Origin of the sequence: Komagataeibacter diospyri (assembly GCF_043995075.1) — a bacterium.
Classification (GTDB): domain Bacteria; phylum Pseudomonadota; class Alphaproteobacteria; order Acetobacterales; family Acetobacteraceae; genus Komagataeibacter; species Komagataeibacter diospyri.
This window is the reverse complement of record NZ_CP171836.1, coordinates 3,460,344-3,518,014: the sequence shown is the minus strand read 5'-3', so window position 1 is coordinate 3,518,014 and position 57,671 is coordinate 3,460,344. Positions and strand designations below refer to the sequence as shown.

The following is a 57,671-nucleotide window of genomic DNA, read 5'->3' as shown; positions in this document are numbered from 1 at the left end:
GCGGGCCAGTTCCGGCGTCTGCTGCGGCCAGCCCAGCGTGGAGAACGGCCACAGCGCGGAGGAAAACCACGTATCCAGCACGTCTTCATCACGCGTCAGCACCGTGTCCTGCCCATAATGGGTCCGTGCCTGTTCCGCTGCGTCAGTTTCGTCATGGGCGACGAATACATGCCCATCCGGGCCATACCATGCCGGGATGCGGTGGCCCCACCACAACTGACGGCTGATGCACCATGGCTGGATGTCCCGCATCCAGGCGTAGAAGGTGTTTTCCCACTGCCGGGGCACGAATTCGATCTTGCCGCTTTCCACCGCGTCAATCGCGGGACCGGCAAGCGTCTTGGCATCGCAGTACCACTGCGTGGTCAGGCGCGGCTCGACCACTGCGCCACTGCGTTCGGCATGGGGCACCTGATTGGTGTGCGGTTCGATCTTTTCCAGCCATTCCAGGCGCTCAAGTTCCGCCACCATGGCCTTGCGCGCTTCATCACGCGGCATGCCTTCCAGCGCACGGACGAAGGCGGGATCGGCCAGACCGTCCTCGGCGCGCAGTTCCGCCTTGATTTCGGCAAGGGTAATGCGGGCTTCCTCATCCAGCACGCTTGGCATATCCAGCTTGTGGCGGCGACCGACCTCAAAGTCATTGAAGTCATGGGCAGGCGTGATCTTGACCGCGCCACTACCCTTGGTCGGGTCCGAGTGTTCATCGGCCACGATGGGGATACGCCGGCCCGTCAGCGGCAGGATGACATTCTTGCCCACCAGGTCAGCAAAACGCTCATCTTCCGGGTGCACGGCCACGGCCATGTCACCCAGCATGGTTTCGGGACGGGTGGTGGCGACCGTGATGGTACGACCTGGCTGCCCTTCAACAGGGTAGCGGATATACCACAGGTTGCCACGCGTTTCGCGGTTATCGACTTCCAGATCTGAAATGGCGGAGCGGAAGGCGGGGTCCCAGTTGACCAGCCGGCGGTCACGATAGATCAGCCCTTCGCGGTAGAGGGTGACAAACACCTCCTTCACCGCATCGGACAGGCCATCATCCATGGTGAAGCGTTCACGCGGCCAGTCCAGTGACCCGCCAAGGCGGCGCAACTGCTTTGTAATGCCGCCGCCGGATTCGGCCTTCCATTCCCATACGCGTTCAATGAAAGCATCACGGCCCATTTCCTGCCGGGATGTGCCTTCCTTCTGCAGCATCCGTTCGACCACCAGCTGGGTCGCGATGCCCGCGTGATCGGTGCCCGGCTGCCACAGCGTATCGCGCCCCTGCATGCGCCGCCAGCGAATCAGCGTATCCTGCAGGGTCATGGTCAGGGCATGGCCAATATGCAGCGTGCCCGTGACGTTGGGGGGCGGAATCATGATGGTGTAGGGACTGGCAGCACTGCTCGGCTGGGCGCTGAAAGCGCCACTGGCCTCCCACAGGGCATAGAGGGAAGTTTCTGTCCCGTCGGGGGAGAACGACTTGTCAAGCATCACGAAAAACCAGATCCACCATAATCAGACGCAGGGCAGGACAACGCGCCCGGCCAAGGGCAGATATACCCCAAACCGGCGCGAAGGGAACGGCGCGCATGCAATCTTTATCGGCCTCACGTCCACCCGCCCTGACCGGAACCACCTGCAATCATGCACAGGTCATGTCATCCGCTGCCGGATGTGATCGGCAATACATGCGTATCGCGTCAGCGCCCCGGCTGGCTGGTGGCGTAATCGCTGATCCCCCACAGCCGGTCATGCACGGCGCGGTAATAGGCCTGTTCATCATAAAGCGGGACATCAAGATTCAGGTCGCGCGCAGTCAGCCGCCCGATGGCCGCCGTGGCCTGATAGGAGGACTGTACAAGGTTGCCCGCGCTACGCACCAGCGCGATCTGCGCCTGAAGCAGGGTTTCCTGCTGCTGCAGTACCGCAAGGGTGGTGGTGGTACCCACAATGGCCTGACGCTGCATGCCGTGCAGGGCCGCGGCGTCGGCGGCGACGGCTTCACGGTTGCTGTCGATCGCCTCGCGGTTGGCCTGCATGCGCTGCCAGCTGGCCGCTGCCAGCTGGATCGCGGCACGGCGGCGCACGTCCACCGTACGGGCGGCCTCGGCCGCCTGCTGGCGGGCCATACGCACGGCGGCATATTCGCCCCCCCCCTGATACAGTGGCATGGAGGCGCTGACGAGCGCATATTTGTTATCGCTCAGCGAACGGCCCTCTTCCTGATTGATGGCGTGCGAGTAGGCTGCCTCGGCATTGATTGTAGGCATCAGGGCGGCAAAGGCCACGCCTACGGCGTCCTTTTTCGCAGCCTCGTCAAACAGTGCGCCGATGACTTCGGGATTATTCTGCACCGCCTGCGTCATGGCGTCCTGTTCCGTATGCAGCGGCAGCACCAGCGGCTGGGGCGGCGTCAGGTCATCAGGCGCGTCACTGCCGACCACCTGCCGGTAAGTCGCGCGGTCAGCCTGCAACGTGCCTTCGGCCAGTTGACGGACCGCGCGCGCATTGGCCAGCGCACCCTGCGCCTGCGCAACGTCGGTATGGGTGATTTCACCGCCATGCGCGCGTAATTCGGTCGCATGCAGCTGGGCGGCATAGACCTGTTCGTTATTGATGTCGATGCTCAGGATCTGTTCATCTTCCACCACGTTGATGTAGGCGCTGACCACATCGGAAAAGACCTGCTGCTCCGCCTCGATCAGGCGCGCGCGCTCCGCCATGACGGCATGCCGCGCCTTGTGCGTATTCGCCGTCGTCCTGCCACCACTGTAGATCGGCTGCGAAATGCTGACCCCGCCGGAATAACCAGGACTGTCGTAACGACGCATATACCCGCCGGCTTCCCCTGCAGCCGGGGCCATGCGCATCAGTCCCGAATAATAGGACATGTTGGCGCTGCCGGTAATGGTGGGACGCCACCCACCCAATGCCTGCGGGACCTGTTCATCCGTCGCCCGCAGGGTGGCACGTTCCTGCCGCAGCACGGGATTGGTCAGGTAAGCCATGGCCAGCGCGGCCTTGAGGGTATGGGGAGTATCCTGCTCCCCTCCCGCCTGGGGCATCGGCACGCGCGCCAGCGCCGTGCCACAGCACAGGATTGCCGCACTACCCGCCCCGATTGCCCAGTTTCCCCTCATGACCGTCCCTGCCCGCCTGAAATGCCATGCGGGAACGCATTGCGGCCCGCATGACATCCTTACGGACAGGATATTGCGCAGGGGTTAACCCGGCTGCCCGATCATGCCCCCTTCTTCAGAAGACAAAGGCAGGGGCCGGTTCAAGCTCAGGCAGCAGGGGAACCGCGACATCAAACAGCGGCTGAACCGCGCTGCCCTGTGCCGTGCGCACGATGCGACTGACGGATATCACCCCGGAATCAGCGCAGACCGGCGCGATCACACGCCCGTCCTGCGCCAGTTGCGCCAGTACCGCCGGGGGTATTTCGCGTACCGCCCCGTCAATCATGACAAGGTCATATGGCCCGTCATCCGGTGCGCCATGAACCAGCGCGCCATCACGCCAGTGCACATCGGGAGCCCATGTGAAACACAGCGCGCGACCGATATCCGCCAGCCGCCGTTCCGATTCGAGGGCGACAACTTCCAGCGACTCCCCCATGGTGGACAGCAATGCCGCGAGGTATCCGGTACCCGCACCCACCACCAGCACGCGTTCACCCCTGACGGCCTGCGCCACCTGCAGCATGCGCCCCGTCACGCGCGGCTCGGTCAGGTAGCGCCCTTCCCCCAACGGCAGATTCTGGTCAGCATAGGCAAAGGCGCGCAGCGCATCAGGCACCGCCAGTTCGCGCGGCAGCGCGCGCATGGCCGCGATCACATGGGGATTGCTGACCTGTGCGGGACGGATCTGGGCATCGACCATGCGCTGGCGGGCCGCGACAAAATCAAGAGGCACATAATCGGGGTCTGTCTTGTCCATAACGTTTCCTTGAAACACAATGCCCTGACGGGAAAGATCTCGGCCGCCCGGCCGGACGGGCAACATTTTCCCGGCTTTTTTTCTATTTATGCGCCGCTTTTACACCGAAACAACGCCCTTCCTGCACACAACGGCTTGACCTGAGGCACATTTCGGCAGATATAGCGCCAGAGCCGCTGAGGTCTGGTGGCAGAATGGTGATGCAGCGGACTGCAAATCCGCGTACGTGGGTTCGATTCCCGCCCAGACCTCCACTCGCTTCCCCTGAAATGCAGGACGTTCCAGGTCTTCGCCTGAAGGCTGTTTTAAAAGCCTGCAAACGATAAAGAAGTTTTGGGGTGAAGTGTCTTTCATAAAGCTTTAGAAAACGCTGCCTTTAAAAAGTAAGGAAGCACCTGCAAGCATTTATCCATCCATAGTCTACATTCAGACAATTTTTCAGGTGCATGTGTAAACCTTGTCCAAGGGTTTATACCGGCCATATCATATCCAGATATATTCTAATTGCGATCATACAGCCGCCTGCGCCCGCCGGACCTGAACCATGATGCGCGTACGGCCCGATTTTCCCGCCTGCACCCGTCCGCCGAGAAGCCTGACCCGGCATGCCTGACGCCATCGCCTGCATAATATCCTTCCGTACCATCATCGCCCGGTTTCTTCCCTCGGCAGGTCATGTCATGTTCAGGGCATGAAACCGACCCTGCTCATCAGCGGCTGCCTGTCCGGCCAGCCCGTCCGGTATGATGGCACCGCGCGAACACTGATGCAGGACAGTCTGGCGCGCTGGCAGGCAGAGGGGCGGGTCATAGCCTTCTGCCCCGAAACCGCCGCAGGCCTGCCGACACCCCGGCCACCCGCTGAAATCATCCGGAGTCAGGACGGTGCCGCCGTTCTGGACGGATCAGGCCGCGTATGTGAAGCAGACGGCCATGATGTCTCCGCCCCCTTTCTGACCGGGGCCTACATGATGCTGGATCTGGCACGGCGCCATGACTGCCGGTTCGCCCTGCTGATGGACGGCAGCCCTTCCTGCGGCAGCAGCTTCATCTATGATGGTCAGTTCACTGGCACGCGCCATGCAGGACAGGGCGTTACGGCGGCACTGCTGCGCCGCAACGGAATTGCGGTCTATGCCCCGTCCCTGTTTGCCCGCCTTGAAGCCATGATGGACTGAACAATCCGTTATTCAGGATTGAATTTAATAGGTGTGCCAAAGGACATTGTGGCCTGCTCCATGATACAAATCCCTATTTTTCTACACTCGACAGCGTGGCGCGATATAGGCTGGGCCAGTTCCCTAATGGCGCACTTCCTCCACAGGTCTCCTAAACGTTCATGCTCGTCAGTATGAAATGTGCCAGCATCTTTCGCGTCCGGGTCATCAGGCGATCCTGTTCGCCCCGTTCAAGCACGATATGCGGGTGAAAGACGGGAATGTATGGCAATGTCGGCGGAACAGGAACCCGCTGGTCGGGCGGTTTCCCCTGCGTATCAATGCGGTCGGGCCACTCACACGACCCTGCCGTTCATCAATCCGTGACTGGGCCGTGACAAACCCCATCAGTGGTATAGTCCTTATCTATCATCGGCAAAGCCTCTGGCCTCGCAGGACAGCCGATTATCACAGGCGACAAACCAGTTACCATAGCTGTCGTAAGATGGTTCCGCCGCCCGTGCCGTCCCAACGAGCAGCAACAGCATTACAAACAGCCAGTTTTTCATTCAGGTGCCTTGCGCATCATGTTCCTGCCCGGTTCGTGCAGATTCATGCAAGAAACCGGCAACGACACAGGTATCTGACAATAACCGCCGGTATCGTTTTCAATCGCAGGGATGACGGGAACAGCGGTGAATTCAGCCACAATCCGGTCATTCCATCATGAATGCGGGACCTTTACGCCATCAGTCCGACGGTAGACGGCCTTTATATTATTGTTGCCCCACGTCCTGCTGCAATACCTTTCCCGGTGTTGGCGCAGCCTGCACCAATGCCACGATGCCGGGGGTAATATCAGGCAACAGGTCACCTGCGGGCTGGGCGTGGCCGCGGACCGCAAGCATGGAAGCCGATGCGGCAGACTGTCCCTGCGCCGTTGCGACGACGGCTTCGGCGCGTTCACGCCAACTGGTTGCGGGACGATCCATGGCATCCAGCCCCGCCTGCGCCAGTTGCGCCAGCAGGGCGGATGCGGGCAGCACTTCCGCAACAGAGGGATCACGTTGTGCCAGCCGCCGCAGGCGGATGTCATTTCCCCGCCAGTTTTCCAGCCGGGCATGCAGGCTGGCAGCCAGATCCTTCTGCCCCGCAAGATAAGACAGCACATCATGGTAAAACAGGGTGGCCTGCGCATTGTCCGTCGCCGCGATGTCAGCGGCATGATCCAGCGGGCGCGGATCTGCGGTGGGGGCAACGCGGCTGGGGCCAAATACATGGTTATGGGCGTAATTGCGCACCGGACTGGTTACGGACAGCAGGGTCGCCAGTGGCGTCACATCATCGGGGACCAGTCGCGCCATCATACGCGCACGGTCAGCCGTGGCGCGATTGCCCAGCAGTTCCAGTTCCGCCTGAACAACCGGCAGGCGGGCAGCAAGGCTGGCCTCATCACGCACACTGGCTGGCGACCAGAACCGTTCTGCCAGTGCGGCGGCCCGTGGCCACAGCCGGTTATCGAGCATTTCCTCCGTCACGATTTCCGTCCACAGGGCGGTTTCCGCCCCCATGACACGGGCATCCTGCGCCGGCGTCATACGAGCTGCAGGATCCAGTGCGAAGGGTTCAAAAAAAGGTGCATGGGCCTGCGCCACCTGATCGGGCGGCAGGCCGTTGCCCTGTGGGTCCAGTGGGTCAACCCGGTAATGCGCCACCGCAGGCAACAGCAGGTCGAGGTAATATCCCGACGACACCACAACCGGATGCCCCGCCTGCGTGGCCGCCGCCGTATACCGTGACCCTCGCCATGGCTCGATCACGATGCTGGCGGGTATCGGGGCGTCCAGCAGTTCGTCCCAACCCATCATGATCTTGCCATCACGTGTCAGCATGTCATGCACATGTTGCGTATACATGGCCTGCAGGGCGGCGGTGGTATAGCCATGCTGCTGCATCCAGGCGTTTATACGTGGGTTTCCCGTCCATTCATCGGGCCGGACTTCATCACCACCCACATGGAAATAGGCATCGGGAAACAGTCCAGCCATTTCATGGTACAGCCGGGCGATAAAATCACGGGCCTGCGGACTGGTCGGGTCAATCGCGGCCCGGACCACCCGTTTGGGATCCATGGGGGCAGCCACGGGCTGGGCCGCATATTGCGGATAGGCCAGCAGCAATGCGTAGCTATGCCCCGGCGTATCGAATTCCGGCACGATGCGGATACCGCGCTGCGCCGCATAGGCCACCAGTTCGCGTATCTGCCGCTGCGTATAATACTGCCCGTGAGACGCCACCTGCTGCAGGCGGGGATACAGCCTGCTTTCCACCCGGAACCCCTGCCCGTCTGACAGATGCAGGTGCAGCACATTCAGTTTTGTCAGCTCCATCATGTCCAGTTGGCGCTCAAGCGCGGCAAGGGACATGAAATGCCGGCTGACATCCACCAGCAGACCCCGCCATGCAAAACGCGGGGCGTCATCAATCCCGACCGCATCCAGCACCGGCCCGCCATCCCGCCGTTCCACCAGTTGCAGCAGCGTTGCCAGACCACGCAGCACGCCCGCCGGTCCATCCGCTTCCAGCGTCGCCCCCTGTGTATCGGTCCGCAGGGTGTAGTGTTCATGCATGTGAATGGACAGCATATCCGCATCCCGCGCCAGGCAATGGATACGCAGGGTCAGCCCCGGTCGCCCCATCGGTGCGGCGTCACGCCCGGACAGGGCGGCAAGGCGTTGCATGAAACGTTCCACCGCATAGTCCAGCAAGGCGGATCGCATCCCCTGCCATTCCACCACCACCCCTCCGGTCAGCGGCATTGCGCCGGACTGAAGATGGTAAGCCCGTGGCTGCGGCATCAGTGCAGACCCTGCCACCGCCGCAGGCATATGCGCACATAGTCCCGCCATGAACACAAGCGGCAGGCCAGAGCGGAAACGGCGGATATCGGGCATGGCGGCACTATTCCCCGTAAAGAAGCACTTCAGTATAAAACATTGAAAAAGAATAAAAATTCCAAGTACACCCTTAATTTTTTGAAAAAAGCTTCACCAAAAAAATTCCTTATAATCTGCACGACATTGCACAGGCGGCCCGTCATGCTGCCCCATTATCGTCTGTCCCCCAAGTCCGGGTTCGACCGCCCCGCACGCTCCATCCACAGTGCATATCCGCCGATGATGCCATAGGCGAGCAGCATGATACCCATAAAGGAAGGCTTCATACCGACAACCGGGATCAGGCCAGCAAAAAGCTGCGGCATGAACGCCCCTCCTGAAAACGCCATAACCAGCAGTGCCGTAGCAAGATACTGCCCGTTGCCCGCCACCTGCAGGACAAGGGGAAACAGGATCGGCATCATCATGGCATTGGCCAGCCCCAGCAGTGCCACGCACAGGACCGACCCGACACCCGGCATCATGGTCGCGGCAAAACACAGTACCATCCCCAGAACAGTGGATGAGAGCAGATAGCGGACTGCCCCGCACAGGGCGGGTACCATGACCGTCCCGGCCGCATAACCCGCCAGCATGGCCCCCAATGTAAGTGAGGTCAGGAACCGCGCCTGCCCCAGCGAAATTCCCATCCCCCGCCCATAAACGCCAATGGCATCCCCCGCCATGACTTCCACACCCACATATATGAACACCACGGCAATCCCCACCCATGCCCGGACGGGCATACGCCCGGAACGCGGCATGGTGTCATCGGTATCAACCAGCCGGATATCAGGCAGGCCCGCATGGCGCAGCCCAAGGGCTACCAGCAGCAGAGCAACCGCCAGGCAGCGATAGGGCATCACCACGGCATGGGCGAATGTAGCCAGTACAGCCTCGCGCTGTTCCCTGTCCCCTGCATTGGCCAGATGGGTCATGACGTCGCCAATATCGTACATGACCAGAACAGAAAATATAATTGGTGCGATAATTCCTGATACCTTGTTGGCGATCCCCATGGTCGCGATACGGCGTGCCGCCCCCTGTGGCGGCCCCAGCATGGTAACATATGGATTGACCGTGACCTGCAGCAGCGTCAGCCCCGCCCCCAGCACGGACAGTCCCGCCAGCGCACCGGGATACCAGCGCCCACCCACGCATTCGCCGAATACCGACGTGCCTGCCGCCATGATGACAAGGGCCAGCACAATCCCGTCGCGCAGTCCCATCCGCCGCGCCAGTCCCATCGCGGGAAAGGCGCAGACAAGATAGGACAGGTAAAAACACATCGGCACCAGAAACGCCCCCACCGGGCCAAGGCCGAAAGCCACCTGCACGAAGGTAATCAATGGCCCGTTCAGCCATGTGACAAAGCCGATGATGAAAAACAGCCCGGCCATGACAGCCAGTGGGCGCATGCCATGGGCGCTGTCCATTCCCGCCATACGATGCTGGACCAAGTCGTTTCCCTTCTGCCGGGGTGCAGTCTGTGCCGCGCCCTGATTGTAATGGATACGCAACATGATACATGGAAATGACAGCCGCAAACCTGCATATTTCGTGCCTGGACGCGACCTGCTATGCCGGACGTGACCCGCAACAGGACAGGCTTGGCTCCCACATGCGCCTGCATTCTCCATGGCACCCGCACCTGCCACCCGGTGATGCGTCCCCCGCCGAACGTCTGGCGGACGCGCTGGCGGATGACATCCTGAGGGAAAAGCTGGATGCGGGTGATCGCCTGCCCGCGCATCGTGACCTGGCGTGGCGACTGGGCATAGGGGTGGGCAGCGTTACGCGCGCCTATGCCATGCTGGAACGTCGCGGACTGGTGCGCAGCGTGCGCGGGCGCGGCATGTTCGTGGCCTCCCGCCCCGGCGGGTCGGGGCATATGATCGACCTGTCAGCCAACATGCCGCCGCCCATGTTCGGCAATCGCGCCCTGGCCCGCACGCTGGACCGCCTTGCCCATACGGTCGATCCGGCACTGTTCAATGTCTATCCCCCCATCGCCGGGCATATCGAACACCGCCGGATCATGAGCCACTGGCTGACAGAACTGGGGGTGGACATGCCCCCCGACCGCCTGCTGCTGACCAGCGGGGCGCAGCAGGCCCTTGGCGTGGCCGTAAGCGTATGCAGCAGGGTCCGCACCATCGCCATAACCGAAGAACTGGCTTATCCCGGCATGCTGTCCCTGCTGCGACAGGCGGGGCTGCTGCCCCATGGCCTGCCCATGGACCGGCATGGCCTGTTGCCCGGACCGCTTGAGCGCATGCTGCGCGCCCACGGGACAGGCCGATGCGTGCTGTATGTGACCCCCACCATGCATAATCCCACCACCGCCACCATGGATCAGACCCGCAGGCATGATATCGCGCGGATATGCCGGGCGCATGATGCCCTGATTATCGAGGACGATGTCTATGACTGCGCGCGCGACGATCTTCTGCCGCCGCTGGTGACGCTGACACCGGAGCGGACGTTTTACGTCAACAGCCTGTCCAAGACCCTCAGCCCCGGATTGCGTATCGGAACACTTGCGCCCCCTGCCCGTTTCATGGCCGCGGCACAGGACGCCCTGTTGAATTCATCGCTTATGATCGCGCCATTGTCCTATGCCATGATGGCGCAGTGGATGCTGGATGGCACTGCGGCGTCCGTCCGGCGCGCATTACGGGGCGAGGCAGGACGACGGCGCGAACTGGCCCTGCGCCTCCTCGGCCCGGTCCTGACAGCGCCGTCCTATGACGCCTTTCACGCATGGATGCCCATGTCGGTGGAACAGGCTGCGGCGTTTGTCTCTGCCGCCGCATGTCAAGATGTGCGGGTCACCCCGGCACAGCCCTTCATGGCGGATCCGGATGTCTGCACAAAGGGCGGCATACGGCTGTGCCTTGGCCCGGCTGGCCTGCCCGACCTGACGGAAGCCCTGCACCGCCTGCGTCACGTACATGAGAGGATGCAACAATAGTGTCACGTGACACTTTCTTCGTAGAAGGAAAGTGTCACAGCATCCTATCATCCGCGGACCAGACAGTAAGCCAAGGACAGTCCATGACAGAGCAGCCCATTACGGTCATCGCCACCATACGCGTCCGTCCCGACCATGAAAAAGTGGCAATCGCTGCCATCCATGACTGCGTGAAGGCATCCCGGCTGGAAAAAACCAACATCTCCTACCAATGCCATCGTGATATATCGGATCGTGAGGTTCTTGTGTTCGTGGAACGCTGGACCAGCCCTGAAGCGCTGGCCGAACATGAAACCACGCCACATTTTCAGGCAATGGCGGAAGTGTTCAAAACCGCGCTGGCCGAACCGCTGCATGTGCGCATTACACGTGAAATCTGATACCGGACCGCTGCGGCAGCTGGGCCGCCTCGCCATCGCGCTGTTCCTGTCCTACATGGCGGTGGCGCTACCGCTGGCGGCCCTGCCGGTCGCCATCCTGCACTGGTCGGGTTACGGCAACGGGCTGGCAGGACTGGCGGTGGGCATTGCATTCTTTTCCACCATCCTCAGCCGTAATCATGCCGGCGCCTTTGCCGACATCAAGGGGGGACGACCGTGCATGCGCGCGGGGCTGGCGCTGTATGTGGCGGCCAGCCTGATCTGCGTGATGGCGGGAGTGACCGGCCTGCCCCATGGCGCACGCTATGCCATCGTAATCGCGGGACGGCTGCTGCTGGGGATCGGGGAAAGCCTGACCATAGTGGGCATGCTGGGCTGGGGTATCGGCCTTATGGGCCAGCAGCGCGCGGGACGGGTACTGGCATGGACGGGGGCGGCCATGTATGGGGCCTTTGCCGTGGGGGGACCGATCGGGCTTGCGATATACAACTACTGGGGGCTGGGTGTCCTTATGCTGGTATCCGCCCTGCTGCCGCTGGTGGGGTTGGCGCTGGTGCACAGCGTACCACCTTCCCGGCCGCATGCGGGGGGAAGGCCCCCGTTCTGGCGTATTCTGGGCACCATCCGCTGGCAGGGTATCGCGGTGGCGTTGCAGGGGGTGGGGTTTGCAGCCCTTGGTGCCTTCCTGCCACTGCGTTTCCTGCATGCACACTGGCCTTATGCCGGGCTGGGACTGACCTGTTTCGGAGTGGCGTTCGTAGCTGGCCGCGTCATGTGCGGGCACCTGCCCGACCGTATTGGCGGGCTGAAGGTGGCGCTGTTTTCCCTGTTGATCGAGGCAGCGGGACAGTACCTGCTATGGTATGCGCCCACGCCACTGCTGGCGTTGGCGGGCGCGGTGCTGACCGGGGCCGGATGTTCCATGGTCTATCCCTCCCTTGGGGTGGAGGTCGTGCGACTGGTCGCCCCGCACATGCGCGGCACGGCGCTGGGTGGATTTGCCGCGTTTCAGGATCTGGCCTATGGCGCGACCGGGCCACTGGCCGGGCTTCTGGCGGACCGTTACGGATATGGCGTCGTCTTTCTGGTGGGGGGGCTGTGCGCTACGGGCGGTGCAGCCATCATCCTTGGCCTGCTCAATGCCCGGCATGAGGAAAAACCAGCATGACGGCGCGTCCCGTCTATATCCTTGGCACCTGTGACACCAAACATGCGGAACTGGTCTATATCCGCCAATGCCTGCATGCACGTGGGGTTACGGGACTGATCGTGGATGTCAGCACGCGCGGTACGCCTGCGGATGCGGATGTCAGCGCACGCACGGTGGCAGCCTTCCACCCCGATGGCGAAAGCGCCGTATTCCGTGGCGAACGCGGGCGTTCCATCGGCGCAATGGCTGTTGCCCTGCGCCATTACCTGCTGGCGCGCACCGACATGGCGGGCGTGATCGCCGTTGGCGGGTCCGGTGGCACGGCGCTGGTGGCGCCTGCGTTGCAGGCGCTGCGGCTGGGGCTGCCCAAGCTTGTGGTTTCCACCGTGGCGTCAGGCAATACCGCGCCCTATGTCGGGGGATCGGACATTGCCATGCTGTATTCCGTAACCGACATGGAAGGGCTGAACCGCCTGTCGCGCGTTATCCTGTGCAACGCCGCCAATGCCATGGCGGGTATGGTGCTGGCCCCATGCCATATTCCCCCAGATCCCCGTCCCGCCATTGGCCTGACCATGTTTGGCGTGACCACGCCATGTGTTGATCATATCGTCCATGACCTGTCGGGACAGTTTGACTGCCTGGTATTCCATGCCACCGGCACTGGCGGACAGGCGATGGAACGACTGGCGGATGACGGGGTCATGCGCGGTTTCATTGATGTGACACTGACCGAGTTCTGCGATCTGGTGGCAGGCGGCATTTTCCCGTGCGATACGGACCGCCTTGGTGCCGTCATCCGCACGCAATACCCGTATGTGGGCAGTTGCGGTGGGCTGGACATGGTCAATTTCGGCGCGCGCGCCAGTGTGCCCGAACGCTACCGTGACCGCGTGTTTGTCGAACACAATCCCCAGATCACCCTTATGCGCACCAGCCCGGCAGAGTGCCGCGCCATGGGTCATATGATCGGCCACCAGTTGAACCGGTGCGAAGGGGAGGTCCGCTTCCTTTACCCCGAGGGCGGTTTTTCCCTGCTGGACCAGCCGGGCGCGCCGTTTCACGATCCGGTGGCGGATGAAGCCTTTTACAACGCCCTGTCCGAAACACTGGACCAGACCCCGCGCCGAAAGCTGATCCGCCTGCCCCATGCGATCAACGACCCGGCCTTTGCCGATGCGCTTTCGCATGAATTTTCCCGTATTTTCATGAAGGACACAGATAATGCCCAGTATTCCCCGCAGTGAGATCCTTGCCAAATTCCGTACCATGATCGCCACGCGCAAGCCCATCGTGGGTGGTGGCGCTGGTACCGGCCTGTCTGCCAAATGCGAGGCTGCAGGCGGGATCGACCTGATCGTGATCTATAATTCCGGCCGGTACCGCATGGCGGGCCGGGGGTCGCTGGCGGGGCTGCTGGCCTACGGCAACGCCAACCAGATCGTCATGGAAATGGCGCGTGAAGTCCTGCCCGTCGTGCCCAATACGCCGGTACTGGCGGGAGTGAATGGCACCGATCCGTTCGTGGATTTTGATGTCTTCCTTGATGACGTCAAGCGCGTCGGCTTCTCGGGCATCCAGAACTTTCCCACCGTGGGACTGATTGACGGCAATTTCCGCAAGAACCTTGAGGAAACCGGCATGAGCTACAGCATGGAGGTGGACGTCGTCGCCCGCGCCAACCACAAAGACCTGCTGACCACGCCCTATGTCTTTGACCCCGCCAATGCCGTGGATATGGCAAAAGCGGGCGCTGACGTGCTGGTGGCCCATATGGGGCTGACGACTGGCGGCGCGATCGGGGCGGAAACCGCCTTTACGCTGGATGACTGCATTGAACGCATCAATGCGATTACCGATGCCGCGCGCAGCGTGCGCCCTGACATCATCGCCCTGTGCCATGGCGGCCCGATTGCCATGCCGGCTGATGCGCAGAAAGTCCTGTCCGCCTGCCCGGACTGCCATGGCTTTTACGGTGCCTCCAGCATGGAACGCCTGCCGGTTGAGCTCGCCCTGACCGAACAGACCCGCAACTTCAAGTCCCTGACCCGCTAAAAGGAATTTGAAATATTAAACGTTTTGGGTGCCGCTTTTTTTAAAGCTTGACCAGAAACTTCTGTTTATTGCCGTTCCGGTCCTGCCTGCCATGGCTGCTGTTCCAGCATGGGCGGCATGCCGGACGGGGCGCACAGGCTACGACCGAAAGCCTGCCTCAGCGCGCCTTTGCGCAGCGGTAGCACAAGGGTCGCAGGCATGATGCAGTAACCCGGATCAAACGCATTGCCTGACACCCAGCGCAGGGCTGTCCTGACCTGCCCGCCCGGGCGCAGCACGCTGTCTGGCATGGCTACGGCCTGCTGCCACCGGACCGGAATGGCGCGATGGTGCTCGTCCTCAAACAGCAGCGGGCCGAATGATGCCAGCGAACAGGCCCGTGGACCCGTGTTGCGTAATACAAGCCACATGCCACCATGCATCATGCCATCAAACACGCCCTGTCCATCATCCAGCACCATGACCGTGTGACGGAATGTGCAGTCACGCACGGAACGGGCATGGCCGCATAACGGTAGGAGGAACAGACCAAGAGCCATGGCTGTCGCCAGCCACCGCATCATGCCCCCCGGCGCTGCCGTGCCGCAGGATTTACGTCAAAATGCACGACATGGCCGGTAGCTGGGTCAAGATGACAGGCCCATGTAAACGCCACCCAGCGCATCGGACCTGTGGCTGGCATGTACTGGCCGCGCCCTTCTATCAGGGCCGGACTGAGCACGACCTGACTACCGGGACGATCGTCCTGCAGGAAGAAGCGATGTGGCAGCGCACCCCTGCGCACCAGCACCGAGCGCGCAACGTCCTGACACAGGAAGGTGGTCATCTGCCACGCCATGTCCTGGCCCATGATACCGGGACGCTCCCGCGCGGGCAGTGCGGTGATGCGCTGTGTGATGATCTGCTGTTCCACGGGCGAAGGGGACACATTTTCCGTCGCCCGCGCGTCGGCAAACGGTCCCACGCAGACAGCCGCCAGGCACAGGCCGCCTGTGGCCATGGCGCGCCCCACGCGGCCAGATGGCGTGGAGACATGAAAAATGGCGGGATCCATGGTCATGATGATGTTTTTCCGTCCATCGATGGTCCGGGTATATCAGGCTGATATCCCGCGCGGACCTGCCGTAGAGTCACGCCCGCCATTGAACGTGCCGTGTACCGTTTGGGCACTGCGATGCGTTGCGCCAGATAGATCCCTGAATGCCCCGAACAGACATAAGCCACGAAACAGCCCGTAGCGAAATAGACGATATCCGCCGCGCCAAACAGTTCAACTCCCATAAGCGTACAGGCCAGTGGCGTATTGGCCGCACCGGCGAACACGGCCACGAACCCCACTGCCGCCAGCAGGTCCACCGGCGCATGCAGGATACCGGACAGTGTATTGCCCAATCCGGCCCCGATAAAGAACAGGGGCGTAACCTCCCCGCCCTTGAAGCCCGCTGCCAGTACCGCAACGGTAAAGACCAGCTTCCACGCCCATGCCAGTGGATAGTGCCCCGGGCCGAAGAAATCGAGGATCGACGCGCCCCCATCCTCCGGGGCGATAATTCCCAGCCCCAGATAATCCCGTGACCCGCATATCCATACCAGCGCAATGGTCAGCACCCCGCCAATGCCGGGCCGTAGCCACGGCATTGGGCAGGCACGCCGCAACAGGGCGGCAACCCGATGTACGGATTCAGCAAACAACAGGCTGGCCAGGCCAAACGCCACCCCCGCCACCATCACCTTGGCCAGCAGGATGATGTCCGCATGGAAAAATCGCCCATCCCGCCCGGCATAACCATGGAAGCCAAGGGTATAGGGCACGTGTTCGATCCCCCATGCATGACAGACCCAGTCGGCCACCGTGGCGGCAAGGATAACGGGAACCAGCGCGCCATATTCAATGCGCCCCACCCGCAGCACTTCCATACCGAACACGGCCCCCGCCACCGGCGTGCCGAATACGGCGGCAAAACCTGCGGCAATGCCGGACATGAGCAGGATGCGGATTTCATGCACGTCACGCAGGCGGCACAGGCGCCCGATCGCACTGGCGATGCTGCCGCCCATCTGCACCGCCGTGCCCTCGCGCCCGACCGATGCGCCAAACAGGTGGCTGACAACCGTCCCCACCAGCACCAGTGGCGCCATGCGCAGGGGCACGCCGCCGCCGGGTTCGTGAATCTGGTCCACGATCAGGTTATTGCCCCCCTCCGCCGTGCGACCGAACCAGTGATAGAGCAGACCGATCGCAATCCCGGCCGCCGGCAGGCCATACAGCAGCCATGGGTGGGACACCCGTGTCCCTGCCGCCTGATCCAGCAACCACAGGAACACGGCGCACGCACTGCCGACACACGCTGACAGCCCGACAAGAAGACACGCCCATTTCAGCAACATGACCGCCACACGGCAGCCATCGCGCATTATTACGTCAATATTCATTGATATTCGCCAGACCCGGCAATTTTTTCATGGAATAGCAGGCAGTTCCGGCCTGCACGCGGACATGATGTCTATGACCCTACACGGATTCCTCCCCTTGTTGCCGTAATGGCATTGGGTAGGAATCATCAGCTCCCACTGGCAGGGAGCGGTTCGACCAACATGGTCCGGCAGAGTCCATTGCCGTCCATCCTTAAAAGCCCGGATCGCAACTATGGTCAAGCATGATCACATGACCGCAACACTGTTCCTGCCCGGGCTACGGTCATGCATCATTCCTGACAGACAGCACGCATCATGGATGCGTGCCGCATACCATCAGGGTCCCGAACGTGTGCGGGACAGTTTCAAACGCTACCAGGGAAATTTTTTAATGAAGCTTTTTTCCAAAAAGACATCAGGGGGGGAACCCCTTTTTCAAAAAGAGGGTGCAAAAGAAACCTTGTTATTTTTTATCAATACGTTGTTTTGAAGAAATCCCTGACAGATCAGTATCCCCGCCCGGGATCGCATAGCAGCGCGGGACGCTCGTTGCGTTCCATCTGGCCGATGACATCCACGACATAACGCACCTGTGCCTCCCGCGAGGCTTCGGATGCCACATGCGGCGTGACCGTGATCCGTTCATGGCTCCATAACGGGTCCCCTGCCGGCAGCGGTTCGGGCACGGTCACATCCAGCACGGCCCCGCCCAGCACGCCTTCATCCAGCGCGCGGATAAGGTCCGCCTGCACCACATGATTGCCCCGGCCCACATTGATCAGCCCCGCCCCGCGCGGCAGTTGCGCAAGCAGGTCATAATTGATCATGCCGCGCGTCTGGGTCGTGCTGGGCAGCAGGTTGACCAGAATATCCACGTCACGCAGGAATCCGGGCAGTGCTTCATCACCAGCGAATACGCGGATCCCCGGCACATCCCGGGGCGAACGTCGCCAGCCCGACACCATGAAACCGACATGGTGCAGGTGACGCGCCACATACGCACCCAGGTGCCCCATGCCCATGATGCCTACCCGCGTCTCGGTGCTGGTGCGCGACACGCGGTTATTGCGCCATACTTCCACCGCCTGCTGCAGCGCCCATGTCCGGGCATCGCGCAGCAGCCCCAGCGCCGCCCATAATACATAATCAGCCATCAGGCCCGCCGTCTGGTCCCCGCCCATGCGGACCAGCGGGACATGGACGGGAAAGGCAGGGTCATCCAGCAGGTGGTTGACACCTGCCCCGGTGCAGATAATCGCACGCAATCCCTTCATGCGGGCCAGATCAGTGGAGGACGGTGTCCAGACCAGCGCGTAATCATCCGCCTGCGGCTCCAGACCGGGGTCATACCATGAACAGGTTTCCAGATCCGGGGCGACATGATGGAAGACGGCGCGCCATCCTGCCACGGCATCGGGTCCATCCGCGCTGATAATAAGCCGTGCCATCCACTCTCTCTCCCTTAATGGCCTGCCGTTCCTGCGCCATGGCCTACTTTCCTGACGGCGGCAGGCATGATTGCCGTGACCTGGTTTTACGAATACGCGCTATTTCCCGTCGCATCCATTTTCAGCCAACATGCACAATGGACAGAACGGACAATTTTTACAATACTGACTGTATAATTCATTCAGGAATTGACAAAATTATTAAACAAAACAAACAAAATATAAGTAAATACTACAAAACCACACTCAATACAATACACAAAACCAGTTCATTTCATACACGGCATGAGTATGCCGACGCATGGCAATGGAAACGTTACGATAGTGGGTAGGCACTCCCCTGCAAAATATCAATAATACGTAGTTTACTTTAAATTCGTGCAAACCATCCCTATCCGTCCCGGCCCTCTCGATAGGCACCAGGGGTCACGCCGGTCCATGAACGGAAGGCACGGTGAAAGCCGGACACTTCTGTATAGCCAAGCGAAAAGCCGATTTCCTTGATGGAACGGTCACTGTCGCGCAGCATGGCCTGCGCCAGACGGGCCATGTGTTCGTTGACAAGATCCTGGAAGCGCACCCCCTCCAGCGCCAGCATGCGGCGCAGGGTCCGCGCGCCCATGCCCAGATCGGCGGCGACGACCTCCAGCGTGGGACGTGCGGCATTTGGCGGCGCGCGGAACTGGGCGCTTATGCTCTGTCGGACGCGTTCGACAATGCTCAGGCTCTGGTTGATCCGCGCCAACATGTTTTCACAGTAATCCGCCATCATGTTGGCTGCGATATCATTCGCCATTTCGGGCATGCTGCCCAGATGGCTGCGGCAGATACGGATTGCATTTTCCGCGCATGAAAAACGCACCGGACAGGAAAAATACCGCATGTACAGCGCTGCATGATCCGGTCGAGGCACCACCAGACGGATTTCCGCCAGGTCCAGCCCACTGGTTTCCAGCCACGCGCTCCAGTTACCCAGCCATTCTTCCACCAGATACAGCAGGGTACGCGCGGGCAGTTCGGGCAGGACACGCGCGCCGATCACGGCATGGCGGGCATCTTCGACCAGATTCTGCCGGATGCGGATGCCATAGCCCAGCAGGGCCTGATAACGGATGAAGCGGCTTATGGCTTCCCGCCATGTCGGCGCGCTGATGCAGGCATAGCCCACCACCCCGAAATCGGCTGCGTTGATATGCCGCCCGGCCAGAAAACCCAGCCCCGGTACCGTGACTTCCGTCAGGATACAGTCCAGCAGGCGCACATAATCCCCGTACAGGATATGCGATCCCCCCAGCCGCAGGCCGGAGCGGTCAAGCCCGAAACGGGTCAGGATATGGGCAACGGATACACCACGCGATTCCAGCACCTGCAACAGCTTGTTCAGGTGCATGCCCGGTATCTGCAACGCGAACTGCCCCAGTTCCGGACTGCCCGCGGGGGGGGCATCCATCTGGGAGGAGGCCGTATCAGGACCGGCTGGCGTCATCTGCATCCCCTGCCGCCCCGTTGCTGGCCGACTGCCGACACAAACAGAACCCGCACCAGCCCCTGCACATAACCACAGCTGCGTCCCATTCCCTTATCCGTGTTACTCCTGTCCCTGCGCTTCATGGGGCATGAATAACACCAACCCGCCCCTCCTGCCTATCTCCGCGTGTCGGGCATTGCGTGACAGCACGACATTTCCGGACATGAAAGTGGCGTCACGCGCCATGGGCATGAAAAAGGGGCGGAAAAAGCCCGCCCCATCCATATGAACCGACACGGAGCAACCGCCCTAGTCATTCCCGCCAAAGGCCGGACGGGTAGCTTCGAACAGGAACCATGTCCGGCGTTCGGTCTCATCAATCCATGTTTCCAGCAGGCTGGCGGTGGCAACGTCATGACCCTCGTCACACACACCATGGACCGCACGCAGGCGTGCCGTCAGGGCCAGGTTATCTTCCCGCAGTTCAGCCAGCATGTCCTCCGGCGTGACATATTCCGCATCATTGTCCGCAACCTTTGTCAGCCGCCCGATTTCCCCTACCGAATGCAGTGTCGTGCCCCCGATCTTGCGCGCCCGTTCGGCCAGCGGATCGGTCATGGCGAATATCTGTTCCCCCTGTTCATCCAGCAGCAGGTGATAATCACGGAAATGGCGGCCACTCATGTGCCAGTGGAAATTCTTGGTCTTGATATACAGCGCGAAAACATCTGCCAGCACCGCCTTCAGGCCTGTGGCGATTTCATGCACTGCTGCCTGCTTAAGGCCCGTTGGCGTGCCAAGATAGGTCCGGACATGGGCCGCGCCTGCCTGTGCCATCCTGTCTGTCATCATCATTTCCCCTGTTCTGGTGCAGCACCCGCCATGGCCGGGCGCAAACGTGGTGGCTGCCCCCCTTAACGCCGGGCGATGGGCGCGGTTCGTGGTGGACGGGCATGCATGGGTGGTATCGTTTTCACCCCGTGATTTTGTATTGCAATTGATATTCGTTTGCAATAAGACCAAAGCACTCACGGCACGATCAGGCAGTTTTCCCAACCGTCGATTTCCCAGCACACCGCCGTGAAAACTCCTGCGGCATCGCACGAATGCGATGCCGCACTCCTTTTTTTCATGCAGGGACCATGTCAATCATGAGTGAAACCACAGGATGCACGGCCGACTGGCACCTTGAACATTCCTCACCGGGCCTGTTTCTTCACTATCTTGATCCCCGGCGCCCTTTCGCCCGGCAGATCAACATGCTGACGGCCCGGTTCCGTGACATACAGGCCCTGTGCAACGATGGCGCCGTCTCCCCCGCCCTGACCCGGCTGCGCAATGCGCTGGCGTTCCACATGGTCAGGATGTCACGGTGGTGGCGGTTTGATTTCTGCCCCCGTGGCGTGACCGGCGTGCGCAATCCGCTTTTCCTGACCTATGTAAAGGCGCATGCTGAACGCTCGGCTGACGATGATGCCCTGTTCGACCTGTTTACCCTGCAACGCCACATGCATGCGGGTGACGGGGGGCATATCCTTGTCGTGGGGCAGGATCCGTTAACGGACCCATCCGTCTCCATCCTGTATGGCGTGGACGGGCAACGTAATTTCCGCTTCGCCACCGGTTCACGTGGTGTCGAACCGCTATGGAACGGACAGGCCTATCCCGATTTTGCGTCCGCATGGCTTGCCGCGCGTGCGGTACATGCCCTGATCCGGGATGACAGCACGGACATACATGAATACGAAACTGCCCACCGCGAACATATATGGGCACGGTCATGGCACCACCGGCATTTCCACCGTAGTGGCAAGCTGCCGGTCATCCGTCTGTATGCGCAGGCCAATGCACAGTTGATGAACTGCCAGTCGGCCTTTGGCCGCGCGGAAATGAAAACGGTGGTGGAGCGTATCGCCTTTGACATTGCCCGCACCGCGTTCCAGCGGCACATGACGGTTGCGGACCTGATTGAAGAAAGTGACGCGCTTTCCATCAGCCTCCGCTCGGCCAATACCATAAAGCAGCGCGCACGCGCCTATGTGGCGACCTGCATCGACCCGATTGCCCGGCCCGAAATGGATACGCTGCTGGACCGGGTCGTGTCCTATGTCCCGCGTCGCTGTCCGTAAACAGGCAGCCGCGTCCCGGCATTGACCACGGGGCGCGGATACCTGCTTCGTTCAAATAAATACGGCTGCATTACTGTGCGGTATAGCCACCATCAATAACCAGTTCGCTGCCGGTCATGAATTTTGATTCATCGGATGCCAGGAATACGATGCCATAGGCAATATCATCCGGCTCCCCCAGATGACCCAGCGGATGCAGGTCAATCAGCTTCTGCCGGGCTGCGGCCTGGTCCGGGGTTTCCTGGGTAAAGCCCTGCACCATCGGGGTCCAGATGTAGCCGGGATGGATGGAATTGACCCGAATCCTGTAACCCTGTTTCGCACAGTGCAGTGCGGCTGATTTGGTGAACAGCCTGACACCGCCCTTGCTGGCGTTATAGGCGGCAAGCGTGGGGTCACCGACCAGCCCCTCGATGGAGGACAGGTTTATGATCGATCCCCCACCATGTGGCTTCATGGCTTCCACGGCGTAACGCGTGCCCAGAAATACCCCGTCCAGATTGACCGACTGCACACGCCGCCAGTCAGCAAGACTGGTTGTCTCGACAGAACCGGCATAAAGGATGCCAGCATTATTGACTGCTATATCCAGCCGCCCGAACTTCGCGGCAATGGCGGCCATCGCCTGCTTCCAGTCATCTTCAGCCGTAACGTTAAGCGGGACGAACAGCGCCTCACCCCCTGCTTGCGTAATTTCGGAGACGACGGCCCGACCTTCATCCGCCTTCAGGTCGGCCACAACCACTTTCGCCCCTTCACGCGCCAGCAGCAGGGCTGTCGCCCTGCCGATCCCGCATGATGCGCCGGTAACAAGCGCCACCTTTCCCGATACGCGTCCCATGTTTTTATGCTCCTGAATAAGTAACCTTCTTTAAAATATAAGGAAATTCTCATTCAGGGCATTGACGCCACACAACACATTCATAATTTCATGACACGTTTTCGTGATTCTTCTGCCCTGACCTCAGGTCAGGAAACAGCCTGCAGTCATAAAGACGTTTTTGTTGAAGCTTTTTTTCCAAAAGCTTCAAAGAATGCCGCCTTTCGAAAAAAGACGGCACTCAAAACCTTTTATTTGTTTTCAAAAGATCCCTACGCCGCTTCGGCATCCTTTTCGGGAACGGCATTGGCAATTTCCATAAGCGCACGCCCAAGCTCGGTCTTTATCATGCGCTTTGCATAGGCTTCCAGCGCCGCCGCATCGATGAATCCACGACGGAAGGCCACTTCATGCGGAGAACCAACCAGTAACCCCTGACGGGACTGGATGGTCTGCACGAACTGTCCCGCCTGCATCAGGCTGTCGGGCATGCCGGCATCAAGCCATGCACAGCCGCGGCCCAGCCGCTGGACATGCAGGTCGCCATTTTGCAGGTAAATCCGGTTCAGATCGGTAATTTCCAGTTCCCCACGCTGCGAAGGCTTCAGGCTGCGGGCATATTCGCGCACATGCCCATCATAGAAATACAGCCCCGTTACAGCCCAGTTCGACAGCGGGTGCGTGGGCTTTTCCACAATATCCAGCGCATGCCCGTCTGGGGCGAAACTGACCACGCCATAACGTTCGGGATCACGTACTTCATAGGCAAAGACCGTGGCCCCGGTTGGCCGGTTGGCCGCGGCGCGCAACTGTTTGCCCAGATGGTCGGCAAAAATCAGGTTATCACCCAGTATCAGGCCACATGGCGAATCATCCAGCCAGTCATCGGCAATGATGAAGGCCTGCGCGATGCCATCGGGTGAAGGCTGCTCGCGATAGGTGAAGGTTACCCCCAGATCCGATCCATCCCCCAGAAGGCGGCGGAACAGTGGCAGGTCCGCTGGCGTCGAGATGATCATGATATCGCGTATCCCCGCCAGCATGAGCGTGGACAGCGGATAGAAAATCATCGGCTTGTCATAAACCGGCAGCAACTGCTTGCTGACTGCCTGCGTCATGGGATGCAGGCGCGTACCCGAACCACCAGCCAGAAGAATGCCCTTGACCGGTTTCGTTGTAGTATTCTCGCTCATGCTGCTGTTCCCATCTTGTCACCCGCGTGGCCAAGGCGTTCCCCGCTGTAACGGGCGGCCCGAATGCTTTCCCACCATTCCCGGTTATCCAGGTACCACTGCACCGTGCGGCGGATGCCATGTTCAAAATCATGGCGCGCACGCCAGCCCAGTGCCTGTTCCGCATGGGTCGGGTCGATTTCATAACGGAAGTCATGTCCCGGCCGGTCGGTCACATGGCGTATCAGGCGCGCATGCGGGCCTGCCGGATTGGGACGCAGTTCATCAAGTATTGCGCAGATTGCTTCCACCACCTGCATGTTGGTACGCGGCTGTCGCGCGCCAATGGCATAGGTTTCACCCGGCTGTCCCTGTTCCACCGCGCGAACCAGCGCCTCGGCATGGTCTTCGACAAACAACCAGTCGCGTACATTCTGTCCCGTGCCGTAAACCGGCAGTTCCCGGCCCTCGATCGCATTGATCGTCACCAGGGGGATCAGTTTTTCAGGAAAATGCCACGGCCCGTAATTATTGGTGGTGTTGGTGACAAATGTCGGCAGGCCATAAGTATGGTACCATGCCCGCACCAGATGGTCGGATGATGCCTTGCTGGCCGAATACGGACTACGCGGGTCATAGGGGGTCTGTTCGGTAAAGGGCGGGTCACCGGGACGTAACGCACCAAAGACTTCATCAGTCGAGATATGGTGAAAACGGAATGATTTCCGCCGCCCCTCATCCTGTCGCATCCACCACGCCCGCGCAGCCTCAAGCAATGTATAGGTACCAACTATATTTGTGCTGACAAATGTGCCGGGTCCGTCAATGGAACGGTCCACATGGCTTTCCGCTGCCAGGTGCATGACGGCATCGGGGGCGAAATCGTCAAATACCCGCGCCATGGCGGCAGCGTCCGTAATATTTGCAACTTCCAGCCTGTAACGCCCGCTTGCCGTGGCGTCTTCCGTTGCCCTTATACTTGCGGCATATGTCAGGGCATCGACATTGAGGACATCATGCGAGGTCTGGGCAATCAGGTGCCTTACTACCGCGGAACCGATAAACCCGCAGCCTCCCGTTATCAGTATGCGCATTTCCTACTTCCTTCCCCCGTAACATGGCCGTACGCCCCCATGACTTTTCACAACGGGAAAAAAGCCGATCGTTCCACGCATTGAAGCCGGACAGGAATACTGTAACAACCATGTATAACCACAATCAGATTACGACAGTCTAATGGGCGGTCTGTGTCATAAATATGGAGAACGGTGCCTTAATGAGACAAAAAACAGTATTGAGGCAGAATAACACGATTTCCTGAATACAGGGGGTCAGGCCGCACCGCGCACTGCGATCATGGCATCACGTGCTTCGACCCGCTGCATGACCCTGCGGCCAAAACGCTGCGAAGGGCGTTCAACCAGGTGATAACAGACCGCACCCACAAGCAGGCACAACCCGAATATTGCAAAAGTCACCGCAAGCCCCGGCACGAAGCCAAGATGACGCAGCCATTCGCCCATACCCCATGATATGATGCCAATAATCAGGTAATGCGTCAGGTAAAACGAAAATGATATACGCCCCAGCCAGATGACCGGCCCCGAACGCAACAGCGCATCCACCCCGCCGCGCTGGTAGGCCAGCCCGAAAATAAGTGCCGTAAACCCGAAAACATCCAGAACCGGCACAACCGGAAAGAACAGTGTCGCCGCAATAAACGCGACAGCCGCCAATGTAATGGATGATGCATGCCGTTCCATGCTGTCGGGCAGCATATGATAGGCGCGGTACAGCAATATCCCCGCAGAAAAGCAAAAGAACATGCGAATGGCACCAAATGTGCCTGTCGGGTTATTATTGGCATGATGGCAGACAAACAGCACCGCAACCAGCACCCCAAGGCTGGCCACGCACAATGCAAGCGCATGGCGCGGGGATACAATACGCATCGCCCCCATGGCCAGCAGCGGGAACAGGAGATAACCCAGCACCTCCGCACTCAGGGTCCATGACACGATGTTCCATTCCCCCAGCTTCAGCACGGTCCAGCTCTGGACCAGCAGCAGGGTCTGCACAAACCCTGGCAGGGACAGGTTATGTGCGCGATAGGCGAAGGCCGGATCGGTATAATAGCGCTGCATGGCTACATAACCGGGCGAAAGCAGCACAAGCGGCACCATGGCCAGCAGCACGAATGTATTGAGTGGATAGACCCGGAAGAAGCGGACAATAAAAAAGTCCCGGATAACATGCCACCGCAGGACAGCGAACTGCCCTTCATGCACATGCATGAGGATAAAGCCCGACAGCACGAAAAACAGGTCCACGCCCCGAAAGCCGTTAAACAGAAACAGCGAATGCAGCATCCATGGCTGGTGCAGGATATCGGCAGCCAGACCATAGAAATGGGTCATGAAAACCCATAACGCCGCAACTCCACGTACGCCGGTCAGGCTGGGGATGGAACGGGCCTTGGGCATGTTATCCCCCTAATTGCATGTATCTTGTCAGGTTTTAGAAAAACCGCTCGTCGATCGTCACCACATCACCGGGCAGCAGGACGGTCGCACGTGATATGCGGCCTTCATGTGCGGGGGTATCAAGGTCTTCATGCCGTACATCGGTCGCACGGTTGGTCACGGCGCGATAGGTAAAGCCACCTGCCAGTGCGACAGCGGTCAGCATGGTCATGCCCGGCTGATAGGGATACTGGCCGGGGTGGTTGACCTCGCCCAGGATATAGATCGGCCTGTACTGCGCGACTTCCACCGATACGCTGGGCTGGGTCAGGATACCCTTCTGTTCAAGGCTGGTGGAAATGCGCTGGGCCAGGTCACGTGGCTCGGCCCCTGCCGCATGCACCGTACCCAGCAGCGGGAAATCGATATTTCCATTGTCACTTACGGTAAACGTGTTGCTCAGTTGCGGGTCGTTATAGGTAATGACACGCACCTGATCGCCCGGACCAAGATGGTAGGCCCGGGTATCGACCGCTTCAAAGGACTGCTCCCGCGCCGAGGCGCAGCAGCTCAGGGCAAGCAGGGCCGTGACGCCGGCTGCCTGCATCATCATGGGCCGACACGTGTTCCGTATCATTGCAAACATGGTCACTCCCAAATCATTCAATGTGGTTTTCCTTCGCTTTCGCCCGTACGGCCAGCCTTTGTCAGCCGGAAAAGGAAAAGCCCAACAGTATTGTATTGCTCGTAAACGTGGAAAGACGCCCCGGGATGTTCAGATAATTCACGTTCCCGCCCGATGTGGCGTTATTGACATAGTTGTAGGTAAGGGACGCACGGACGTGACGGTCGATGTTCCAGAAAACAGATCCGCCAAAATGGATCTGTTTCTGCAGGCGGCTCCCTTCCAGGCTGGACGTGGCGGAACCCGTGGTGACCGTCATGCTGGACTGCGATGCGCTTTCCCCATATTCAGCGTAGGCGCGGAGGAACACGTTATGCCGCAGTTCATGATCCCATTGCATCCGCACGTCGGTTACGACCTGATTGCGGGCGAACGGGGTTTCCGGGTCGCTCAGGTGGCGTGCCGCCGTCAGGGTGACGGTATCGATGCGGCGCGGCATCCATGACACATTGACCTCAAACGTGGGGGTCGTGACCGAAGGGCTGCGGCCGCTGCTGAAACTGCGTGTTTCCCCGCCAACCAGCAGGCGGTACTGCCACACCTGCCCGCTACGGAAATCCACACCACCGAAACCTGCCCCATCGGCATAGTTGTTGACCGATGCCTCCGGTGCGGAATCATACTGTGCCGTGGACCCGCGAAAAACGATGACAGCCGCATTCCCGCGCGAAAATTCATAGCGCGAGGTCAGCGACCCTGTTTCAGTCTTGTGACTGATGGTGCCGTAATCAATGGAAATCGGCCCCGGCGCCGTCCCGAAAGAGAAGTCCTGATAATCGAATGCCGGGATCAGGCTGAAACGGCCAAACATCTTGGTATAGGTCAGTCGTCCGTCATTGACCTGATAGGGCACGGGATAGACCACGCCATACACGCCCAGATTGGTGGCGGACAGGTGGTACTGATAGTGGGAATAGGCCATGCTGAGCGTGTCGTGGCCCAGGTTGAGCGTCCCGCCGATATTGCCGTGCCAGTTGGTGTAACTGGCGATCGACTGCGTGGGATAACGATGGTCATCCATACCTACCGACGCCCCCAGCGCGTGACGCCGCCAGCGTGAATTGACGCTGACATTGGCCGAAGTCTGCACTACGGGGCTGCCCGACCCCGGGATACCCAGCGTGTTGGAATTATAACCCACGTTTTCCGACGCGCTGGGCCGTAGCAGCCAGCTACCCAGGCCAATGCCGTCCGTCTGCTGGCCCATCATCTGCCGGGTTACAACCGACCCGGTCATATCCGTGGAATAACCGGGAATATCAGACGGGAAAAGCTGCTGGATCAACTGCGCATGCGCACCGTGCGCATGCAGACCGATCCCCAGCACCACCACCCCGACCGGTCCCCGCGACAGGCAGCGCCATACCCTGGCACCATCCTGCAACCGCCCTACCTTCATACCTTACCCTAACCTGTAATCGTAAGACGGGGATTGCCCCCCGCACGCTGGATAAATCGGTGAGCCATGTCACGCAGTCCCGGGTCCAGCCGGTATGCAGCGACAGCCATCGCCAGCCCCGCCATGGTGGCGGCGCATGCGGAAGCTATCAGATTCATGGGAATCAACAGACTCACAATCAGCGCCCCTGTCATTATCAACACCCCCGGCACAAGTCGCCAAGTCTGCTGTGACAGGCAATCCGACAACAGGTAAAGAGCAATTAAATTAATCGTGACCCGCAACGTCCAGGCTGCGGCGGCCCCCGGCAGGCCCCACCATTTTATCATGACCCACAGCACGCAGAAAAAGGGCAGGATCTCCACCATCGAGACCTTGGCCGTGATATGGGGCCGCCCCTGCCCCTGCAGCAACCCGTACGGCAGGAAGGCAATACCGTTGGTCCATGCCCCGAACATCAGGATTTCAGCTACGGGACGCGAAACATCGGCAAAGCTCCCGCCAACCCACATATGCAGGAACGCCCCCGAAAACAGGATGCCCGGCGCGCAGATCATGCCAAACCCGTAGGTCAGCGACGCGGTGGCCCGCCGGGTCAGGTCGACCGCCTCCCCCCTGTCAGCGCGCGACAGGCGCGGGAACAGCGTGCGTGCCAGCGCCGTCGCCACAACCTGCGAACGCATGGCAAGGTTCATCGGCACGGTGTACTGCCCCACCGATGTCACCCCCAGCGTCGCACCGATGATAAGCTGGTTGGACGTATCCAGCAGCGGGTTTATCAGGCTGGAAATACTGACCCATGATCCGTAGCCCAGCAGGCGCTTGAGCCATTTCACGTCAAAATCCATTGGCCGGATCGGCCATTCCAGCACCATGACCACGCAATAGGCCAGCCCGATCATGGCCAGCCGTGACAGCACGATGGAGGGAAGGACAACCGTAAGTTGCGGACCGAAAAAATGGATGCAGATCAGCGGAATGATCTGCCCCGCCATGGTGGTGCTGGAATTGAGCATGTTGGACAGCAGGAAGCGTTCACGCGATTCCAGCGCCCCCGTCGCCACGCCATTGACCATGCCCAGTGGCAGCATGACCGCCATCCAGGGATAGGCATGGCGCGTTTCCGCCAGCAGGTCGGGCGGGATACGCACGAAATGCAGCAGAACCATGTCCCCGATCGGATACAGGATCAGCCCCCCCAGCGCCCCCAGGCCAAGATTGCTGTAGAACGCCGTCATCAGCACGGGCGAACGCTCACGCGCCGTGGCGTGCCCCAGCTGCGCCAGCGCATTGGCCGATGCGCGTGACAGCCCGAAATCCAGAAACCCCAGATACCCCAGCAGGATCCACGAAATCGCAACAATGCCGTACCGGTCCGTGCCAATAAGGTGAAGGTAAAACGGCACGGTGCCCAGCGAGACGATGATCGGGAAAATGGAACCGAATACGTTGAACAGGAAATTGGTGGAAAATTTGCTCTGCGCCATCACTCCGCCCCTGCTGTCGCCATGACGGATCGTGGCCCCGCCTGACCCAGAACCTGTTGATAGAGGCGCACATATTCCTGCGCGACACTGTTCCAGTCGTAACGGCTGGCCACTTCCATATTACGCGCCCGCAATGCATCCGCCGTATCGGGCAGGGATGCGGCCAGTGCCTCCACTTCCCGTGCGCCGGGGGCAAGGTTGTCAGGATCGACCATGACGCCTGCCGCTCCCTGCTGCATGAGCCGGGCAAAGGGTGTGATGTTGCTCAGGATCGGGACCAGCCCTGCGGACATTGCCTCCACCGCCGCAAGGCCAAATCCCTCATGCGCGGACAGACAGCCAAAGAAGCTTGCCTCCCCCATCAGGTCACGCAGGGCGGCATCCGACGGGCCTGACACGATACGCAGGGCATCCGTAATGCCACATGCCTGTGCCTGCCGCTGCAGATCGGCCACCGTCAGGTTGGAATCCTGCCCCGCAACGATCAGTTTCCAGTCCGGACTTTCGCGCCGCAGCAGGGCGACAAGCTGGAACAGGAGCTTGAGCCGCTTGTGCACGGCAAAACGCCCGAAAGCAAGGATGGTGCGCCCCGGCGCATGGGATGCCGCATCACGGAAGCGCGTCTGGTTGATGCCGTTTTCAATCGTCTGCAACCGTCCCGCCGCCACGGTACGGAACAGGTCGGCATCACTGTAGCTGCATGCGACAATGCGTTTATATGCCCGCACGGAAACCGGCGTGATGGTGCGGAACCATATTTCCTTGATCCGCCGCAACGCACCGGTATGGAAAAAACCGCCATGGGTGGACGCGATCATGGTCTTGCGGTGGAACGGCCATGTCCATGCCAGAAAATCGAAAAAGAAATCGATCGCATGGACATGCAGCAGGTCAAACGTCCCGATATGCCGCAGCACCTGTGGCGCCAGCGGATAGCGGGTCGAACCCCGCCATGGAATGCGGATGACCGGTATGCCATCGACCATGTCACGATGCGCAAGCCTGCCCTGGCGCCCGAATACACTGTCGAGCGTCAGGACCTGCGCATCAATGCCCATATCCTGTCTCTGGCTGCGGGCAAGGTTGAGCAGTGAATCCTCCAGCCCACCGACAGAGGGACTGAACTGGCGACAGATATGCAGAACTTTCAAGATTTCGTCCCCCTGTTGTTCATTTCTCGTCAAAACGGCTCAGGATCTTGATGTCCCGGTTGCCGTAGCTGTAGCCCATCACGTCCATGGCGTTATCTTCCACCATGGTGGCCACCACGCCCGCCACTGGCGCGCCATATCCCTCCAGCCGTTCCAGGCAGGCCATGACGGCGCGCTGCGCAGTGCTTTTCCAGCGGCAGACAAAAATGACCTGATCGGCCATATTGGCGTGCACCAGCGCGTCACTCAGTCCCAGCAGCGGTGGGCAATCGATGATGACTAGTTCATACGACCGCTTCAGTTCCGTCAGTATCGCGCGCAGGCGCCGGATTTCGACGGGGCTGAAGGCATGCTGCATCGTGCGGCCTGCGGGAATGTAGTCAAAACCGGTATCGGGGTCGGTGCGGATGACGTCGGCCACCGGCACCCCTGTTGTCACAAGATCACTCATGCCCAGTGAGGGACGGCCCGTCGTGGCATCGGCCAGGTACTGGTCCAGCATGCCCCGGCGGTGGTCGGCATCGATCACCAGTACCTTCTGCCCGCCCCGCCGTGCTACTGTCGCCATCCACAGCGCCAGCGTGCTCTTGCCTTCTTCCGGTCCGGCAGAGGTAATGGCGAGGCACATCGGCTGCCCCGCTTCATGCACCCGCATGGACAACTGCATGACAAGACTGCGTACCGCCTCGGTCGCGCGGGAATACGGGTGGTCGATCACATGCCGTCGCACGGCCTGTTCCGTCCGTCCCCCCACCTTGGGCACGACCGCCAGCAGTGGCAGCGGAACGGCGGCACGCAGGCGTTCGATTTCGGTAAAACCCGCAGCAAAGTAATCACGCAGCAGGACAGCCCCCGCCCCGGCCGCCAACGCCACGGCCATCAGCCCCAGACCGATTTTCTTGCGGTTGGGAAAGCTGGGCACATCAGGGGCGGAGGCGTGCGAGACGACAGCGATGGGCGGCTGCAGCAGGGCTGCGCGGTCCACCACTTCCTTGGCGTGCTCCAGAAAGGTTTCATACACGGCGCGTGCACTCTGCGCTTCCTGGTCCAGCGTGCGGTACTCCGCCTGCGGAGCACTCTGCCCGCCTGCCTTCTGGCGCAGCAGGTCCAGGTTTTCATTCAGGCGCTGGACTTCGGCGCGGGCGGAAATCTGGTCTTCGCGGATGGTGCTCAGGGCCGCCTGCGTCTCGGCTTCCAGGCTGGCGCGGGTCGTTGCGATCTGCTGGTCCAGCGCGCGCAGGCGCGGGTGCTGCGGACCATAGGTGGCCGCTTCCTCCTGCCGTGTGCTCTGCAACTGCATGAGCGCATTGGCGGTAGCCACCAGAATGGGTTCCTGCGACAGGGCAACCGCCGCACGCGCATCCCCCCTTGCGGCCGCATCACGCAGCGCGTCGGCACGGGCCTGCGCTGCGGCCAGCCGCCCTTCCGCCTGACTGAGGTTGGCGGAGGTGTCGGCAATCTGGCGTTCGATCAGCGGCGTGCTGGTACTGCCCTCGGTGGTATTGGTCAGGCCATGGGCATTATCAAAGGCATTGGCCTTCTGCACCGCATCCAGCCACCGCTGCCGCAGGGCGGCCGTCCGGTTGTCCAGCCATGTCGCCACATGATTGATGTCCGCCGTCTGCCGCGCCAGCGCGATGCGCTGGTAATTCGTGACCACGGCATTGGCCAGGGCCGCCGCACGCAGGGGATTGCCATCAACCACGTTGATATCAAGGATCTGCGTGCGGGGTTCCGGTGTTATGGTCAGGTTGTTGAGGAAGGCGTCTTCCTCATGCTCACGCTGCACCTGCGGGTCAACCGGCGTGCTGGCATGGCACAGGAACCCCAGCCCCATGTGGCACAACCGGTCGCGCATGCCCACATGGGCTGCGGCGGCCGGTGGCGGCAGTTCCGCCAGGACGGCGGCAGCGACATCACGCGAATGGATCATCGCGGCTTCGGTCGACACCAGTTCATCATCTGGCGGGGCTAGGTTCTGCTGCTGCCCGTTGGGGGCCAGCGGGTCCTGCTGCGCGCGCCCCGACACCACGACGGTCGTGGTCGCGGTATAGCGCGGCTTGAGCGTCAGCATGACCGCCCCGCCCGTGACCAGCACACCCAGAACGGTCAGCGCGAACAGCATCCTGTGCCGCAGGAATGCCCGTATTGTCTGACGGATGACAAGGCCCACATCGTGCGCTGTCCATGACATTGAAGTGGCCCGCCCCTGTATGGAAACGTAATTCATGCTGTTTATCCGGCAAGTTTCCGCGAAATGGACGACGAGGACCGATGCAACAGCCTGCGCCGCAAATAAACGAGGACATGAAACCCGAATACAGGCAGTCCCAGCAGGTAACGCCGCCACAGCCTGCGCGGTTCACGCACCAGGCGCACAAGCCATTCCAGCCCCATGTTCGCCACCCATCGGGGGGGACGGCGCACACGTCCGGCCGCATGGTCAACCAGTGCGCCCGCCGTAATGATGACACCGGTGGAAAGGTGATCCATATTGTCATACAGCCAGCGTTCCTGTCGGGGCATGCCCATGGTCAGCAGGATGATGTCAGGTTGCGTCGCCCGCAGGCGTTCAAGCAGCAGCGTGGATTCACGCGATCCGGGTGTCGGGTCAAAAAAGCCATGCTGCGTGCCCACCGTATGCACGCCATACCTGTCGGAAAAGGCTTTTGCCGCCCTTTCCACCACATCCGGCTTCCCCCCGATCCAGAACACCGATGCATCCCGCCCCAACTGCGACAGGGCCGCCCCGATCCATTCGGGTGGCGTGGTGCGTGGCAGGTGACGCCCCGTCAGCATGATGCCCGCAAGCTGCACACCCGCCCCGTCACAGAACGCAATGTCGGCACGTCGGAACAGCGTGCGCAGCCATGGCTGTTTTTGCGAAACCACCGCCATATGGGCGTTGGCGTTGACGACTGTCATTTTCTGTCCCGCCCGAACTGCATTCACCACGCGCTGGACAATGTCCGTACGCGATATGTCGTGCAGCGGCAGGCCCATGACATCGACAATCGTGTCGTCCACTGCGATTCCTGTATTTGCGTTCATTTGAATACACCGTTCATCATCATGAAAATTGAGGAATTCAGAACGCATTCCGACTGAAAATCTCGCGCTTTATGGTCAGGAAAATGATCTTGATATCCAGCCAGATCGACCATGCGCGTATGTATTCCAGGTCCAGTACCACACGGCGGCGCAGGTCATCACGCGTGACCAGTTCCCCCCGCGATCCATTGATCTGCGCCCAGCCGGTAATGCCGGGCTGCACACGGTGACGGGCAACATATTCCTCCATCGCCTCATGCAGCAGTTGTCCACCCGCGCGCGTCTGCGGTGCATGGGGACGTGGACCGACAAGCGACATCTCACCGCGCAGCACATTGAAAAGCTGCGGCAGTTCATCAATGCTCAGCCGTCGTATCCATCTGCCAACACGGGTTACGCGCGGGTCGGTGCGCGACGTCTGGCGCGCGGCGTCCATATCCGACATATCCGTGTACATGGACCGGAACTTGAATACGTTGAAGTAACGGTTGTTGAACCCCTGCCGTGGCTGACAGAACAGCACGGGACCACGGGAATCCAGCTTGATCGCCAGTGCGACAAGCCCCAGCACCGGGGCCAGCGCCACAAGCAGCAGCATGCTGGCGGTCAGATCGAACGCGCGTTTTTCCAGCATGTCCCATTCACTTAACGGACGGCGCTGCAATACGGTCAGGGAAAACGGTCCGAAGCGTTCAACCGGCCAGCCGTGACAGTCCTCCGTCATAAGCGATGGCACGACATAAACATCCGCCAGCACGCCACGCAGGCGCCACAATATGTCCATGACATGCTGCTGCCCGCCCTCGGCCGGAGAAAAGCATATGATGACTGCATCAATGTCATCCTCCCGCGCATGCGCGACCAGCTGTTCTATCGTGCCGTCAACATTGCTGCCCTGATCGTCAAAAATCCCGACGAGGCGGAACATGCGCTGCATGCGGGTATTGATGCGGGTGGCCATCTGCGCCGCCTCCCCGCCCGAACCGATGATCGCCACCTTGCGCGCCAGGCGACGGGTCACCGTGCGCGTATGCACGATATATGTGCCCACACACCGTTCCAGCATCAGCGCAATCACCACAAAGGCCAGCCATTCCGCCCCCATGCGCAACGTAACGGCAGGCGGCCATGACAACATGAGCAGAACGGTGCAGAAAATCACCTCGCCGAACACGACAGGCAACAGTAGGTAGCGGATCTGACACGACACCCGCGTCAGGTCGGGAATATCCAGAAGCGGAATATTCTTGGGGAACAGAAAAAACGCCCCCGCCGCCATGATATTGGCCAGCAGAAGGGCGCCAGACAGTTCATCAGGTGTATCATAAATACGCTGCCACGTAATACATGCCATGATGGCAAGGCATACGGACATGGCATCCGACACGACCACCGCCTGTGTCAGAACGGGATGACGGTAGGCGAAGCTGTCATCCCCGGTGCGCGCCGTATGAACCCGTCGGGGGATGCTGTCGATCCCGGCAGATAGCGACGACAGGTCCGTTTCATCATTTTTCAAGTGCCTGAGTGCCTCGCTCATTTTGAAACATCTCCTGTCGGCGCGGAATGCAACCTGACGCCACATAAGGCTTCGCCTGCCATTTTCCGCACTGCACAATCGAGTGCGAAATGATCCTCATCTGTTGTTGTTTTTTACAGTGCCCGGAATGCCCGGTTATCCTGACCGGGATGTTCCGGGTATTTTAGGGCAAAAATATGTCATGACACAAATACATGGAAAGAATTTCCCACTCATATTTTATTCATGACAGTCGCATATTTTTTACAAGTACGTTATTATAACGTAACGATATGAGCGCATATCGGAAACATGGACTGTTCAATAAAAAAGCCGGTAGCCACATGCGTGAAACCCTTACTGCGACCTTCACGCATGGACCGACACTTTATCTTACTGCCGACCGTAAGTGTCCTCAAAGCGGACGATATCGTCTTCACCCAGATATGGACCCGACTGGACCTCGATCAGGGTCAGGGGAATACGCCCCGGGTTTTCCAGCCGGTGCATACACCCTAACGGCAGATAGACACTTTCGTTTTCCTGTAACATAAGTTTTTCTTCATTCCGCGTGACGATTGCAGTCCCACTGACCACAACCCAGTGTTCCGCCCGGTGAAAATGCTTCTGCAGCGAAAGTTTCTGGCCCGGATACACCACGATCCGCTTGACCTGGAACCGTTCACCCTGAATCAGCCCTTCGTAAAAACCCCATGGCCGGTAACAACGATTGTGAATTTCGGCTTCCGCCCTGTTGGTCGTCCTGAGATGTGACACAAGAGCGGAAACATCCTGCGCGTAATCACGATGAATCGCGAGAACCGCATCAGATGTCACCACCAGCACGATATCCGTAAGCCCCGCCACGGCCGTCAGCATCCCTTCGCTGCGCACGTAACAGTTATGGGACTGTTTCAGCACGACATCGCCTACCACCACATTCCCGCTGGCGTCCTTGTCCCCCAGTTCCCATAACGCATTCCAGTTCCCGACATCCGACCAGCCCAGATCAGCGGGAATGACCACGGCGCGATCCGTGCGCTCCATGACCGCGTAATCAATGCTGACATTGGGAGAACGCAGGAAGGCTGTGGTTTCCAGCCTGCGGAAAGTCAGGTCGTTTTCACTGTTGAGCAATGCCTGCCGCACGTTTTCCAGCACGTCGGGTTCATGCCGTTTCAGTTCTGCCAGCATGACGGATGCCGGGGCAAGGAACATGCCCGAATTCCACAGATATCCCCCTTCATTCAACATTTCGGTCGCACGCAGATGGTCAGGTTTTTCAATAAAGCGGGCGACCCGGTACACGCTGTCATCAGGGTGATCGGGATACAGGGGCACGCCAAGGCGTATATAGCCGTACCCCGTCTCAGGCACGTCGGGTTTCATGCCGAATGTGACGATATAGCCCTCGCGCGCCACGACTGATGCTTTTTCCAGAATTGCAGGCAGGCGCTCGGGATACCGAAAAACGGCATCGGCGGCCATGATCCACAGAAGGGTTTCGGGATCATCCTGTGCCGCCAGCAGGGCTGCGGCCGCAATCGCTGCCGCCGTATTGCGCACGGCGGGTTCCAGGATGATACGCCCGTCCTCGCACCCGTTTTCGCGCAACTGTTCCGCGACAAGAAAACGGTGCGCGTTATTACAGACGACAATCGGCGGCGCGAACGCCGTCCCCGTGGCGCGTTGCAATGTTTCGCCGATCATTGTCTGGCTGGATGCCAGTGCCCAGAACTGCTTGGGGTGACTGGCACGCGAAACGGGCCACAGCCGCGTTCCCGTCCCACCGGACAGGATAACGGGCGTAATGGTCCGGTTACGGGGTTCAGGCACAGATACGGTTACATCCGTTGCTGTCATAAACGTCATGATCGTGACTCCGTCCTGCGTGTTTCATGCTGCACGTATCCGCTGTTTCCCGAAGGGAACAGAACCGGTCATGGCGGACATTGATGTTGCGAATGCACTTAGCGGAAATTTTTTTGTCAAGAATGTGGTGCTCAAACATATTTTCGTCGTGATCATGCCCTTGTGTAGCATCCGCATGACATCTTCCGGGTTACGGAACATGCGCATCTTATTACTTTTGTTTTTATTCAACCCGCTTTGAAAAGCTTTAGATTCCGGCCTGTTCCGGACAACAGGCCGTGATACGAAATCAGGGAGGTCCAGGTGCGAATTGCTATGATTGGTGGAGGCTACGTTGGGTTGGTCTCCGGTACATGTTTTGCTGAATTTGGCACCGACGTTGCCATTGTTGAAACCAACCCGGACCGCCTGACCGCCCTGCGTGAAGGGCGTATCCCGATTTATGAACCCGGCCTGGACCGCCTGGTTGAAGAAAACGTGGAAGCAGGGCGCCTGACCTTTGGTGACGACATTGCCGCCGCGGTCAAGGGAGCGGATGCGGTGTTCGTGGCGGTGGGCACGCCATCGCGCCGGGGCGATGGGCAGGCGGATACAAGTTATGTCTACGCCGCCGTGGAACAGATCGCGCGCGTGGCGGACGGCTACACCGTCATTGTCACCAAATCGACCGTGCCCGTTGGTACGGGGCGCGAAATTGCGCGTATCGTGCGCGAAACGCGTCCGGACCTGGATTTCGATATTGCATCGAATCCGGAATTCCTGCGTGAAGGCAACGCAATTCAGGATTTCATGCGCCCTGACCGTGTCATTATTGGCACTGACCAATATAAACCTGAGGGTACGGAACGAGCACAGAACATATTGCGCAAGCTGTACAGGCCGCTCTACCTGCTGGAAACGCCCATTGTCTTTACAGGACTGGAGACGGCGGAACTGATAAAATATTCCGCCAATTCGTTCCTCGCGATGAAAATCACCTTTATCAATGAAATCTCGGACCTGTGTGAAAAGGTTGGCGCCAATGTCAACGACGTGGCGCGCTCCATCGGGCTGGATGGACGTATTGGCAAGAAGTTCCTGCACCCCAGCCCCGGCTTTGGTGGGTCCTGTTTTCCCAAGGATACACGCGCACTGACGGCAATCGGGCGCAATGCGGGATCACCCGTACGGCTGATCGAAACCACGGTTGCGGTCAATGACCAGCGCATGAAGGATATGGGTGAACGTATCATCGCCTTTGCCGATGGGGATGTACGGGGGCTTACGATCGGTGTGCTGGGACTGACTTTCAAGCCTGAAACCGATGACATGCGCGAGGCGGCGTCCATTACCGTTCTGGACATGCTGGACAAGGGAGGGGCGCATATCCGTGCGTTTGATCCCGCCGGCATGACAACTGCCCGCCCCGTGCTGCCACACTCCGTTACCTACTGCACGGATGCACTGGACGCGGCGAAAGGTGTCGACATTCTTGTGGTGCTGACGGAATGGAATGAATTCCGCTCACTTGCCCCGGAAAAGCTGGCGCGGGAAATGAAGGGCCGCAAGATTGCGGACCTGCGCAATATCTGGGACCCCAAAACCATAAAGGATGCGGGGTTCAAATATATCTCCCTCGGGCGGCCGGACGCGGTTCAGCCGCGCTAACCACAGCACAAAATCCGGACCATGCATGCGCATGGTCCGAATGCTTATTGCGACATTTTCCAGAGAATGCTCGAAAACGGATTATTGATAAAAACAAAAATTTTCGGGTACCGCCTTTTCAAAAAAACGGTACCCGGGAACTTTATTTTTCATCAATGAACTATTTGAACACCATACCGGACATCAGGAATGGCATAACCTGCGCCTGAGTGCAGCCGCCACCTGCCGGATCATGGCAGGCAGGAATGCCGGTCGCCGCATGATACGCCGGAAAATCGCCCCTACTGCCCCTGAACGCAGCGCCACGGACACAAAATAGGAATCATCCAGACGCTGCAGTCCCGCCGCACGCTGGTGCAGCAGGTCCACCAGTTCGGGATTGTCCCGGATACGTGGATCTCGCGCCAATGCCAGCGCGGTATCGTGCATGTCACGATAGGCAATGACCGTACGCGACATGCCCGATGCACGTCCACTGACACTGCCCTGCCGCTGTGTATAAAGATACGTGGCATGATCGATCAGGAAAAACCTGCCGCCAGCCATAAGGAAGGCGATCATAAGCAGGAAATCCTCCCCATGCCGCACCACCGGATCATAACGTATGCCATGGGCAAGCATGAATTCCCGCCGGAAAACAGGCTTGAGCAGCCCCCAGTCAAATCCGTCCCCGCCCGAGCGGTTATGGGCAATGTAATCACGCAGGCCAACAGGATTACGCGGCACCTGCCCCGCCCCCATCGCGCGGCCCGTCACCTGGCCTGCCATGGCGTCATAATAGGCCAGATCATCCGCCACCGCGTCACAATCCCCGACTGCGGCACGTGCCATCAGCACTTCCAGCCTGTCGGGGGCAAAGGCATCATCCGCATCAAGAAAGGCGATCCAGTCGCCCCGTGCGGCACCCAGCCCCACATTGCGCGCAACCGATGGCCCCCCGTTATACGGCGTGGACATGACGCGGATACTATCATGCGCACGCGCCAGCCTGTGCAGCAGGTCTGGCGTGCTATCGGTGGAACAGTCATCCACTACGATGATTTCCATCGGCGCATGCGTCTGTTCCAACGCGGAACTGACGGCGCGCATGATGAAGGCCTGTGCATTATAGGTGGTAATGACCAGACTGACGGACATGGGAACGTTCATGGGATGCGTCCTGTCATACTGTCGTAAATGTTTTCCAGTGTTGCCGCCCAGCGGGCGACGTCATGCTTCTGCGCCACGAAAACCGGCCCGGCCGCAGACATACGTGCTGCCAGATCATCATCACGCAACAGGTCCAGCAGGCGCGCGGCCAGCGTCGTGACATCCCCTTCGGCAAAGGCGAAGCCTGTCGTGCCATCAATAATGCCCTCCGTCGCACCACCCCGCGCCGATGTTACGACCGGGACACCACTGGCCTGGGCTTCCAGCAGGACCAGGCCCATGCCTTCCGCATCACCATTGGCGGCGGTGACACTGGGCAGACAGAAAACACGGGCCTGTTCCAGCAGCGGCTGCATTTCGGCTGCTGAATACCGGCCGTAAAACGAAACACCATCCATTCCCGTGGCAAGGCTGGTCAGCATCGGGCGTTCGGGGCCGTCCCCCGCAATGACCAGTTGCGCATCGGGCATTTGCGCACGAACGGTGCGAAAGGCATCGATCAGGTAGCGACAGCCCTTTTTTTCCACCAGCCTGCCTGCGAACAGGATAACCGGCGCCCGCCGGGCAACCGGCTGGCCGGTCGGATGAAAGCGACGGACATCAATCCCGATGGGACAGACATGGATACGCTGTTCGGGCAGGCCCGCACGCAGCGCGGCCTCACGTATGCTGTGGGATACCGCTACGAAACTGACCTGTGGCACGGTAGCCAGCTGTTTCAGCCTGCCGGGATAGGCACGCCATCGCCGTCCCCCGCCACCTGCGGCGAACCAGTGCATATGGGTCGTGATATCCGATCCATGCAATGTGACCAGCAGCGGCACATGCAATGCCCGCGCCACGGACCATGCCTCCACGCCGTCAAAACCGAAATGGGCATGCACCAGATCCGGATTTACCGCGCGCGCCAGTTTCATCATACCCGGCACGGGGCGTTCCAGGTAACGCGATCCCATGCCGATCAGGCGCTGGAACAACGTGGGCGGCCCATCATGCAGCGCCCGGATGGCCATGCCGTCCAGCGGCAGCTGCCCTATCGTCCGCTCCCCGATCAGCACGGGGCGCCAGCGTGTCAGGGCACGGGCCTGATCGCGCACGAATGTTTCCGACCATGGCAGGATCTGCGTTCGGTATATTGCCACACAGGGCCTGGATGCACCAGGCGTCCCTTCCTGTGCCATCATTTTCATGCCGCGACGGCCTGCGCGGGGACGGTCTGGGTCTGGGTTACGCCGTGGCCATGCCCGCGACGACACGCACGATCGGTACGCGAGGATTCCCGGCCATAACGCCGCACCAGCGGTGCAAGCAGTACGCCCAGTACAAGGTCCTTGTACATGGCGCGATTGCCGAAGGTCCAGAATGAACGTTCACTATACCCCCCTTCGCGCACCAGTCTCACAAAGGCCGCGATGCGGCGTGGCAGGCTGCTGCCGGAACAGATTTCGGCGCGCGTGGTATAAAGTGGCTCCAGTTCGCGCCATGCTTCGGCTGCAGTACGCGCACGGGCGCGCAGCGTTTCAGACCAGGATGCCGTCTGGGCCAGATCGGCAAACATGTTGCTGTCCTGCACCGTCATGCGTGCAAGGTAGCGGTAGGTATCAGCCCGATCTTCCAGCCGGTAACGCCAGCGATCCACAAAGGTGGGTTTGGTCCGCTTGCCCGACCCCACCGTATTGCCACCATGCAGCCGGTATTCCGTCAGTTCGTCATCCAGATAGACAATGGTGCCAATACCGGATGCGACAAGGAAAAAAAACAGGTCATGGCCCATTTCCTTGCCCGGGTTGTAATGGTCCCCCATGCGTGCCCACAGGGCTGCCGAAGGTTTCAGGTCCGCGCGGAATGTCTGCATGAAACCATAGGAAAAACACCACGGCTGCAATGTCAGCGGACGCGAAACGGGGGGAACGGGCGGGGTTGCATAAAAAGGCGATATGGGCACGCGCCGTTCATTCACCAGATGCGCGTTATGAAAGACCATCATGACGTCAGGGTCGTTCATGAATGCCTGCCGCACACGTTCCAGGTTATCGCTTTTCCAGAAATCATCCTGATCGCAAAAGGAAATCAGATCCCCTGAACTCAGGCTGACCGCATGCATGAAATTACCCTTGTAGCCAAGGCGTTGCGCATTGCGGTGAATCTGCACCGGAAAGGGTGCCGTACGGGCGAAATCGGCCACGATATCCAGCGTGGCATCAGTCGAACCGTCATCCGTCACGACCAGTTCGGCAGGCAGGCACGTCTGTGCCGCCAGACTGTCCAGCTGTTCGCGGATATGGGCCGACCCGTTATAGGTTGCCATGACAACCGAAATGCGTGGTCCGTTATCACCTGCCTCAGTCATGTTCTCGCTCTTTCCTAATACTTTGCACAGGGACAGGCCTGCATTCAGACACGCGTGTCGGGATAGGCTTCGGGGGTCAGGATACGCTGCACGATTTCAGGCCAGCTATGGGCATCAAGTTCGATCACGTCCGATGACTGCATGGCGGCATCAATCGCGCGCCCGATGGATTGCGCATCCCCCGGTCTGTAACCATACCGGCCAGCCGTGTCATTCAGTGCAAAATCGGGACAGACGGCGGGAATACCAAACAGCGCGAACTGCCGCAGTTTCAGGGACGTATCCAGCAGGTAACGTGGCGTATTCGCGTCACGATACGGGGCGACGCCAAAACTGGCATGCTGGAGATAGGACAGCGTGCGTTCAAACGCCATTTCGGGATGAATGATGATATTGGGCGCATCCAGCCCATCCGCCGCATGGCCCGCACCTATGATATGGAAATCGATATCCGGCCTGATCTGTGCCGCGATCTGGAAAAAGGTCCGGTCAAACAGCATTGACCCGATCGAAACACAACTGATCCGACCGGGCGTATAGGGATTGGGATAGTTTTTTTCGGCAATGCCACGATCAATGCCATGTGGTGCAAAAACGGCTGAACGCGCATGGGGCAGGCGTTCAAGCAGATAGCGCGAGGGCATGCGCACCGTGTCGATCATGTCGAAATTTCGCACGAAATCATTCTTGATGGTATCCGCACATCCTACGACTTCCAGGTCATCGGACATCAGATAAATAATGCGGGCCGACGGATTAAGTTTCCTGACATCGGAAATAAATATCGGCGCCATACCGGATTCAATAAAGACAGTATCAGCACGTCGTATCCATTTTCGCGCAATGGCGGGCAGCATCTGGCGGTACAGCCAGAACATCCCCCGCTCCACCGGCGCCAGCGCCGCACGCCGCATGTTGAACGGATGCCATTTCATGCGCCACAGATAGCATTCCACACCGTCCACCGTTTCCACCTGATTGGCACGGTCCGCAAGGCTGGCGCGCGTATCCCCACGCCGCAGCGACAGCGAACTCAACCCGATGGACAGGAACGCGGTAGGCCCACGGCGGGCCATCTCCGCTGCGATGAAATGGACACTGGCCTTGCGCAAACTCCTGAAATCATGGACGGAAATAAACAGGGAGCGCGTCATGGAATTATGGTCTCCTGCCGTGCGCCACGTTGGCGGCAGGCCGCATGCGCATGGCGCGCGGCCCCTGGGTTCATATCGATCGCGCAAAAACATCCGGACCGTCACACAGCCCGTTTCACGCCGTGCCAAATCCACAGTGTGATTGCGGCAAGATCATGACATGATCGTGCCGCGATAAAGGCGGCGGCACAAAGAATTGTGTAGGCACATTTTGCATGTTTTCTACATTTATATTCTGATACGCTGTGTCCGCCATAACAGAATCACTGTATTGCCTGCATCACGCCATGCCATTCATGCACCGGGGGAACCGACGATGTCGTCTGTGACGGAAACTTCGGGAACGGAACGAAATTATCTGCACCAGCTGACATCCCTGCGTGGCGTTGCGTGCCTTGTCGTACTGTTCGGTCATGCCATACAGGTTTTCCGTTACCAGAACCCGCAACGTACGGGATCACAGGCAGCAATGCATGACATTGTGACCTACGCATTCAATGCGGAAGCGGCGGTGGTACTGTTTTTTGTACTCAGCGGGTGCGTCCTGTCGCTGTCACTACGCAAATACACGCATCTGACAGGCCGGATTGTTGGCAGTTTCTATGTCAAGCGTGTGTTCCGGATCTATCCGCTGCTGTGGTTTTCAATCGGGCTGGCCATCGCCAGCATGGTTGTTGCGCGCGGATGGGTCAGTGATGGTGTATTTGTCGGCTGGCTGTCACGTAATCTGCAGACACCGGTGTCCATCCGCAACACCATCATGTCGGTTGCGGGCGTTTTCACCCGTTATAATGGACCGATGTGGTCGTTGCGGGTGGAACTCATGTATTCCGTGGCCTTTCCGTTCCTGTTCTGGCTGGTGCGTGCGCCACGGCTACGGATGGTTACACTGGCGGGCCTTGCTGCAATCGCCCTGCTGCCCCTGCCGCATGAAGTGGGTACGGTCTTTGCACTCTCGTTTGGTGTCGGCGCCCTGATCCCGCTGCTGCCGACAGCCCTTTCCCCCCGGCATGGACTTTATGCGCTGCTGGCGCTGGTTGTGCTGCTGTATGACCGTTACGGTCTTGTGGCGATGGGACTGAACGTGCCTGAACGTATTCCCGACATGATTGAAACGGTCGCGGCTTTTGTGCTGATCCGTGACCTTTATGCATCGGGGCGGCAGTATCGCGTGCTTCTCAGCAGGCCGGTCATCGCCATCGGGGAATTGTCCTATGGCATTTACCTGCTGCACCTGCCCATCATGTTGATGGTGTTCAGCATGATGGGACATGCCATGGGGGCGTCCACCCTTCTGTCGCATCCGTCACTGACCCAGGCGGGGCTGGGGATCGTGACCGTCATGCTGACCACGGCACTGGCAGCCATAACCTATAATATACTGGAACTGCCCCTGCATAATCTGGGACGGCGACTGGGTAATGCCCTGCTTGTACGGCCTGCCCGTCCGGTGTCCCCATCACAGGATGCAGATAGGCATGCGTCACGCATCTGATACGGGAAGCATCATGTCCGCTACAGCGCATGTTCACCTGCCCCATCGGTCCATGACCAGCGCGCCCGCCCTGTCACGGGCGGATGGCATATCATGGCTGGTGGTGGCGGGGGCGATTTTCAACCTTGTCCTGTGCTTCATCAACACACGTCATGTCATCACGATCCGCAGTTCGGAAATCGTATTGTGCGAACTGGCCATCATCTTTCTGGCGTTTATCGAGGTGCGCAACACGATTTCCCCTGCCGTGGTGCGTATTACGGGAGTCATGATCTGTTTCGAGATCGGGGCCAAGCTGATCAACCCCCGTCTGGACATGAAGATCCTGCATGATCTGGCCATTGCCTATGTATTCTACCAACTGGGCACCCGTTCCACCCTGCGGTCTGGTGAGCGTACCATGTGGGTGATGATGGCCATGATCATGTTCGTTGGCTTTTTTGAACTGCTGTTCACCAACCTGTTCGGCACGATATTCGATGTCTGGACCTATTACGTGAACAAGGGTGTCATCAGCAGCAGCACTGTCAATTACAGCAATACGAACCTGTTTATCAGCGGAAACCGGGGGGCTGCCGCATCCCGTACGTTTTTCCAGTCCATATTCGGATCGCACCGCGTGTCGTCGCTGTTTCTGGAACCGGATTCACTGGGCAATTTCTCGGCCATCGGGTTTGCGTGGTGCCTTAGCACAAACCTTGGCTCCCGGTTGCGGCATGCGTTCCTGTTCTTTCTGTCGGGGTTGTGTTTCGTGCTGGCTGATTCGCGCTTTGCCTCGGGCTGCGCGCTGGGCATGATCCTGTTGCGCATGACACCGCTTTACCGTTCACGCTTCGTGGTGTTCGCCATGCCGGTTACCGTGATGATGGGCCTGATGCTGCAGGGCGCGAATCACGAGATGCCCGGTATCCTGCCCTCCATCATTGGGGACAATTTTTCCGGCCGACTGCTGTTTTCCGGGCGATTGCTGGATTACTGGAACCTGCCGCAATGGTTCGCGATGGCGCCGTCGCAGGTGTACACGGCCGATACGGGCTATGCCTATATCATCAACAACCTTGGCCTGCCGCTGACGCTGTTCCTGCTGGCGCTGTTTACCCTGCATCCTGCACGCACCGAAGCGGCCGTATCGATGAAAGCGATGATCTCGCTTTATTTTTCCACATCCCTGTGCATCGGCGCATCGGTCTTCACCATCAAGACGGCGGCGTTGCTGTGGTTCCTGTACGGCACGACCAACAGCGTCGTTGCGCCATCGGAACCAGAAGTCAGGGAAAAGGTGCCTGAACGCCTGAAATCATTCCGTTTCAACCGGTTTTCACCCGCAGCGGAGCATATCGCATGACATTACCCCGTTTCCCCCGCTTATGCCGCTGGCTTTGTGGCTGCATGGTCGCAGCCCCCCTTACGCTTTCCGTCCATGGACAGGCGGATGCGCAGACATATCGTGGCGTAAACCTTGCGGGGGCTGCCTATTCCTCCTCCAAGCTGCCGGGCCGTTACGGGTATGACTACCTTTATCCCAGGTCTGCGGAGGTGGATTATTTTACCGCACAGGGCATGAACACATTCCGCCTGTCGGTATTGTGGGAACGTCTTCAGCCGACCCTGAACGGCGCGCTGGATGAAAAGGAACTACAACGCGTACAGCAATTCATTGCCTATGCGCAGGGCAAGGGTGCCACAACAGTGCTCGATATCCATGATTACGGGCGCTATCGCGGGCAGGAAATCGGGTCCACAGCCGTGCCGGATACGGCCTTTGCCGATTTATGGTCGCGGCTGGCACAGGCGCTGGGCAATAACCCGCATGTCCTGTTTGGTCTGATGAACGAACCACAGCAGCATTCGGCCGAGGCATGGAAAAACTCGGTACAGGCCGCGATTGACGCCATCCGCAAGGCCGGAAGCCATAATACCATCCTCGTACCCGGCATTGGCTGGGACAGCGCACAGGGTTTCCCGAAACTGAATGGCGATGCGCTGGGGCAGTTACACGATCCCGATAACCGTCTGGTTTATGAAGTGCATGAATACTTTGACCCTGATGCATCGGGCACCAAACCGGCATGCATTTCACAAGACCAGGCCCTTGGGCGGCTCAAACCCTTTACCGACTGGCTACACGCCCACAAGGCGCACGGTTTCCTGGGAGAATTCGGGGTCAGCCGCCAGCCGGAATGTGTCGCCCTGCTCAATCCCATCCTGTCCCACCTGCGTGAAAATGCAGATGTATGGGATGGATGGACCTATTGGGCGGCTGGGCCGCTATGGGGCAATTACATGTTTACGCTTGAACCCGACCACGGTCAGGATCGCCCCCAGATGACGGCCATTAAGCCTTTCCTAAGCCAGACAAAGCAATAACGCGGATATCAGCCACCACCGCACGGACAGGAGAACAGGGGATCCCATGGAAATACAGACATTTAACATCGCGGGCATGATTCTGCTTACCCCACCGCGTTTTGGTGATGAACGTGGTTATTTTTCGGAAACGTTCAACGCGGCCCGCATGAAGGAAATTGGCATTCCCGGCCCCTTTGTGCAGGACAATCACAGTCTGTCACGCCAGCGCGGCGTGGTACGCGGACTGCATTGCCAGCTTTCCCCCCACGCGCAGGGCAAGCTGGTCCGCTGCACCCGTGGCAGCATATGGGATGTAGGCGTGGACATCCGTACGGGATCACCCACCTTCGGCCAGTGGGTGGGAGCTACCTTATCCGAGGAAAACGGGTCGCAGTTATGGATCCCGGCCGGCTTCCTGCATGGTTTCTGCACATTAAGCGACAATGCCGAGGTGCAGTACAAATGCACCGATTTCTGGGATCGTGACTGCGAACGATCCGTGCGCTGGGATGATCCGCTACTGGCGATCGACTGGCCCGTTGCGGAAAAAGACGCGATCCTGTCTGAAAAGGATGCTGGGGCCCTTCCCTTCTCCAATGTTGATGACTGGTTTCATATATAAAAGGCAGCACAAAAAATTTATTTTATCAATAGGTTGCTTTCAAAAAAATCTCCAGGGGTGGCATGTAAATGCCCGACCTTCCCCGTTTCATATGAAAGAAGAAGCAGCACGTGATGCATACGCAATCGATTCTGGTAACCGGGGGACATGGCCAGCTTGCAACGGCGTTATCCAACCATGACGGCGTGGTGCGGGTCGGGCGACCGGATTTCGATTTTGACCGGCCCGATACGATTGATGCCGTTATCAGGGCGCATAACCCGTCCGTAGTCGTGAATGCCGCGGCATGGACAGCCGTGGATGCTGCGGAAACAGATGTGGAAGGGGCACAGCGCGCCAACCATACCGGCCCCGCACGTATGGCGGCGGTATGTCGTGAACTGGGGATTCCGCTAATCCATGTTTCCACCGATTATGTCTTCAGCGGGAATAAAGGCAGTCCCTACGTGGAAACGGATCCGGTTGATCCCCGCTCGATCTATGGGCGGACCAAGGCGGAAGGTGAACAGGCGGTGCTGCTGGCGCAGCCTGACAGCATCATCCTGCGCACGGCATGGGTCTATTCCCCCTATAATCGCAACTTCGTCCGCACAATGGTCGATGCCGCAACCAAACGACCAACCCTGCGGGTTGTCAGTGACCAGATTGGCAACCCGACCAGCGCGGATGCACTGGCGGATGTCATCATGCATATCATCAGACAGATCCGCGATACCGGATGGAAAGCGGAGTATGCCGGGATCTATCATGCAACCGGACAGGGTCAGGCAAGCTGGTACGAACTGGCCTGCACGGCAGTAAATGCCGCGGCAAGCCACGGCAACCCGCAGCCGGTCATGGAAGCCATTACCACAGCCGACTGGCCGACACCGGCACGCCGGCCGCCAGATGCACGACTTGACTGCACACGCCTGCAACAGGTGTTCGGCTGTGCGCCCGGCCCGTGGGAACCTGAGGTCAAGCGCGTAGTGGAAAAACTTCTGTCACAACCAGCATAAGCATGCCCTTACGGGGCGCCGCACACCTGTCGCAGCCGTTCGGCCGCACGCAGCATGGCGGCACGGTACAGTTGCCGCCGTGATATGGCACCGGGGAAACGGCTGAGTTCACGCCGTAATGTACTGCCGCGCATAAAGTAATGGCGCACGAAATGTGTCTGCCGCAGCAGGCTTGCAATATACCTTTTCTGGTCCAGGACAGGATGCAGGAAGGTATGCCCGCTTTGTGGCAGTACAAGGCCCGTGGACAGTATTGGCGGAAACCAGGAATAGCGCGAAACATCACCATAACGCGCAAGCGGGATGAAGGTCAGGTCCGCCGCCGCCACTTCGGATGCGACAAAGGCTTCCCCCAAGGGCCAGAAACCCGTTTCATCCATATTGGCTGACATCGCACGCCGCCGCTGCGCCAGATGGTTCAGGGCACGACGGGAAAAAAACGAAATACAGTTCAATGATGCCCGCAACTGTCCCGCAGGATAAATACCTGTATGGAAGCGATGCCAGTACCATGCCGGTCCTGCATCAAGGGGATGGGATATGAAATCCGCCTCATCCGCAATCATGTCAGCCAGCAGACGCGTTCCATTCCCGGCGATACAGGCGTCATATTCCACGAAAAGGTAATAATCATAGTCCGGAATCCGGGCCTGCACCTGATAATGGGTGTAATCGGCGTTCCACCATAGCAGACTGCCCTTTTCAAACCGGTTGGCAAATCCTAATGCCAGCATTTCTGCATTACATGTGCGCAGCACCCGGTCATATGGAATGGTTCCCGCAAAACCATTTGTTTCATCAATGGAAATAAAAATATCAGCTTCAGGAAATGTCGATTGCAACCGTTGCAGCTGCAGTTGCACGAAGCTGTCCCATGTATAGGTTTTCAATACAACCACACATTTTTTTTCTGCAATCACGTCAGTCATCCCGCATCACTGGATTACATCATTCACAAAATAAAAACCGATCATTTTACTTAATTGTCGAATATGTCATTCGGGTAGGAACGATCCGTAAATCATGAAATTGCATGAATTCCCTATATTATTTTAAAATATCATATATTCCATACGCGCATAGTAATCACATAAACGTGTAGTAAATAATATACTAATATTTGCATTGAATGTGCATGAATTATCTGCTTTTAACGTAAATGGCCAACGTGACACGCCACCTTCCCTGATATCTGCCAGACATCATGATCAGGTCATCTGTTTGACGAAACCGGAATACAGAAATGTCCTATACGGAAATATCCTTCATACGTTCAAATATTCCGAAAATAAGCCAGTTGGCCGATGGCATTATCGCAATGGAAAACTCTGGCATTTATACCAATTACGGGCCAATAAACCAGAGATTCGAAAAACGTCTGGTTGAACAGATGTTCAGTGGCGTGGGCCATTGCGTCACGGTATGCAACGCCACGATCGGATTGATGATGGCGCTGAAATACGCAACACGACACAAGGATACCCGTGTGGCGCGTTATGTTCTCATGCCATCCTTTACTTTCGCAGCCGCGGCCCATGCTGTATTATGGGCAGGCTTTACACCCCTGTTCTGCGATATCGACCCTACGGACTGGATGGCGTCCCATGCGGCGGAAAATGAATTACTGCATGAATATGGTGAACAGATTGCAGCAATATTTCCCTACGCCACATTCGGGAACGCAACCGATATCAACCATTATACGGAACTGGAAAAACAGACAGGTATTCCCGTTGTCATAGATGCGGCTGCATCCCTTGGGGCACATGACGCACTGGGACAGGGATTTGGAACCGGTTCGCCGCATGCCATCATATGTTCCCTTCATGCAACAAAAACAATGGGGATCGGGGAAGGTGGTTTCATTTACGCCAATAACCCCGACATGATCGAAGCCCTGCGGGCCATGGGCAATTTCGGCTTTGGCCAGATCCGCCATGCCACGATGCCCGGTCTTAATTCCAAGCTACCCGAAATCGGTGCATTGCTTGCCCTGTCGGGACTGGACCATCTGGAAAGCGTCGTTGAAAAGAAGTGCCGTATAGAACAGATGTATTACGACCTTCTGCCCGGTTTTGGCTTCCAGCGGCAGCGTGGCGCACGCATGTCCTATCAGTTCCTGCCAGTACGCCTGCCGCCACAATATGCACCACACCGCAGTGCGATACTTGCCCGCATGAAAGAAAAGCGGATCGGTACATCAACCTATTTTTCACCCCATCTGTATGAACAGAGCTATTTTGTCACCCATTGCAGGGCAGGTGACCTGCAGGCAACCAATGCACTTGCATCTTCCATTGTGTCCCTGCCCTTATGGCATGAAATGACGCCGGAAATGGTACGTTACGTGTGCCAGGAATTCATGAACGCCTGCAACGCTACAGATATGTAAGCCCCCGTTCCTTATCACCTATGGAAAACGGATACATGCAGCCATGTCCACAGATACAACAACGCCCGTCCTTATTGTCGGTGGTGGCCCTGCCGCCATTGCCGTCCTGCTTGCTGCATCACGCATAGGCGAACTGCCACGCCTGCTGGATGAAGGCCTGACGCTGGTTGAGCGGGGGCCGCATATCGGTTCGGGCATGCTGGGGCGCTATGTCATCAATTCCGACAGTGCGGCGGAAACATTCGTTGATGCGATAACGGACAATCCGGTGCCCGAACTGGCGCGCCTGACCTACCATCCACTGGTGGCAATGATACGCAGCCGGGGCAGGCTCCCATTGCCGTTACGTGTTGTCGCGGATTTTCTGGATATGGTGGGGCAGGTACTGACAACCCTCATCACGGCCCATCCAGCATCACAAATACTGACCGGATGGCAACTGAAAAGCCTGCACCAGAACGTGGAAGGTAAATGGCGGGGTTACCTTATCTCCAGCGATGGGGCACATACGCAACACGTCATCGCCAACAAGGTCGTACTGGCAATGGGCGCACACCAGCCGGAACAGCGGCTGCATGATGAAATAGTGGGGGATAGCCCCCTATTGCCCCGCCATGCAGGCAGGGTCATGCAGTCTGACGCCCTGCTGTCCCCCGATGGGATCGCCAGATTACGCACCATGACGGCAGAACAGGAAAATCCCAGGATTGCCGTGATCGGGGGCGCCAGCAGTGCGTTGTCTGCCGCACGCGTCATAATGCGTGACATGGCGGACCGACTCGTACCAGGCAACCTGACACTACTGCACAAATCCCGCCTGAAACTGTTTTACCGTACGGCGGAAGAAGCCGTGGCTGATGGATACACGGAATTCCATGAAGATGATATCTGTCCGGTCAGTCAGTTTGTTTACCGCTTTGGCGGCCTGCGTTATGATTCGCGTAATCTGGCCATGCAGTTGATGGGCATTGCTAATGCCCCGCCCGAACCCCGCCTGCGTGATGTGCAGATAACGGACGATAATCATGCGGAAGTACAGGCCATTGTTGATAATGCCGATGCCATTATCGCCTGCTTTGGCTACCGCCCCCGCCGTATCACCATAATGGATGCGTATGACCGTCCGATTGCCCTGTCTGCCGATGTACCCGATGGCTGCCTGACCGGTGCGGAATGCGGTATCCTGGATGCAACGGGAAAGGAAATTCCGGGCCTGTTTGGCCTGGGCCTGGCATCGGGGTTCCGTCCCACAGGGGCGATGGGGGGCGAAGCCAGTTTCCGTGGTCAGGTCAATAGCCTGTGGCTATGGCAGACCGCCATTGGGGAAAAGATCCTGCATCATCTCCTGCCCCCCGAAACGCCACTACTTGTCCCGGCACCACGTCTGCGTGCCCCTGTTCTGGAACCTGCACGTGGACATCTTCACCCCTGAATGCCCTTTTACAAAGTATACCTAATACTTCCTGCGCAATCAGAACATGCGGGACATTTTTATTGTCCCGCCATACCCATATTATCAGAGACTGTCTGAAACACCCTGCATATCATAAGGACGTTTCTGGGAATATTCTTTCAAAAACCATCGCAAAACGCTGCCTTAACAACGGCGGCATCCATGGACTTTTGCTTTGTATTATGCCCGAACAGTCAGTCAGGTCAGGGTATTGAACGTACCCGCCTTGAGGGCCGTTTCGATTTCTTCCAGTGATCGCCCGCGCGTTTCGGGCACATAACGCCAGACAAAAACAAAAGCGAGCAGATTGATCGCGGCATACATCCAGAACGTGCCTGCTGCCCCCAGCGCCTGCACCAGTGACAGCGTGGTCAGCGAAATCAGCAGGTCCGCTGTCCAGTGTGTCGCCGCGACAAGGCTCATACCTTTGCTGCGGCACGACAGGGGGTAGACCTCCGCCCCCACCAGCCATATGGCGACAGACAGGCTGCCCACATTGAATATTGCATAACTGACCACTGCCGCTGCCGTTATCCATGTATTGATGCCATGGGTTGACCCGATGGCAAACATTGTGCCCAGTACCATGAGGGAGACAACCGCACCGGGAATAAGCCGCAGCAGCAGCCTGCGCCGCCCCCATGCATCAACCGCCCAACTGCCAAACGCAGTGGACAGCACCATGGCGACCCCGATGGCAATGGAGGTCAGCAGGGCGGACGCCTGCCCAAAGCCAACGCCTGCAAAAATGGTGGGGGCATAATACAACACCGCGTTAATTCCGGTAATCTGGCAGAATAACGCCACCCCGACCGATGCGATTACTGCCGGGCGCACCCATGGTTGCAGCAATGCGGACCATGGTGCCTGCTCATCATGCATCGCGACAATGGAATCCAGTTCGATCCGCGCGGCCTGCGGGTCACGCCGCAGGCGCTGCAGCACTTCGAACGCGCCTTCAAGGTTTCCTTTCATGGCCAGCCAGCGCGGACTGCGTGGCAGGACCGACATACCGACAAACAGGATGATGGCAGGCACGATGCCAAGCCCGAACATAAGCCGCCATGACTGGTGTCGGCACAGATACCCCGCAATGAAGGAAACAAGGATACCGCACACAACCGCAAGCTGGAACAGGACCACCATCTGCCCGCGTTTTTCACGTGGGGCGATTTCCGCAATATAGACCGGCACGATCTGCGAACACATGCCCACCGCCATCCCCAGGATGAAGCGCGCGCAGACCAGCACCGCCACCCCGGGTGCCAGCGACGCAACCAGAGTGCCGACAATGAACACAAGGGCCGCGAACATGATCATGTAACGCCGCCCCAGCCGGTCCGACAGCGGGGCCGCTACAAGACAGCCCCCCAGCGCACCAGCCACGATGGCGGATGTCACGACCTGCTGTCCCAGCGTGCCCAGGGTAAAATCAGTGGTAATCTGCAGCAGTGCTGCGGAAATTATACCGGTATCGTAACCGAACAGTAACCCACCCGTTGCGGCCACACCCGCAATGAGGTTCACGATACCGGATCCAGGGGTCGTCTGCCTGTCATGCGCCATTATTATGCGTTCTTTCCAGCTTGCCCTTCAGGCTTATTTCAGGGGAATGCGCACCACCAGCCATGGCCGCTCTTCCATGTCGTGACCGTCATGGAATACGGGTAGCCGCCCCCACTGGCCTACCGTCAGCCACAGGGCGCCATCTTTCAGGGTCAGTCCATCCGGGGCGACCAGGCGCGGGTCATGCGCGACAACGGACAGATGACCATCAGCCGTGCGGCGCAGCACGGCGTGACGTTCGATGTCCGTCAGATACAGGGTATTGTCCGGGCCTGTGGCCATGCCATCGACCACCGCATCTTCCCCCTCGTCCTGCACGGCGCGTTCCAGTTGCGCAGACTTGACGGCGGGGTCGGACAGCAGGGCCGTGGGTGCGCTGTAAAGCCTACGGCTGGACAGGGGCTGCCAGTACAGGCGGCTTGAATCCGTGCTCAGCGTCACGCCATCAATGCCCCCCTGTCCCATGGCCGGGTGCGCCATGTCATAACGCAGCATCTGCCCGTCCAGTTCCATGGCGAAGCCTGGTTCCGCACGGGTCGAAGGAGCGTTTTCCAGCACGCGCCGCGCGTGCCCGGTGGCGATATCGACCACGATGATCGCCGGATGGTCCATAAGCGATGTATCACTGACATAGGCCGTGCCCTGCGCGCCATGCGTCATGTCCACACGCACGTCATTGACATGGCTGTCGGACTGCGTGGCACCCGCGCCCAGCGGTATGGTCGCCACGATCTGCCCGGTATGCCCATCCAGCCCGATCAGCGCCGGGGCGGCCGGTGCTGTCTGTCCGGCAACGATCCCTTCATCCACGATCCACAACCGACCGGTTGCATCCACCGTCATCCCAAGAGGGGAGACAAAACGCGCCTGCGTTGCCGCATCGGGAAAGGGAACAGCCTTGCCTTTCTCCAGTACACCCAGACGCGGTCCCTTATGGTCGGCAGCACTGCGCGGAAAGGCCAGCACGATGCGCCCATCGGGCAGGGTTGCGATGCCCGACGGCTGCATGTCGTAAAAGCGCGCGACAACGCCAATATTCCCCGATGGGGCCGCGCCATGGTCCACACTGTCGCGGGCAACCGCCGCCACGGGGGGCAGAAGCCCCAGCATGGTGGCCGCACATACGGGATATAATGCCTTGTGAAATAAACCTGTCTTCATAATGCTCTCCGTTCCCCCCTGTTCATGACGATATGGTCGGCATGGTCATTATAGGCCTATAACAGCCTTTTACCCGATCGGGACATGCCACAGGCATGACAGCATGCCCATTCAGGCAGACCGCACGTCCATTGTGGAACGAAGGGCAGGATAAAGCCTGCGGTAGAACGCCAGTGGCGCGGCATAGGCGTGAGTCAGGTCAGGATCGGGAGCCAGCGTTTCCGCACGCGGCTGTGGCAGGCAGACGGTATCCACCGCCTCCCCCGTGACGGCCATGCGGGCCAGGCGGGCGGCGCCGAATGCGCCCCCCTGTTCTCCATGCGCCAGCCGGTGCAGCGACAGGCCCGTGACGCTGGACAGAATGGAAACCCATGTGCGGCTGTTGGACCCGCCGCCAATCACATCGGCCTGCGTCACGATGGAACCGGCATCCGCCAGCGCATCCACCACGTCGCGAAAGGAAAAGGCGACACCTTCAAGCACGGCCTGCGTCATGTCCGCGCGCGTAGTGCCGGGGGACAGGCCGGCAAACATGCCGCGAATACGGCCGTCATTATGGGGGGTCCGCTCACCCGACAGGTAGGGCAGGAAAACAACGGGCGACGGACGCGTGATGCGCGCGGGCAGTTCCGCCAGCAGATCGCACTCCGCCATGCCGGTCGTACGCGCCCACCACGCAAGCGAGGACGCAGCCGACAGCGTCACCCCCATCTGGTGCCATGTCTCGGGCACGGCATGACAGAAAGCATGGATGCCCCCCTGTGGATGCGGCCGAAACCGGTCGGTTGTCACCCACAATACGCCCGACGTACCCAGCGACAGGAAAGACGACCCGGCCCTGACCGCCCCCAGTCCCACCGCACCCGCAGCATTATCTCCGGCGCCCCCCGCCATGACCGGGCGTGTATTCATGCCCCAGCGTCGGGCAAGGGTTTCATCCAGCATACCCGCGGGTGCCGTGCCTTCCACCAGCGCGGGCAGGTTGTCACGCCGCAGGCCGGTTGCCGCCAGCGCATCATCGGACCAGCAGCGATGGCCGACATCCAGCCACAGCGAACCCGCCGCATCCGACATGTCCTCGATCATGTCGCCGGTCATACGATAACGCAGCCATGCCTTGGGCAGCAGCACATGACGGGTCGCAGCAAAGACCTCCGGTTCATGTTCCGCCACCCATATCAGCTTGGGCGCAGTAAAACCCGGCATGGCGATATTACCGCATATTTCACGACTTTTTGGAAACCGGCGCTCGAATTCCGCGCATTGCGCCGCGGCGCGCACATCATTCCACAGGATGCACGGACGCAGCACATCGCCATCCCGCCCCAGCAGGACCGCACCATGCTGCTGACCGGACAGGCCCATGCCCGTAACCTGTGCCATTTCTCCGGGATGGGCCGCCGCCAGCGCGTCCATAGCCCCCAGCAGAGCCGTCCACCAGTCCTGTGGCGCCTGTTCATTCCATCCCGGGTGCGGGGAACTGACACGCAGCGGATAGGAATGGCTGCCTATGACATGCTGGTGGCTATCGACCAGAACGGCCTTGAGGGCGGAGGTGCCCAGATCAATTCCGACAAACATTATTATTATTCCCATGCCGTCACTGGTTTTCCAGTCCGGCTATTCTTGCTTTGCCGCTTTGTTATGTCCCAAGTGAATACACATCGGGGATG

At 59.3% G+C, this 57,671-nt stretch carries 48 protein-coding genes, 1 tRNA gene and 1 riboswitch (1 of these 50 only partly in view); of the genes, 17 read left to right on the top strand and 32 right to left on the bottom strand.

All coding sequences use genetic code 11. From position 1 onward, the window contains the following. The 3 genes from ACE2AA_RS16320 to ACE2AA_RS16310 all read right to left on the bottom strand — a co-directional run. A protein-coding gene (locus ACE2AA_RS16320; protein WP_395372240.1) for a valine--tRNA ligase crosses the window boundary here: on the bottom strand, nt 1-1,482 show its 5' portion. It extends 1,212 nt beyond the left edge of the window; the window shows 1,482 of its 2,694 coding nt (coding positions 1-1,482); it begins with the start codon at nt 1,480-1,482; its stop codon lies off the left edge, out of view. Nucleotides 1,483-1,691: 209 nt separating this feature from the next. After that, nucleotides 1,692-3,131 carry a TolC family outer membrane protein gene (locus ACE2AA_RS16315; protein WP_141259335.1) on the bottom strand — a complete coding sequence of 480 codons (1,440 nt, stop codon included), beginning with the start codon at nt 3,129-3,131 and terminating at the stop codon, nt 1,692-1,694. Between the two features lie 115 nt (nt 3,132-3,246). Then, nucleotides 3,247-3,933 carry a protein-L-isoaspartate O-methyltransferase gene (locus ACE2AA_RS16310; RefSeq protein ID WP_141259334.1) on the bottom strand — a complete coding sequence of 229 codons (687 nt, stop codon included), beginning with the start codon at nt 3,931-3,933 and terminating at the stop codon, nt 3,247-3,249. Between the two features lie 180 nt (nt 3,934-4,113). Here ACE2AA_RS16310 and ACE2AA_RS16305 point away from each other — a divergent pair. Together ACE2AA_RS16305 and ACE2AA_RS16300 are read left to right on the top strand one after the other, a co-directional pair. Beyond that, nucleotides 4,114-4,187 (top strand) — tRNA-Cys (locus ACE2AA_RS16305). A 437-nt stretch (nt 4,188-4,624) separates the two neighbouring features. Continuing rightward, nucleotides 4,625-5,110: a DUF523 domain-containing protein gene (locus tag ACE2AA_RS16300; RefSeq protein WP_141298599.1), complete on the top strand. Its 486-nt coding sequence runs from the start codon at nt 4,625-4,627 to the stop codon at nt 5,108-5,110. A gap of 544 nt (nt 5,111-5,654) precedes the next feature. Here ACE2AA_RS16300 and ACE2AA_RS16295 read toward each other — a convergent pair. From ACE2AA_RS16295 to gluP, 3 genes are all read right to left on the bottom strand, one after another. Beyond that, nucleotides 5,655-5,798, bottom strand: coding sequence for a hypothetical protein (locus ACE2AA_RS16295; protein WP_395370516.1), 144 nt, complete (start codon nt 5,796-5,798; stop codon nt 5,655-5,657). Nucleotides 5,799-5,865: 67 nt separating this feature from the next. Next, nucleotides 5,866-8,043 carry a beta-N-acetylhexosaminidase gene (locus ACE2AA_RS16290; protein ID WP_395370515.1) on the bottom strand — a complete coding sequence of 726 codons (2,178 nt, stop codon included), beginning with the start codon at nt 8,041-8,043 and terminating at the stop codon, nt 5,866-5,868. Between the two features lie 155 nt (nt 8,044-8,198). Next, nucleotides 8,199-9,485 (bottom strand): glucose/galactose MFS transporter, encoded by a 1,287-nt coding sequence (gluP, locus tag ACE2AA_RS16285; protein WP_395370513.1) that lies wholly within the window; start codon nt 9,483-9,485, stop codon nt 8,199-8,201. A 74-nt stretch (nt 9,486-9,559) separates the two neighbouring features. On the opposite strand from gluP, the gene ACE2AA_RS16280 reads away from it, so the two are divergent. The 5 genes from ACE2AA_RS16280 (at nt 9,560) to ACE2AA_RS16260 (ending at nt 14,584) form a co-directional block, all read left to right on the top strand. Next, nucleotides 9,560-10,999 (top strand): PLP-dependent aminotransferase family protein, encoded by a 1,440-nt coding sequence (locus ACE2AA_RS16280; RefSeq protein ID WP_395370511.1) that lies wholly within the window; start codon nt 9,560-9,562, stop codon nt 10,997-10,999. An 83-nt stretch (nt 11,000-11,082) separates the two neighbouring features. Next, nucleotides 11,083-11,379 carry a putative quinol monooxygenase gene (locus tag ACE2AA_RS16275; protein ID WP_141259330.1) on the top strand — a complete coding sequence of 99 codons (297 nt, stop codon included), beginning with the start codon at nt 11,083-11,085 and terminating at the stop codon, nt 11,377-11,379. After that, nucleotides 11,354-12,547: an arabinose transporter gene (locus ACE2AA_RS16270; RefSeq protein WP_395370509.1), complete on the top strand. Its 1,194-nt coding sequence runs from the start codon at nt 11,354-11,356 to the stop codon at nt 12,545-12,547. The genes ACE2AA_RS16275 and ACE2AA_RS16270 overlap by 26 nt, the downstream gene beginning before the upstream one ends. After that, complete coding sequence (locus ACE2AA_RS16265) at nt 12,544-13,776, top strand: Tm-1-like ATP-binding domain-containing protein (RefSeq protein ID WP_395370507.1); 1,233 nt, start codon at nt 12,544-12,546, stop codon at nt 13,774-13,776. Before ACE2AA_RS16270 ends, ACE2AA_RS16265 begins: the two co-directional genes overlap by 4 nt. Next, on the top strand, nt 13,754-14,584 hold the full coding sequence (locus ACE2AA_RS16260; protein WP_141259327.1) for a phosphoenolpyruvate hydrolase family protein: 831 nt from the start codon (nt 13,754-13,756) through the stop codon (nt 14,582-14,584). Before ACE2AA_RS16265 ends, ACE2AA_RS16260 begins: the two co-directional genes overlap by 23 nt. A gap of 65 nt (nt 14,585-14,649) precedes the next feature. On the opposite strand, the gene ACE2AA_RS16255 is transcribed toward ACE2AA_RS16260, so the two are convergent. The 3 genes from ACE2AA_RS16255 to ACE2AA_RS16245 are packed head-to-tail and all read right to left on the bottom strand — an operon-like array spanning nt 14,650 to nt 17,017. Further along, a complete protein-coding gene (locus ACE2AA_RS16255) occupies nt 14,650-15,147 on the bottom strand; it encodes a DUF4232 domain-containing protein (protein ID WP_395370504.1) in 498 nt (165 codons plus the stop codon). After that, entirely contained in the window at nt 15,144-15,644 is a 501-nt protein-coding gene (locus ACE2AA_RS16250; protein WP_395370502.1) for a hypothetical protein, read from the bottom strand. Before ACE2AA_RS16250 ends, ACE2AA_RS16255 begins: the two co-directional genes overlap by 4 nt. After that, nucleotides 15,641-17,017: a voltage-gated chloride channel family protein gene (locus tag ACE2AA_RS16245; RefSeq protein WP_141259325.1), complete on the bottom strand. Its 1,377-nt coding sequence runs from the start codon at nt 17,015-17,017 to the stop codon at nt 15,641-15,643. The genes ACE2AA_RS16250 and ACE2AA_RS16245 overlap by 4 nt, the downstream gene beginning before the upstream one ends. Nucleotides 17,018-17,129: 112 nt before the next feature. Further along, nucleotides 17,130-17,211, bottom strand: a riboswitch (Fluoride riboswitch). Nucleotides 17,212-17,249: 38 nt separating this feature from the next. Between ACE2AA_RS16245 and ACE2AA_RS16240 the strand changes: the two genes are divergently transcribed. Then, a complete protein-coding gene (locus ACE2AA_RS16240) occupies nt 17,250-17,489 on the top strand; it encodes a hypothetical protein (protein ID WP_395370501.1) in 240 nt (79 codons plus the stop codon). 16 nt (nt 17,490-17,505) lie between these two features. Here the strand turns inward: ACE2AA_RS16240 and ACE2AA_RS16235 are convergent, their stop codons facing one another. The 3 genes from ACE2AA_RS16235 to ACE2AA_RS16225 all read right to left on the bottom strand — a co-directional run bounded on the left by ACE2AA_RS16235 (nt 17,506) and on the right by ACE2AA_RS16225 (nt 20,767). Further along, nucleotides 17,506-18,447 (bottom strand): glyoxylate/hydroxypyruvate reductase A, encoded by a 942-nt coding sequence (locus ACE2AA_RS16235; RefSeq protein ID WP_141302588.1) that lies wholly within the window; start codon nt 18,445-18,447, stop codon nt 17,506-17,508. Nucleotides 18,448-18,838: 391 nt separating this feature from the next. Beyond that, entirely contained in the window at nt 18,839-19,933 is a 1,095-nt protein-coding gene (locus ACE2AA_RS16230) for an AraC family transcriptional regulator (RefSeq protein ID WP_227002278.1), read from the bottom strand. 291 nt (nt 19,934-20,224) lie between these two features. Beyond that, complete coding sequence (locus ACE2AA_RS16225; RefSeq protein WP_193557594.1) at nt 20,225-20,767, bottom strand: Dps family protein; 543 nt, start codon at nt 20,765-20,767, stop codon at nt 20,225-20,227. Nucleotides 20,768-21,066: 299 nt separating this feature from the next. Between ACE2AA_RS16225 and ACE2AA_RS16220 the strand changes: the two genes are divergently transcribed. Beyond that, complete coding sequence (locus ACE2AA_RS16220; RefSeq protein WP_141259321.1) at nt 21,067-22,044, top strand: hypothetical protein; 978 nt, start codon at nt 21,067-21,069, stop codon at nt 22,042-22,044. A 70-nt stretch (nt 22,045-22,114) separates the two neighbouring features. On the opposite strand, the gene ACE2AA_RS16215 is transcribed toward ACE2AA_RS16220, so the two are convergent. From ACE2AA_RS16215 to ACE2AA_RS16160, 12 genes are all read right to left on the bottom strand, one after another. Beyond that, nucleotides 22,115-22,885 (bottom strand): SDR family oxidoreductase, encoded by a 771-nt coding sequence (locus tag ACE2AA_RS16215; RefSeq protein ID WP_141259320.1) that lies wholly within the window; start codon nt 22,883-22,885, stop codon nt 22,115-22,117. 251 nt (nt 22,886-23,136) lie between these two features. After that, nucleotides 23,137-24,057, bottom strand: coding sequence for a glucose-1-phosphate thymidylyltransferase RfbA (gene rfbA, locus ACE2AA_RS16210; protein WP_395370498.1), 921 nt, complete (start codon nt 24,055-24,057; stop codon nt 23,137-23,139). Then, entirely contained in the window at nt 24,054-25,130 is a 1,077-nt protein-coding gene (gene rfbB / locus ACE2AA_RS16205) for a dTDP-glucose 4,6-dehydratase (protein ID WP_141262383.1), read from the bottom strand. The genes rfbA and rfbB overlap by 4 nt, the downstream gene beginning before the upstream one ends. A gap of 237 nt (nt 25,131-25,367) precedes the next feature. Then, on the bottom strand, nt 25,368-26,519 hold the full coding sequence (locus tag ACE2AA_RS16200) for an acyltransferase family protein (RefSeq protein ID WP_395370496.1): 1,152 nt from the start codon (nt 26,517-26,519) through the stop codon (nt 25,368-25,370). A gap of 34 nt (nt 26,520-26,553) precedes the next feature. After that, nucleotides 26,554-27,111, bottom strand: coding sequence for a polysaccharide biosynthesis/export family protein (locus ACE2AA_RS16195; RefSeq protein WP_141262381.1), 558 nt, complete (start codon nt 27,109-27,111; stop codon nt 26,554-26,556). 94 nt (nt 27,112-27,205) lie between these two features. Beyond that, on the bottom strand, nt 27,206-28,582 hold the full coding sequence (locus tag ACE2AA_RS16190; RefSeq protein WP_395370495.1) for an outer membrane beta-barrel protein: 1,377 nt from the start codon (nt 28,580-28,582) through the stop codon (nt 27,206-27,208). An 8-nt stretch (nt 28,583-28,590) separates the two neighbouring features. Further along, entirely contained in the window at nt 28,591-30,069 is a 1,479-nt protein-coding gene (locus tag ACE2AA_RS16185) for a flippase (RefSeq protein WP_141262380.1), read from the bottom strand. Then, nucleotides 30,069-31,220, bottom strand: a complete 1,152-nt coding sequence (locus tag ACE2AA_RS16180; RefSeq protein ID WP_395370493.1) for a glycosyltransferase family 4 protein — start codon at nt 31,218-31,220, stop codon at nt 30,069-30,071. Before ACE2AA_RS16180 ends, ACE2AA_RS16185 begins: the two co-directional genes overlap by 1 nt. Before the next feature lie 19 nt (nt 31,221-31,239). After that, nucleotides 31,240-33,450, bottom strand: a complete 2,211-nt coding sequence (locus ACE2AA_RS16175; protein WP_227001126.1) for a polysaccharide biosynthesis tyrosine autokinase — start codon at nt 33,448-33,450, stop codon at nt 31,240-31,242. A gap of 5 nt (nt 33,451-33,455) precedes the next feature. Beyond that, nucleotides 33,456-34,271, bottom strand: a complete 816-nt coding sequence (locus tag ACE2AA_RS16170) for a WecB/TagA/CpsF family glycosyltransferase (RefSeq protein WP_141262378.1) — start codon at nt 34,269-34,271, stop codon at nt 33,456-33,458. Between the two features lie 37 nt (nt 34,272-34,308). Continuing rightward, nucleotides 34,309-35,811: an exopolysaccharide biosynthesis polyprenyl glycosylphosphotransferase gene (locus tag ACE2AA_RS16165; RefSeq protein WP_227001125.1), complete on the bottom strand. Its 1,503-nt coding sequence runs from the start codon at nt 35,809-35,811 to the stop codon at nt 34,309-34,311. Between the two features lie 372 nt (nt 35,812-36,183). Beyond that, complete coding sequence (locus tag ACE2AA_RS16160; protein ID WP_141262377.1) at nt 36,184-37,662, bottom strand: mannose-1-phosphate guanylyltransferase/mannose-6-phosphate isomerase; 1,479 nt, start codon at nt 37,660-37,662, stop codon at nt 36,184-36,186. A gap of 315 nt (nt 37,663-37,977) precedes the next feature. Between ACE2AA_RS16160 and ACE2AA_RS16155 the strand changes: the two genes are divergently transcribed. Beyond that, a complete protein-coding gene (locus tag ACE2AA_RS16155; RefSeq protein WP_141262388.1) occupies nt 37,978-39,309 on the top strand; it encodes a UDP-glucose/GDP-mannose dehydrogenase family protein in 1,332 nt (443 codons plus the stop codon). 183 nt (nt 39,310-39,492) lie between these two features. Here the strand turns inward: ACE2AA_RS16155 and ACE2AA_RS16150 are convergent, their stop codons facing one another. Genes ACE2AA_RS16150 through ACE2AA_RS16135 form a run of 4 tightly spaced genes read right to left on the bottom strand, consistent with a single transcriptional unit; the run spans nt 39,493 to nt 43,962 of the window. Further along, on the bottom strand, nt 39,493-40,458 hold the full coding sequence (locus ACE2AA_RS16150; RefSeq protein ID WP_141262376.1) for a glycosyltransferase family 2 protein: 966 nt from the start codon (nt 40,456-40,458) through the stop codon (nt 39,493-39,495). Next, the gene (locus ACE2AA_RS16145) at nt 40,455-41,600 is read right to left on the bottom strand and encodes a glycosyltransferase (RefSeq protein WP_395370490.1); all 1,146 of its coding nucleotides are present in this window, start codon (nt 41,598-41,600) and stop codon (nt 40,455-40,457) included. The genes ACE2AA_RS16150 and ACE2AA_RS16145 overlap by 4 nt, the downstream gene beginning before the upstream one ends. 44 nt (nt 41,601-41,644) lie before the next feature. Beyond that, nucleotides 41,645-42,808: a glycosyltransferase gene (locus ACE2AA_RS16140; RefSeq protein WP_395370489.1), complete on the bottom strand. Its 1,164-nt coding sequence runs from the start codon at nt 42,806-42,808 to the stop codon at nt 41,645-41,647. Between the two features lie 44 nt (nt 42,809-42,852). Continuing rightward, nucleotides 42,853-43,962 carry a polysaccharide biosynthesis protein GumK gene (locus ACE2AA_RS16135; protein WP_395370487.1) on the bottom strand — a complete coding sequence of 370 codons (1,110 nt, stop codon included), beginning with the start codon at nt 43,960-43,962 and terminating at the stop codon, nt 42,853-42,855. Between the two features lie 316 nt (nt 43,963-44,278). Between ACE2AA_RS16135 and ACE2AA_RS16130 the strand changes: the two genes are divergently transcribed. The 5 genes from ACE2AA_RS16130 (at nt 44,279) to rfbD (ending at nt 49,426) form a co-directional block, all read left to right on the top strand. Continuing rightward, a complete protein-coding gene (locus tag ACE2AA_RS16130; RefSeq protein WP_395370485.1) occupies nt 44,279-45,457 on the top strand; it encodes an acyltransferase family protein in 1,179 nt (392 codons plus the stop codon). 13 nt (nt 45,458-45,470) lie between these two features. After that, nucleotides 45,471-46,802: a polysaccharide polymerase gene (locus ACE2AA_RS16125; RefSeq protein ID WP_141302565.1), complete on the top strand. Its 1,332-nt coding sequence runs from the start codon at nt 45,471-45,473 to the stop codon at nt 46,800-46,802. 44 nt (nt 46,803-46,846) lie between these two features. Beyond that, nucleotides 46,847-47,824 (top strand): glycoside hydrolase family 5 protein, encoded by a 978-nt coding sequence (locus tag ACE2AA_RS16120; protein WP_395370483.1) that lies wholly within the window; start codon nt 46,847-46,849, stop codon nt 47,822-47,824. A 46-nt stretch (nt 47,825-47,870) separates the two neighbouring features. Further along, a complete protein-coding gene (gene rfbC / locus ACE2AA_RS16115) occupies nt 47,871-48,428 on the top strand; it encodes a dTDP-4-dehydrorhamnose 3,5-epimerase (protein ID WP_141262369.1) in 558 nt (185 codons plus the stop codon). Nucleotides 48,429-48,541: 113 nt separating this feature from the next. Beyond that, entirely contained in the window at nt 48,542-49,426 is an 885-nt protein-coding gene (gene rfbD / locus ACE2AA_RS16110; protein ID WP_141302597.1) for a dTDP-4-dehydrorhamnose reductase, read from the top strand. An 8-nt stretch (nt 49,427-49,434) separates the two neighbouring features. Here rfbD and ACE2AA_RS16105 read toward each other — a convergent pair whose 3' ends face one another. Beyond that, nucleotides 49,435-50,355 (bottom strand): hypothetical protein, encoded by a 921-nt coding sequence (locus ACE2AA_RS16105; protein ID WP_395370481.1) that lies wholly within the window; start codon nt 50,353-50,355, stop codon nt 49,435-49,437. Between the two features lie 368 nt (nt 50,356-50,723). Between ACE2AA_RS16105 and ACE2AA_RS16100 the strand changes: the two genes are divergently transcribed. Together ACE2AA_RS16100 and ACE2AA_RS16095 are read left to right on the top strand one after the other, a co-directional pair. After that, nucleotides 50,724-51,818, top strand: coding sequence for a DegT/DnrJ/EryC1/StrS family aminotransferase (locus tag ACE2AA_RS16100; protein WP_395370480.1), 1,095 nt, complete (start codon nt 50,724-50,726; stop codon nt 51,816-51,818). Nucleotides 51,819-51,861: 43 nt separating this feature from the next. Continuing rightward, a complete protein-coding gene (locus ACE2AA_RS16095; RefSeq protein ID WP_395370478.1) occupies nt 51,862-53,250 on the top strand; it encodes an FAD-dependent oxidoreductase in 1,389 nt (462 codons plus the stop codon). Between the two features lie 219 nt (nt 53,251-53,469). Here the strand turns inward: ACE2AA_RS16095 and ACE2AA_RS16090 are convergent, their stop codons facing one another. From ACE2AA_RS16090 to xylB, 3 genes are all read right to left on the bottom strand, one after another. After that, nucleotides 53,470-54,837: a sugar porter family MFS transporter gene (locus ACE2AA_RS16090; RefSeq protein ID WP_141262364.1), complete on the bottom strand. Its 1,368-nt coding sequence runs from the start codon at nt 54,835-54,837 to the stop codon at nt 53,470-53,472. A gap of 33 nt (nt 54,838-54,870) precedes the next feature. Continuing rightward, entirely contained in the window at nt 54,871-55,998 is a 1,128-nt protein-coding gene (locus ACE2AA_RS16085; protein ID WP_395370476.1) for an L-dopachrome tautomerase-related protein, read from the bottom strand. A gap of 111 nt (nt 55,999-56,109) precedes the next feature. After that, on the bottom strand, nt 56,110-57,579 hold the full coding sequence (gene xylB, locus ACE2AA_RS16080) for a xylulokinase (protein ID WP_395370475.1): 1,470 nt from the start codon (nt 57,577-57,579) through the stop codon (nt 56,110-56,112). Between the last annotated feature and the right edge of the window lie 92 nt (nt 57,580-57,671).

Coding starts and splice junctions, on each gene's coding strand:
- ACE2AA_RS16315 (WP_141259335.1), bottom strand. CDS start 3,131: ATGAGGGGAAACTGGGCAATCGGGGCGGGTAGTGCGGCAATCCTGTGC.
- ACE2AA_RS16310 (WP_141259334.1), bottom strand. CDS start 3,933: ATGGACAAGACAGACCCCGATTATGTGCCTCTTGATTTTGTCGCGGCC.
- ACE2AA_RS16300 (WP_141298599.1), top strand. CDS start 4,625: ATGAAACCGACCCTGCTCATCAGCGGCTGCCTGTCCGGCCAGCCCGTC.
- ACE2AA_RS16290 (WP_395370515.1), bottom strand. CDS start 8,043: ATGCCCGATATCCGCCGTTTCCGCTCTGGCCTGCCGCTTGTGTTCATG.
- ACE2AA_RS16280 (WP_395370511.1), top strand. CDS start 9,560: ATGACAGCCGCAAACCTGCATATTTCGTGCCTGGACGCGACCTGCTAT.
- ACE2AA_RS16275 (WP_141259330.1), top strand. CDS start 11,083: ATGACAGAGCAGCCCATTACGGTCATCGCCACCATACGCGTCCGTCCC.
- ACE2AA_RS16270 (WP_395370509.1), top strand. CDS start 11,354: ATGTGCGCATTACACGTGAAATCTGATACCGGACCGCTGCGGCAGCTG.
- ACE2AA_RS16265 (WP_395370507.1), top strand. CDS start 12,544: ATGACGGCGCGTCCCGTCTATATCCTTGGCACCTGTGACACCAAACAT.
- ACE2AA_RS16260 (WP_141259327.1), top strand. CDS start 13,754: ATGCCCAGTATTCCCCGCAGTGAGATCCTTGCCAAATTCCGTACCATG.
- ACE2AA_RS16255 (WP_395370504.1), bottom strand. CDS start 15,147: ATGATGCGGTGGCTGGCGACAGCCATGGCTCTTGGTCTGTTCCTCCTA.
- ACE2AA_RS16250 (WP_395370502.1), bottom strand. CDS start 15,644: ATGACCATGGATCCCGCCATTTTTCATGTCTCCACGCCATCTGGCCGC.
- ACE2AA_RS16245 (WP_141259325.1), bottom strand. CDS start 17,017: ATGAATATTGACGTAATAATGCGCGATGGCTGCCGTGTGGCGGTCATG.
- ACE2AA_RS16240 (WP_395370501.1), top strand. CDS start 17,250: ATGACCGCAACACTGTTCCTGCCCGGGCTACGGTCATGCATCATTCCT.
- ACE2AA_RS16235 (WP_141302588.1), bottom strand. CDS start 18,447: ATGGCACGGCTTATTATCAGCGCGGATGGACCCGATGCCGTGGCAGGA.
- ACE2AA_RS16230 (WP_227002278.1), bottom strand. CDS start 19,933: ATGACGCCAGCCGGTCCTGATACGGCCTCCTCCCAGATGGATGCCCCC.
- ACE2AA_RS16225 (WP_193557594.1), bottom strand. CDS start 20,767: ATGATGACAGACAGGATGGCACAGGCAGGCGCGGCCCATGTCCGGACC.
- ACE2AA_RS16220 (WP_141259321.1), top strand. CDS start 21,067: ATGAGTGAAACCACAGGATGCACGGCCGACTGGCACCTTGAACATTCC.
- ACE2AA_RS16215 (WP_141259320.1), bottom strand. CDS start 22,885: ATGGGACGCGTATCGGGAAAGGTGGCGCTTGTTACCGGCGCATCATGC.
- rfbA (WP_395370498.1), bottom strand. CDS start 24,057: ATGAGCGAGAATACTACAACGAAACCGGTCAAGGGCATTCTTCTGGCT.
- rfbB (WP_141262383.1), bottom strand. CDS start 25,130: ATGCGCATACTGATAACGGGAGGCTGCGGGTTTATCGGTTCCGCGGTA.
- ACE2AA_RS16200 (WP_395370496.1), bottom strand. CDS start 26,519: ATGCCCAAGGCCCGTTCCATCCCCAGCCTGACCGGCGTACGTGGAGTT.
- ACE2AA_RS16195 (WP_141262381.1), bottom strand. CDS start 27,111: ATGATGATGCAGGCAGCCGGCGTCACGGCCCTGCTTGCCCTGAGCTGC.
- ACE2AA_RS16190 (WP_395370495.1), bottom strand. CDS start 28,582: ATGAAGGTAGGGCGGTTGCAGGATGGTGCCAGGGTATGGCGCTGCCTG.
- ACE2AA_RS16185 (WP_141262380.1), bottom strand. CDS start 30,069: ATGGCGCAGAGCAAATTTTCCACCAATTTCCTGTTCAACGTATTCGGT.
- ACE2AA_RS16175 (WP_227001126.1), bottom strand. CDS start 33,450: ATGAATTACGTTTCCATACAGGGGCGGGCCACTTCAATGTCATGGACA.
- ACE2AA_RS16170 (WP_141262378.1), bottom strand. CDS start 34,271: ATGAACGCAAATACAGGAATCGCAGTGGACGACACGATTGTCGATGTC.
- ACE2AA_RS16165 (WP_227001125.1), bottom strand. CDS start 35,811: ATGAGCGAGGCACTCAGGCACTTGAAAAATGATGAAACGGACCTGTCG.
- ACE2AA_RS16160 (WP_141262377.1), bottom strand. CDS start 37,662: ATGACGTTTATGACAGCAACGGATGTAACCGTATCTGTGCCTGAACCC.
- ACE2AA_RS16155 (WP_141262388.1), top strand. CDS start 37,978: ATGATTGGTGGAGGCTACGTTGGGTTGGTCTCCGGTACATGTTTTGCT.
- ACE2AA_RS16150 (WP_141262376.1), bottom strand. CDS start 40,458: ATGAACGTTCCCATGTCCGTCAGTCTGGTCATTACCACCTATAATGCA.
- ACE2AA_RS16140 (WP_395370489.1), bottom strand. CDS start 42,808: ATGACTGAGGCAGGTGATAACGGACCACGCATTTCGGTTGTCATGGCA.
- ACE2AA_RS16135 (WP_395370487.1), bottom strand. CDS start 43,962: ATGACGCGCTCCCTGTTTATTTCCGTCCATGATTTCAGGAGTTTGCGC.
- ACE2AA_RS16130 (WP_395370485.1), top strand. CDS start 44,279: ATGTCGTCTGTGACGGAAACTTCGGGAACGGAACGAAATTATCTGCAC.
- ACE2AA_RS16125 (WP_141302565.1), top strand. CDS start 45,471: ATGTCCGCTACAGCGCATGTTCACCTGCCCCATCGGTCCATGACCAGC.
- ACE2AA_RS16120 (WP_395370483.1), top strand. CDS start 46,847: ATGGTCGCAGCCCCCCTTACGCTTTCCGTCCATGGACAGGCGGATGCG.
- rfbC (WP_141262369.1), top strand. CDS start 47,871: ATGGAAATACAGACATTTAACATCGCGGGCATGATTCTGCTTACCCCA.
- rfbD (WP_141302597.1), top strand. CDS start 48,542: ATGCATACGCAATCGATTCTGGTAACCGGGGGACATGGCCAGCTTGCA.
- ACE2AA_RS16105 (WP_395370481.1), bottom strand. CDS start 50,355: ATGACTGACGTGATTGCAGAAAAAAAATGTGTGGTTGTATTGAAAACC.
- ACE2AA_RS16095 (WP_395370478.1), top strand. CDS start 51,862: ATGTCCACAGATACAACAACGCCCGTCCTTATTGTCGGTGGTGGCCCT.
- ACE2AA_RS16090 (WP_141262364.1), bottom strand. CDS start 54,837: ATGGCGCATGACAGGCAGACGACCCCTGGATCCGGTATCGTGAACCTC.
- ACE2AA_RS16085 (WP_395370476.1), bottom strand. CDS start 55,998: ATGAAGACAGGTTTATTTCACAAGGCATTATATCCCGTATGTGCGGCC.
- xylB (WP_395370475.1), bottom strand. CDS start 57,579: ATGTTTGTCGGAATTGATCTGGGCACCTCCGCCCTCAAGGCCGTTCTG.